Source organism: Rouxiella silvae, from assembly GCF_002093625.1.
Taxonomy (GTDB): Bacteria; Pseudomonadota; Gammaproteobacteria; order Enterobacterales; family Enterobacteriaceae; genus Rouxiella; species Rouxiella silvae.
Genome location: NZ_MRWD01000028.1, coordinates 1 through 57671 on the forward strand (window position 1 = coordinate 1; position 57671 = coordinate 57671).

Annotated in this window: 51 protein-coding genes (1 of these 51 running past the window's edge); 25 read left to right on the plus strand and 26 right to left on the minus strand. The window is 51.9% G+C overall.

Features of this window, described 5'->3' with window-relative positions:
* Positions 1–465: 465 nt before the first annotated feature.
* Positions 466–1569, plus strand: a complete 1104-nt coding sequence (locus BS639_RS12720) for a porin (protein ID WP_084983239.1) — start codon at positions 466–468, stop codon at positions 1567–1569.
* A gap of 128 nt (positions 1570–1697) precedes the next feature.
* On the opposite strand, the gene BS639_RS12725 is transcribed toward BS639_RS12720, so the two are convergent.
* On the minus strand, positions 1698–2582 hold the full coding sequence (locus BS639_RS12725; protein ID WP_139804095.1) for a hypothetical protein: 885 nt from the start codon (positions 2580–2582) through the stop codon (positions 1698–1700).
* A gap of 124 nt (positions 2583–2706) precedes the next feature.
* Entirely contained in the window at positions 2707–3618 is a 912-nt protein-coding gene (locus tag BS639_RS12730; RefSeq protein ID WP_084983241.1) for a hypothetical protein, read from the minus strand.
* 256 nt (positions 3619–3874) lie between these two features.
* On the opposite strand from BS639_RS12730, the gene dgcN reads away from it, so the two are divergent.
* From dgcN to BS639_RS12775, 9 genes are all read left to right on the plus strand, one after another.
* Positions 3875–4888 carry an N-acetyltransferase DgcN gene (gene dgcN, locus BS639_RS12735; RefSeq protein WP_084983242.1) on the plus strand — a complete coding sequence of 338 codons (1014 nt, stop codon included), beginning with the start codon at positions 3875–3877 and terminating at the stop codon, positions 4886–4888.
* A complete protein-coding gene (gene dgcA, locus BS639_RS12740) occupies positions 4885–5850 on the plus strand; it encodes an N-acetyl-D-Glu racemase DgcA (RefSeq protein WP_055770744.1) in 966 nt (321 codons plus the stop codon). Before dgcN ends, dgcA begins: the two co-directional genes overlap by 4 nt.
* A gap of 30 nt (positions 5851–5880) precedes the next feature.
* Positions 5881–7785: an ABC transporter ATP-binding protein gene (locus BS639_RS12745; RefSeq protein WP_228779625.1), complete on the plus strand. Its 1905-nt coding sequence runs from the start codon at positions 5881–5883 to the stop codon at positions 7783–7785.
* Positions 7786–7813: 28 nt separating this feature from the next.
* Positions 7814–9358 carry a glutathione ABC transporter substrate-binding protein gene (locus BS639_RS12750; RefSeq protein WP_055770750.1) on the plus strand — a complete coding sequence of 515 codons (1545 nt, stop codon included), beginning with the start codon at positions 7814–7816 and terminating at the stop codon, positions 9356–9358.
* 139 nt (positions 9359–9497) lie between these two features.
* Positions 9498–10418: an ABC transporter permease gene (locus tag BS639_RS12755; protein ID WP_055770753.1), complete on the plus strand. Its 921-nt coding sequence runs from the start codon at positions 9498–9500 to the stop codon at positions 10416–10418.
* A gap of 8 nt (positions 10419–10426) precedes the next feature.
* Positions 10427–11341, plus strand: coding sequence for an ABC transporter permease subunit (locus BS639_RS12760; RefSeq protein ID WP_084983243.1), 915 nt, complete (start codon positions 10427–10429; stop codon positions 11339–11341).
* A gap of 135 nt (positions 11342–11476) precedes the next feature.
* On the plus strand, positions 11477–12538 hold the full coding sequence (locus tag BS639_RS12765; RefSeq protein WP_084983244.1) for a DmpA family aminopeptidase: 1062 nt from the start codon (positions 11477–11479) through the stop codon (positions 12536–12538).
* A 64-nt stretch (positions 12539–12602) separates the two neighbouring features.
* A complete protein-coding gene (locus BS639_RS12770; protein WP_055770764.1) occupies positions 12603–13424 on the plus strand; it encodes a M55 family metallopeptidase in 822 nt (273 codons plus the stop codon).
* Between the two features lie 221 nt (positions 13425–13645).
* On the plus strand, positions 13646–14539 hold the full coding sequence (locus BS639_RS12775) for a LysR family transcriptional regulator (RefSeq protein ID WP_084983245.1): 894 nt from the start codon (positions 13646–13648) through the stop codon (positions 14537–14539).
* 56 nt (positions 14540–14595) lie between these two features.
* Here BS639_RS12775 and BS639_RS12780 read toward each other — a convergent pair whose 3' ends face one another.
* Genes BS639_RS12780 through BS639_RS12790 form a run of 3 tightly spaced genes read right to left on the minus strand, consistent with a single transcriptional unit; the run spans position 14596 to position 18388 of the window.
* On the minus strand, positions 14596–15831 hold the full coding sequence (locus BS639_RS12780) for a c-type cytochrome (RefSeq protein WP_084983246.1): 1236 nt from the start codon (positions 15829–15831) through the stop codon (positions 14596–14598).
* Positions 15828–17591: a GMC family oxidoreductase gene (locus BS639_RS12785; protein WP_055770773.1), complete on the minus strand. Its 1764-nt coding sequence runs from the start codon at positions 17589–17591 to the stop codon at positions 15828–15830. Before BS639_RS12785 ends, BS639_RS12780 begins: the two co-directional genes overlap by 4 nt.
* A gap of 26 nt (positions 17592–17617) precedes the next feature.
* Positions 17618–18388 (minus strand): gluconate 2-dehydrogenase subunit 3 family protein, encoded by a 771-nt coding sequence (locus BS639_RS12790; RefSeq protein WP_055770774.1) that lies wholly within the window; start codon positions 18386–18388, stop codon positions 17618–17620.
* Positions 18389–18899: 511 nt separating this feature from the next.
* Here BS639_RS12790 and BS639_RS12795 point away from each other — a divergent pair.
* Positions 18900–20441 (plus strand): YchO/YchP family invasin, encoded by a 1542-nt coding sequence (locus BS639_RS12795; protein ID WP_082457317.1) that lies wholly within the window; start codon positions 18900–18902, stop codon positions 20439–20441.
* An 18-nt stretch (positions 20442–20459) separates the two neighbouring features.
* Here BS639_RS12795 and narL read toward each other — a convergent pair whose 3' ends face one another.
* On the minus strand, positions 20460–21110 hold the full coding sequence (gene narL / locus BS639_RS12800; RefSeq protein ID WP_055770777.1) for a two-component system response regulator NarL: 651 nt from the start codon (positions 21108–21110) through the stop codon (positions 20460–20462).
* Positions 21107–22939: a nitrate/nitrite two-component system sensor histidine kinase NarX gene (gene narX / locus BS639_RS12805; RefSeq protein ID WP_084983247.1), complete on the minus strand. Its 1833-nt coding sequence runs from the start codon at positions 22937–22939 to the stop codon at positions 21107–21109. The genes narL and narX overlap by 4 nt, the downstream gene beginning before the upstream one ends.
* A gap of 147 nt (positions 22940–23086) precedes the next feature.
* Between narX and BS639_RS12810 the strand changes: the two genes are divergently transcribed.
* The 3 genes from BS639_RS12810 (at position 23087) to BS639_RS12820 (ending at position 26255) form a co-directional block, all read left to right on the plus strand.
* Complete coding sequence (locus BS639_RS12810; RefSeq protein ID WP_084983248.1) at positions 23087–24502, plus strand: NarK family nitrate/nitrite MFS transporter; 1416 nt, start codon at positions 23087–23089, stop codon at positions 24500–24502.
* 72 nt (positions 24503–24574) lie between these two features.
* On the plus strand, positions 24575–25663 hold the full coding sequence (locus tag BS639_RS12815; protein ID WP_084983249.1) for an iron-containing alcohol dehydrogenase family protein: 1089 nt from the start codon (positions 24575–24577) through the stop codon (positions 25661–25663).
* A 49-nt stretch (positions 25664–25712) separates the two neighbouring features.
* Complete coding sequence (locus tag BS639_RS12820; RefSeq protein WP_139804096.1) at positions 25713–26255, plus strand: hypothetical protein; 543 nt, start codon at positions 25713–25715, stop codon at positions 26253–26255.
* A 121-nt stretch (positions 26256–26376) separates the two neighbouring features.
* Here the strand turns inward: BS639_RS12820 and BS639_RS12825 are convergent, their stop codons facing one another.
* The 5 genes from BS639_RS12825 to BS639_RS25235 form a co-directional block, all read right to left on the minus strand.
* Complete coding sequence (locus BS639_RS12825) at positions 26377–26751, minus strand: hypothetical protein (RefSeq protein ID WP_084983251.1); 375 nt, start codon at positions 26749–26751, stop codon at positions 26377–26379.
* A 137-nt stretch (positions 26752–26888) separates the two neighbouring features.
* Positions 26889–27644, minus strand: a complete 756-nt coding sequence (gene fhuF, locus BS639_RS12830) for a siderophore-iron reductase FhuF (protein WP_084983252.1) — start codon at positions 27642–27644, stop codon at positions 26889–26891.
* 139 nt (positions 27645–27783) lie between these two features.
* A complete protein-coding gene (locus BS639_RS12835; protein ID WP_084983253.1) occupies positions 27784–28689 on the minus strand; it encodes a dihydrodipicolinate synthase family protein in 906 nt (301 codons plus the stop codon).
* Between the two features lie 131 nt (positions 28690–28820).
* A complete protein-coding gene (locus BS639_RS12840) occupies positions 28821–30422 on the minus strand; it encodes a gamma-glutamyltransferase family protein (RefSeq protein ID WP_084983254.1) in 1602 nt (533 codons plus the stop codon).
* Between the two features lie 39 nt (positions 30423–30461).
* A complete protein-coding gene (locus tag BS639_RS25235; RefSeq protein ID WP_324187990.1) occupies positions 30462–30563 on the minus strand; it encodes a hypothetical protein in 102 nt (33 codons plus the stop codon).
* 204 nt (positions 30564–30767) lie between these two features.
* Here BS639_RS25235 and BS639_RS12845 point away from each other — a divergent pair, with 204 nt between their 5' ends.
* A complete protein-coding gene (locus tag BS639_RS12845) occupies positions 30768–31754 on the plus strand; it encodes an aldo/keto reductase (RefSeq protein ID WP_084983255.1) in 987 nt (328 codons plus the stop codon).
* A 1-nt stretch (position 31755) separates the two neighbouring features.
* Here the strand turns inward: BS639_RS12845 and BS639_RS12850 are convergent, their stop codons facing one another.
* The 4 genes from BS639_RS12850 to BS639_RS12865 form a co-directional block, all read right to left on the minus strand.
* Complete coding sequence (locus tag BS639_RS12850; RefSeq protein WP_084983256.1) at positions 31756–33261, minus strand: FGGY-family carbohydrate kinase; 1506 nt, start codon at positions 33259–33261, stop codon at positions 31756–31758.
* A gap of 36 nt (positions 33262–33297) precedes the next feature.
* Positions 33298–34137, minus strand: coding sequence for a class I fructose-bisphosphate aldolase (locus tag BS639_RS12855; RefSeq protein WP_055770809.1), 840 nt, complete (start codon positions 34135–34137; stop codon positions 33298–33300).
* The gene (locus BS639_RS12860) at positions 34121–35890 is read right to left on the minus strand and encodes a glycerol-3-phosphate dehydrogenase/oxidase (protein WP_084983257.1); all 1770 of its coding nucleotides are present in this window, start codon (positions 35888–35890) and stop codon (positions 34121–34123) included. The genes BS639_RS12855 and BS639_RS12860 overlap by 17 nt, the downstream gene beginning before the upstream one ends.
* 255 nt (positions 35891–36145) lie before the next feature.
* Positions 36146–36748: a TetR/AcrR family transcriptional regulator gene (locus BS639_RS12865; RefSeq protein WP_055772412.1), complete on the minus strand. Its 603-nt coding sequence runs from the start codon at positions 36746–36748 to the stop codon at positions 36146–36148.
* Positions 36749–37013: 265 nt separating this feature from the next.
* Between BS639_RS12865 and BS639_RS12870 the strand changes: the two genes are divergently transcribed.
* The gene (locus BS639_RS12870; protein ID WP_055770815.1) at positions 37014–37694 is read left to right on the plus strand and encodes a type 1 glutamine amidotransferase domain-containing protein; all 681 of its coding nucleotides are present in this window, start codon (positions 37014–37016) and stop codon (positions 37692–37694) included.
* A gap of 100 nt (positions 37695–37794) precedes the next feature.
* Here BS639_RS12870 and BS639_RS12875 read toward each other — a convergent pair whose 3' ends face one another.
* Complete coding sequence (locus BS639_RS12875; protein ID WP_055770818.1) at positions 37795–39231, minus strand: MFS transporter; 1437 nt, start codon at positions 39229–39231, stop codon at positions 37795–37797.
* A gap of 143 nt (positions 39232–39374) precedes the next feature.
* Between BS639_RS12875 and BS639_RS12880 the strand changes: the two genes are divergently transcribed.
* Together BS639_RS12880 and BS639_RS12885 are read left to right on the plus strand one after the other, a co-directional pair.
* Complete coding sequence (locus tag BS639_RS12880; RefSeq protein ID WP_084983258.1) at positions 39375–40295, plus strand: LysR family transcriptional regulator; 921 nt, start codon at positions 39375–39377, stop codon at positions 40293–40295.
* A gap of 191 nt (positions 40296–40486) precedes the next feature.
* A complete protein-coding gene (locus BS639_RS12885; protein ID WP_055770824.1) occupies positions 40487–41689 on the plus strand; it encodes a pyridoxal phosphate-dependent aminotransferase in 1203 nt (400 codons plus the stop codon).
* A 52-nt stretch (positions 41690–41741) separates the two neighbouring features.
* Here the strand turns inward: BS639_RS12885 and BS639_RS12890 are convergent, their stop codons facing one another.
* Together BS639_RS12890 and pxpB are read right to left on the minus strand one after the other, a co-directional pair.
* Entirely contained in the window at positions 41742–42719 is a 978-nt protein-coding gene (locus BS639_RS12890; RefSeq protein WP_055770827.1) for a 5-oxoprolinase subunit C family protein, read from the minus strand.
* Positions 42716–43393: a 5-oxoprolinase subunit PxpB gene (gene pxpB / locus BS639_RS12895; protein WP_228779627.1), complete on the minus strand. Its 678-nt coding sequence runs from the start codon at positions 43391–43393 to the stop codon at positions 42716–42718. The genes BS639_RS12890 and pxpB overlap by 4 nt, the downstream gene beginning before the upstream one ends.
* Positions 43394–44433: 1040 nt before the next feature.
* Here pxpB and mgtA point away from each other — a divergent pair.
* The 5 genes from mgtA (at position 44434) to BS639_RS12925 (ending at position 50121) form a co-directional block, all read left to right on the plus strand.
* Entirely contained in the window at positions 44434–47148 is a 2715-nt protein-coding gene (mgtA, locus tag BS639_RS12905) for a magnesium-translocating P-type ATPase (protein ID WP_084983261.1), read from the plus strand.
* 980 nt (positions 47149–48128) lie between these two features.
* Positions 48129–48773, plus strand: a complete 645-nt coding sequence (locus tag BS639_RS12910) for an HAD-IA family hydrolase (RefSeq protein ID WP_084983262.1) — start codon at positions 48129–48131, stop codon at positions 48771–48773.
* A 153-nt stretch (positions 48774–48926) separates the two neighbouring features.
* Positions 48927–49274, plus strand: coding sequence for a DUF2493 domain-containing protein (locus tag BS639_RS12915; protein WP_055770842.1), 348 nt, complete (start codon positions 48927–48929; stop codon positions 49272–49274).
* 108 nt (positions 49275–49382) lie between these two features.
* Positions 49383–49772 carry a VOC family protein gene (locus tag BS639_RS12920; protein ID WP_055770846.1) on the plus strand — a complete coding sequence of 130 codons (390 nt, stop codon included), beginning with the start codon at positions 49383–49385 and terminating at the stop codon, positions 49770–49772.
* A 103-nt stretch (positions 49773–49875) separates the two neighbouring features.
* A complete protein-coding gene (locus BS639_RS12925; RefSeq protein WP_084983263.1) occupies positions 49876–50121 on the plus strand; it encodes a hypothetical protein in 246 nt (81 codons plus the stop codon).
* Between the two features lie 40 nt (positions 50122–50161).
* Here the strand turns inward: BS639_RS12925 and BS639_RS12930 are convergent, their stop codons facing one another.
* Positions 50162–51073 carry an AraC family transcriptional regulator gene (locus tag BS639_RS12930; protein ID WP_084983276.1) on the minus strand — a complete coding sequence of 304 codons (912 nt, stop codon included), beginning with the start codon at positions 51071–51073 and terminating at the stop codon, positions 50162–50164.
* Positions 51074–51233: 160 nt separating this feature from the next.
* On the opposite strand from BS639_RS12930, the gene BS639_RS12935 reads away from it, so the two are divergent.
* Positions 51234–52067, plus strand: a complete 834-nt coding sequence (locus tag BS639_RS12935; protein ID WP_084983264.1) for an oxidoreductase — start codon at positions 51234–51236, stop codon at positions 52065–52067.
* Here the strand turns inward: BS639_RS12935 and BS639_RS12940 are convergent.
* The 4 genes from BS639_RS12940 to BS639_RS12955 all read right to left on the minus strand — a co-directional run bounded on the left by BS639_RS12940 (position 52064) and on the right by BS639_RS12955 (position 55079).
* Complete coding sequence (locus BS639_RS12940) at positions 52064–52696, minus strand: HAD hydrolase-like protein (protein ID WP_084983265.1); 633 nt, start codon at positions 52694–52696, stop codon at positions 52064–52066. The two genes, BS639_RS12935 and BS639_RS12940, sit on opposite strands and share 4 nt — an antisense overlap.
* 32 nt (positions 52697–52728) lie before the next feature.
* A complete protein-coding gene (gene yddG, locus BS639_RS12945) occupies positions 52729–53646 on the minus strand; it encodes an aromatic amino acid DMT transporter YddG (RefSeq protein WP_084983266.1) in 918 nt (305 codons plus the stop codon).
* A 97-nt stretch (positions 53647–53743) separates the two neighbouring features.
* Positions 53744–54463 (minus strand): GNAT family N-acetyltransferase, encoded by a 720-nt coding sequence (locus tag BS639_RS12950; RefSeq protein WP_084983267.1) that lies wholly within the window; start codon positions 54461–54463, stop codon positions 53744–53746.
* Positions 54464–54590: 127 nt separating this feature from the next.
* On the minus strand, positions 54591–55079 hold the full coding sequence (locus tag BS639_RS12955; protein ID WP_055770863.1) for an Lrp/AsnC family transcriptional regulator: 489 nt from the start codon (positions 55077–55079) through the stop codon (positions 54591–54593).
* A 132-nt stretch (positions 55080–55211) separates the two neighbouring features.
* Between BS639_RS12955 and BS639_RS12960 the strand changes: the two genes are divergently transcribed.
* A complete protein-coding gene (locus BS639_RS12960) occupies positions 55212–56144 on the plus strand; it encodes a DMT family transporter (RefSeq protein WP_084983268.1) in 933 nt (310 codons plus the stop codon).
* 66 nt (positions 56145–56210) lie between these two features.
* Here the strand turns inward: BS639_RS12960 and BS639_RS12965 are convergent, their stop codons facing one another.
* Both BS639_RS12965 and BS639_RS12970 read right to left on the minus strand, forming a co-directional pair.
* On the minus strand, positions 56211–56660 hold the full coding sequence (locus BS639_RS12965; RefSeq protein WP_084983269.1) for a DUF4385 domain-containing protein: 450 nt from the start codon (positions 56658–56660) through the stop codon (positions 56211–56213).
* A gap of 121 nt (positions 56661–56781) precedes the next feature.
* On the minus strand, positions 56782–57671 hold the 3' portion of the coding sequence (locus BS639_RS12970) for a nitrilase family protein (RefSeq protein WP_084983270.1). The gene runs 103 nt beyond the window's last position; the window shows 890 of its 993 coding nt (coding positions 104–993); the start codon falls outside the window, past its right edge; it ends in the stop codon at positions 56782–56784.

Sequence of the window (57671 nt, forward strand, 5' to 3'; positions counted from 1 at the left end):
AATCGCGTCTTAACTTGCGTGGATTTTGCATATAAACCGAAAACCTTAAAAACACTTACTCTGCTATGCACTTTTTAAAGGCAAGTGATCTATTTCTCATTTAATTATTTTAATGATTGTTAACAGAAAAAAATGCTTTGAAAAACGTGGCCTACAGCACATTAAAAATACGTTTCTTTAAGTATTTTGCACCCGAAAAGCACTTCGCACCATTTTGGTGCAATACGTTATGCAAAAAATGCATTAAATCAGTAAGTTACAAACCGACGATGGAAATATTTAGTTACATATCTTTTCGATAACTTAACTAATCGAGGCGAACTTTTTCATTTTAACTTTTCGTGCTTAGTGCTAAGGTTCGATTCGATTTACAGATAGCAGCAATTATAAATATTAAGAAACTCGCAGCCTGATATTAAAATTTGGCACGGGAAACCTATATAAAAAATTCTAGGAACTTAAATAATGATGAAGCGCAGTGTTTTGGCCGTAGCGGTCTCTTTAATTGTTGTAACCACTGGTGCAAGTGCCGCAGAGATTTATAACAAAGATGGCAACCAGCTGGATCTGTATGGCCGCGTTAACGGCAAACACTATTTCAGTAACGGCACCAGCAATAACGGTGACGGTTCTTATATGCGTTTAGGCTTTAAGGGCCAGACCAAAATTAATGATATGCTGACCGGTTATGGCCAGTGGGAATATCAAAATAGCCTGAGCAATTCAGAAGGTGCAGACGCGCTGAGCGGCAACAAAACCCGTCTTGGTTTCGCCGGTCTGAAATTCGCGCAATACGGTTCATTCGACTACGGCCGTAACTACGGCGTAGTGTACGACGCTATCGGCTACACCGACATGCTGCCAGAATACGGCGGTGACTCAGGTTACACCGACAACTTCATGGTGGGTCGTTCAAGCGGTCTGGCAACTTACCGTAACAAAGGCTTCTTCGGCCTGGTTGACGGTCTTAACTTCGCATTGCAGTACCAGGGCAAAAACGAAGCGACTAGCGTAACGACTTCTTCACGCCCAACCAGCCGTGCAAACGGTGACGGTTATGGCGCGTCTCTGAGCTACGAAGACATCGGCGGCACCGGCATCGGCGCGGTTATCGCAGGTTCACGCTCTGACCGTACCAATGCACAGTCAGCGGCAGCGATCGGCGGCGGTGACGAAGCCTCTGCATGGTCTGCAGCGCTGAAATACGATGCTAACCAGTTCTATCTGGCTACTATGGTTGAACAAACCCGTAAGCAGACCAGCATCACTGCAAACGGCATTTCTGGTTTTGCTAACAAAACTCAGATCTTTGAAGCTGTTGCACAGTACCAGTTCCTGAATGGCTTCCGTCCATCAGTGGGCTATGTGACTAACAAAGCGAAAGACGTTGAAGGCGTAGGCGATGCTTACCTCTACAAATATGTCTCTGTGGGTGCGTACTACTACTTCAACAAAAACATGTACACCTACGTTGACTACAAAATCAACACTCTGAGTGACAGCGATGCAAGCAAACTGGGCGGCAACAAGAAAGACGTCACTACCGTCAGCTTGACCTACCGTTTCTAAGTCTTAAAGACGTCAGAGTCATCGTATTACCCTTATCTGTGTCTGAAAAAGGTAATCTCAAAGGCAGGGCCAATTGGCTCTGCCTTTTTTTGATCATCTGTTGGCGGCGCAGATAACGGGTACGTAATTCAAGCTGATGGATTGCTCTCACTTGATTTTGGATGATATTCTTCCCACAGCGTTGAGTTTTGCTCCCAGGGAGGGGCAACTTGGCGCCCTTTGTTGTAGAAAAATATTTTGCCGGTGAGTGCTGTTCTATTTCTAAAGGCAAATCTCAATTCAGAGCTGGTATAGCTCTCTAAATACTTATAAACAACCCAAGTGTCACTGATATCATCAAGTAAGAAGTGTATTTTTATTTTGTCATCCATCATGGCCATTTGCAGTCCACTCTTACATTTAGTTTTAAGGTACTCTGTAATGAAATTATCATTCAGTGGTGAGTCACAATCTGTATAGTAAATACTTTTGGCTAATATATTACCCGTATTAAACTTGGTGTTTCTTTCTAGTGATAGAAAAGTTTTCCAATGATGATAGGGATTGATTTTATATTGCTGCGCAACGGTTTTATCAAATGAGACGAGAGAGTTATATTTTCTGCTTAATGATTGTCTTATTACGTCAATTTTTTCTTCCGTTGCATTGCGTTCAAGTCGCTTAAATGTTTTTATGTATTTATGATCTCGCAAGGGTTTACATATTTGATTTTCCATGGCCGCTATATATGCGTCAATAGTATAAGCAGAGTTTTTTAACATTCCACATGGGCGCAAGATGCTAGTACAGTGAGTTCTTGGCCCCATTAAACCATATATTAAATCCCCTTTATGATAATTTTCTTCAAAATCTTGCCACGCTATGGGCATTGATGGTTTATTAGTCCTGACATTATTAACATTGTTTGAGTAATTTGTTATGAAATTTTGCATCTTACCAGAAGGAAATAGGGTGTTACCTTCGCTGATGCATTTCACGCTTGTGGACGGTTGGGTATTATTAACTGGATTCATGGTACATGTTCTCAAATAACTGTGCGTTATACAGTCGATGTTTTAATGGCAGGCTTGTTTAGTATTAATTATATTCACGTCCAAGCAAAATTGGAAATGCCCGTTTTAAGAGTCTTCATTATTGTTATGGCTTCACACTCGCCGGCCTGTAGCTCGCCCACAGCATCGGGTCTTGCTCCCAGGGAGGGGCAACAACTTTCCCTTTTTCATAAAAATAGACCTTTCCTGCCAGCTTGTCTTTATTTCGAAATGCATAACGTAATTCGGAAGCCGTAATCGCAGGTTTACTTTTATTGACGACTAAACTGAAGTCTATGTCATCCAGTAAAAAATGCACTTTTAATGAATCATCTACAATCGCCATTTCAATGCCGCCTTTACTCATGCTTTTAGCGACTTGCATGATGAAATTACGTCTATTGTCATGGTGTTTTATTTTTATGTCAGTGAAACTTTTTGCGAAAATAGTGCCTACATTGAACCTCTCAATCTTATTAAGGGATAAGAATTTCTCCCAATGCGGGAAAGGAAACTCTTTTATTATTTTATCTTTAATTTCATTGGGCGAAACAAATGAATTAAACATCTCGACGAGATTATTTTTAAAATCTTCGCTGCAAACCCTGTGCTCTTTTAATCGATACACAGTGCATTCAGCTAAAAAACCTTGGTCTTCAAAAGGCGCGGTAACATAGCTATTATTGCGAATTAAATAAGCATCTATTTCATAAGGTGTTTTAATAAGCTTAAGCATTAAAAGTGGATCACGCGCGTACTCATCTCTGTTTGATGTGAATCCGTAAAGTAAGTCTCCATTGTTAAAAATACTTGTTAAAGATTTACCTTTTGACGGTGTGCTGTTTTTCTTTTTTACGATTTTTGAAAAAGTCTGTATTTCGTTACTCATCATTATCTGATGACTGTTAATGGTTGCCTTGAAACATTCCGTGAATAATGTAGAAGACGCTGCCTGCTCATCAGGGGTTGCAATAGCCTTAACAGGCAAAGACAAGGAGGGCTTTAAGACAGAAAACATAATAAAAACCTTTGGTAAATAAATGAGCCGTTATTTTCACAGGTTTGTGTTTATCCGAAGAATACAATTCGCTGAATTATAAATTGAAAAATATCCATGCGGGTCAAGCGCATTAAACCTGCTATTACAGCACCCATAACCTAGGGTTATACCCTGTGACCAAACAAGTATTCGCGGGGGGGGGCAAGTCGTGGAATAGTCAGGGTGTCAGGCAACGCAGGTTGCTACCCCCTACAACTATTGACGAGAGAAACTCATGCAACAAATCCCAATGCCCTACCTGTTATTTTTAGGTGACGTCATGGATCCACTGGCGGCGAAAACGGCGCGCGGCATCCACGTCTTTCGTCCAGAGTCCTGCGTCGGCCAAATTCGTCTGGCTACCGATTCGGTTTCTCTGGGGCTGAAAGAGATGGATATCGCCACGGCGAAGGCCTGTGGTGCAAAAACGATGGTATTGGGAACTGCGAATGCCGGTGGCAAGCTGCCCGCTCACTGGATTGAATCAATTAAAACCGCTATTCGCGCCGGTTTGAACGTGGCTAACGGATTGCATCAGGGCTTGAACGATATTCCTGAGTTGGTCGAGCTAGCCGCCGAGCACAGCGTACAGCTGTTCGACGTACGGCACATGCGTCCAGAGCTTGACGTGGGCAGCGGCAAAAAGCGCAGCGGAAAAAGAATTCTAACCGTCGGCACAGACTGCTCTGTCGGCAAAATGTATACCTCGCTGGCGTTAGAATCAGCAATGCGCGATATCGGCATGAAGGCTGATTTTCGTGCTACCGGACAAACCGGCGTGCTGGTTGCCGGTGCCGGTATTGCCATTGATGCTGTCATTGCCGACTTTATTTCCGGTGCGGTGGAATCGCTTTCCCCTGCCAATGAAGAAGACCATTGGGACATCATTGAAGGTCAAGGCTCACTTTATCATCCGTCATTTGCCGGCGTGAGCATGGGTTTGATCCACGGCGCACAGGCACACCTGTTGGTGATGTGCCATGAGCTGGGTCGTCAACACATGCGCCACCTGCCGCACCAGTTTATGCCGACCCTGAAACAGTGTGTAGACACCAATCTGGCCGCCGCCAGCCTAACCAATCCCGGCGTACAGCTTGCCGGTTTCTCTCTGAATACTTCCGGCGTTGATGAAGCTGAGGCTAAGGCGGCACTGGCTGAAATCAGCCGTGAGTTTGGCGTTCCTGCTACCGACCCGGTGCGTTTTGGCATTCGCGAACTGGCACAGGCCATCAAGGATCGTGGTTTATGATCAAATTTGATTTTCAGGCCGTTGAGCTGCCGCTAGCCCGTCCTTTTGCCATCTCGCGCGGCGTGAGAACGGCCGTAACGGTGGTGCGAGTCACACTGACCGACGGCGAGATTATCGCCATGGGCGAGTGTACCCCAACGGCACATTATCAGGAGTCGGCGGAAAGCGTTTGCGAACAGCTGGAAAGCATTCGTGCACAGGTTGAATCTGGTTTAACCCGCGAGGCACTGCAGCAGGCGTTGCCAATGGGTTCGGCGCGAAATGCGCTCGATTGTGCAATGTGGCGTCTGGATGCTGCAAAACAGGGCAAATCGGTTTGGCAACTGCTTGATATGCAAGCCCCTGAAAGCGTGATCACCGCCGAAACGCTGAGTCTTGATACGCTGGAGAATATGGCAAATGCAGCGGCAGATGCCGTTTCTCGTGGTGCAAAACTGCTCAAAATCAAGCTTAACCGCGAGCAGATCATTGAGAAAGTGGCGGCCATACGTCATGCCGCACCACAGGTTACTCTGGTGATTGACGCCAACGAAGCCTGGTTGGGGCTGGATCTCGACAGCCTATTCCAGGCGCTGCATGAATTCAACATTGCGATGATTGAACAACCCTTACCTGCGGGTAACGATAAAGACTTGGTGCGTTGTTTGCATCCTATTCCTGTCTGCGCCGATGAAAGCTGCCATCAGCGCGCCGATATTGCCGGACTGCGCGACCGCTACGAGATGATCAACATCAAACTCGATAAATGCGGTGGGCTGACTGAAGCGCTGGCCATGGCGACTGAGGCCAAAGCATTAGGACTGCGTTTGATGGTCGGCTGCATGCTCGGCTCTTCGCTGGCCATGGAAGCGGCGCTGCCAGTGGCGGTTCAGGCGGAACGTGTGGATCTCGACGGGCCGATTTGGCTTGCCGAGGACTATCAACCCGCGCTGCGTTACCAGCAAGGTGAAGTTTGGCTTTAAACCTCATGATAATAAAGGAGTACGCTTTTGATGACTGAAATGCCCGTTAGTGAGGCGCCCTCAACCGAGTCTGTAGACCCGTCGCTGTCGGAAAGCCGCAACAGGCCCATTCTTCAGGTAAAGGATTTGTCGGTGAGTTTTAACGGCCGACGTGGCAAGACTCAGGCACTCAAAGGCGTCTCTTTTTCTATTAATAAAGGGGAAGTGGTGGCCGTCGTCGGCGAAAGCGGTTCGGGTAAATCCGTCACGTCATTAAGCATTATGGGACTGCTGGCCGATTCGGCGAAAATCGACGGTGGCAGCATTGATTTCACCACTCGCAGCGGAGTGAAACACTCTCTGGTGAAGATAGGCCCTGAGGCGCGTCGTAAAATGCGCGGTCAGGAAATGTCGATGATTTTTCAGGAGCCAATGACCTCGCTCAATCCGGTATTGCGGGTGGGCGACCAGTTAACGGAAGGCCTGATTGACCATGGCATCTGTAACAAAGCAGAAGCCATGGTCAAGGCGCATGAGCTTTTAAAGCAGGTGCGCATTCCTGACATTGAACGAATTTTAAAGTGTTATCCGCATGAACTCTCCGGCGGTATGCGCCAGCGCGTAATGATTGCTCAGGCGCTGGCCTGTTCTCCCGCGCTGTTGATTGCCGACGAGCCGACCACCGCGCTGGACGTCACCGTTCAGGCGCGGATTTTACAGATCCTGCGTGACCTTCAGCGCGGCTCTGATATGGCGGTGCTGTTTATCACTCACGATATGGGGGTTGTGGCAGAAATTGCCGACCGCGTGGTGGTGATGTACCACGGTGAAGTGGTCGAAGAGGGCAGTGTGGAGCAAATTTTTGCCCATGCGCAGCATCCTTATACGCGCGCCCTGTTAGCCGCCGTACCCAAGTTGGGCGACATGAGCGGTCTGCCTTGGCCGCGCCGTTTCCCACTGATCCATAAAGAAGGCGAGCCTCTTCCCGACGTTCAGCTGCCTCTGTCCGCTGGTGACCAAACCACCGCCGACTACAGCGTGGCGCCGCTGCTTGACGTGCGCGGGCTGCGGGTGTGTTATCCGATTCGCTCAGGAATTTTGTCGCGTATTTCTCAGGAAGTGCACGCAGTTGAACAGGTTGACTTCTCCATCTGGCCGGGTGAAACGCTGGCGCTGGTGGGAGAAAGCGGCTGCGGAAAATCCACCACCGGTCGCGCCATTCTGCGACTGGTCGGCAGTGAATCAGAAAGTATTCATCTTGAAGGCAAAGAAATTACCCTGCTACGCGACAAACCTTTTCAGGCAGTGCGGCGGCAGATTCAAATGGTATTTCAAGACCCCTATGCCTCACTCAATCCGCGTCTTACGGTCGGTTTTTCTATTGCTGAACCGCTGTTGCTGCACGGCCTTGCCCGTTCGCTGGCAGATGCTACGCCAACCGTAAATAACCTGCTTAAAAGCGTTGGGCTGGAACCTTCAGTCGCCCGCCGTTATCCCCACGAATTTTCGGGCGGACAGCGGCAGCGAATTGCCATTGCCCGCGCGATGGCGCTTAAACCGCAGGTCATTATTGCTGATGAAGCCGTTTCAGCGCTGGATGTTTCCATTCAGGCGCAGGTGGTTAATTTGATGATGGACCTGCAACGCGATACCGGCGTTGCCTGGTTGTTTATCTCTCACGATATGGCCGTGGTTGAACGCATTGCCAACCGTGTGGCAGTGATGTACCTCGGACAAATTGTCGAAATCGGCCCGCGCGACGCCATTTTTAGCAATCCGCAGCATCCCTATACCCAACGTTTACTCAATTCTGTGCCGATTGCCGACCCTACCAAAAGGGCCGCGCGCAGTTTTGATGACACTGAAGTGAAGTCGCCGGTCCATCCGGCAGGGTTACAAGTAGAAAAAGTGAAATACCGTCAGGTAGATAATCACCATTGGGTCGCTGTTTTTTAAATTTTCGGGACACTCACAGGAGAAGTACATGCATTCGATGTTAAATCGCAAAACTTTGCTGGCCGCCAGCCTGGCGCTTTGCTTCAGCAGCTCGGCGTTTGCCAAAGATCTCAGTATTTCGATGTACGCGGATGTCACGGGCTTTGACCCGCATGACACCACGGACACCCTGAGTTATTCGGTCCAGACCGGTATTTTCCAGCGCCTGTTTGAATTTGATAACAAAATGAAAGTGATCCCGGTGCTGGCGACTGACTATACCAGCAACGATTCTGCCACTGAATTCACCATAAACCTGCGTCAGGGCGTGACCTTCCAAGACGGAACGCCGTTTAATGCCGAAGCGGTAAAAGTTAACCTCGACAGACTGGCTAATCCAGCCAATCATCTGAAGCGTAACGGCCTGTTCAGCATGATCCAAACTGTGGAAGTGACCTCGCCTTATCAGGTGAAAATCACTCTCAACAAGCCGTTTGGCGCGATGATTAACACCTTGGCACACCCGTCTGCGGTGATGCACAGCCCGGCTTCTTTGAAAGCTTATCCAAACGAAGCTGATCTGAGTGTGCATCCTGTCGGCACCGGGCCATTCAAATTTGTTGAATGGCAGCAGGGTAAAGACGTCAAGCTGGTGAAATATGACAACTACTGGCAAAAGGGTTGGCCAAAAGTTGACTCGGTGACTTTCTATCCCACGCCAGAAGACTCCACTCAGGTGGCGAAGCTGAAGTCTGGTGCGGTGCAGGCGGTGTATCCGCTGCCTTCGGACTTGGTTGATACGGTGAAAAGTGATCCCAAACTCGATATCCAAAGCGACGCGGGTATCTATCTTTATTACATCGCTTTCAACACTCAAATGAAAGAGTTTAAAGATGTGCGCGTGCGTCAGGCGATTAACTACGCCATCGACCGCAATTTGTGGTTGAAGGTCGGGTTCGCCGGACTGGGCGAGCCTTCAACTTCGCCATTGCCGAAAAACGTTCAGTTCTATCAGAAACAAACCTCACCTGACTACAGCTACAACATTGCCAAAGCGAAAGCGTTGCTGAAAGAGGCGGGCTATCCCAACGGCTTCGACGTTGAAATGTGGAGCTCAAACAAGACTGACCGCATTCGTACCGGCCAGTTTATCAAACAGCAGTTGGGGCTGATTGGTGTGCGCGTTAAGCAGGTGCCAATGGACGCGGGAAGCATCACGCAAAAACTGTGGAGCACGCCGAATCCGGCCGATGCCAAGGTGCAGATGTACTACGGCGCATGGTCAACGTCGACCGGCGATGCGGACTGGGCGCTGCGTCCGCTGTTTGCCACCGAGTCCTTTATTCCGAAAGGCTACAACGTTTCTTACTACAGCAACAAAGCCGTAGATGCTGACATTGCTGCCGGGCTGCAAACGGCGGATATGAGCAAACGCAAAGCCGCCTATGATGACGCACAAAAGCTGCTGTGGGCCGATGCACCGGTGGCCTATCTCGGTTCTCCTGACAATCTGGTGGGGAAAACTAAGGATTTGTCCGGCGTATTTATGCTGGCAGACGGCACGCTGTTGTTTAATCAGGCGCAGTTTAAGTAACACTATCGCGGCCCCAACGGCGGGCCAATGCTAAAAAAAGCGCGGTTTGTTCGAGAAAAATACGGGCAGGATTTTCTGCCCGTGACCCTGCATTGTGAATGCTTTTGGGTATCGTTTATTGAGCGGGGAATGAGACTTTATGCTGACGTATTTTATTCGCCGGATACTGGAAATGATCCCGGTTTTACTGGTGGTGTCATTACTTATATTTGGTTTTATCAAGCTGCTGCCGGGTGACCCTGCGCGCATTTATGCCGGTCAGGACGCCTCACTTGAGCAGGTAGAGTCAGCGCGGCAACTGCTTGGTTTAAACGCACCGCTACCCGCGCAGTATTGGCGCTGGATAAGCGGGGTATTTCACGGCGATTTGGGCACCACTTACCGCACACGCCAGCCGGTGATGAGCGTGATAGAAGCGGGTTTTATGCCCACCTTGTATCTCGCGATGGCCGGTTTTGCCTGGTCGGTGGTCTTGGGGTTGGTTATTGGCGTTTGGGCGGCGCTTAAGCGCGGAAAATGGCAGGACTGGACGCTGATGACCTTCGCCATCGGGGGGATTTCAATGCCGCCGTTTTGGCTTGGGTTGCTGTTAATACAGTTTGTGGCCATGCCGTTCGGGATTTTTTCAGTTAGCGGCTTTACAAAACCAACCGACATTATTTTGCCCGCTATTACGCTGGGGTCCTCGGTGGCCGCCGTGATGGCACGTTTTACTCGGTCGGCATTTCTCGACGTGGCGCAGGAGGACTATGTGCGCACCGCCAATGCCAAAGGGCTGCGTTCGCGGTTAGTGACCTGGAAACATGTGATGCGCAATGCGCTGATCCCGGTTATTACCATGCTTGGACTGCAGTTTGGATTCCTGCTTGGCGGTTCGATTATCGTTGAGGCCGTGTTCAGCTGGCCCGGTCTGGGATGGCTACTTATTCAGTCGATTCAAACGCAGGACCAACCGGTAATTCAAGCACTGGTGATGCTGTTTGTATTTGAATTTATTGTCATTAATACGCTGGTCGACCTGCTTTATGCAGTGGTTAACCCGTCCATCAGACTGAGTTAGGAGCGAAAATGGTTCAGCCCGCTAATACCCTGCCGCCGTTGGACCCTGCCAATGTCGCCAGCCGTTCGGACGATGATATTCAGGCTCCATGGGTGGATTTTCTCCAGTCTTTTGTTCGCCATCCGATGGCGATTATCTCCTCTATTTTTATTTTTTTTCTGCTGCTGGTGGCAATATTTGCACCGTGGATTGCGCCTTACGATCCGCAGGTACCTGACTGGATGGCCTTGGGTGCCGGCCCCTCTGCCGCACACTGGTTTGGCACCGATGACCTCGGACGTGACGTGCTTAGCCGCATTATTTATGGTGCACGCATTTCCCTGTACGTCGGATTGCTGTCAGTTACTTTGGGCATGGTGCTAGGCGTTTTCCTCGGGCTACTGGCCGGTTACTACGGAAAATGGCTCGATATGCTGATTATGCGCGGGTCTGACGTGCTGTTCGCGTTTCCCGGCGTGATGCTGGCCATTGCCGTGGTCGCCATTCTTGGCCCAGGTTTGAATAACGTGATTATTGCGGTGGCGGTATTTAGCGTGCCGGTATTTGCCCGCATTGTGCGTGCCTCGACGCTGTCGATTAAGCAAAGTGCTTATGTCGAGGCAGTGCGCTGCGTCGGTGCGCCAGATCGCGTCGTGCTGCTGCGCCACATTCTTCCCGGCACCTTGTCGAACGTGATTGTCTATTTCACCATGCGCATCGGTACCAGTATTCTGACCGCCGCCAGTCTCAGTTTCATCGGTTTAGGGCCTGAGCCGGACGTGCCGGAGTGGGGCAATATTCTGGCGATGAGCCGCAATATGATGATGGCTGGTAAATGGAACGTCAGCGTATTTCCGGGGCTGGCGATATTTTTGACCGTGCTGGCGTTTAACCTGCTGGGTGATGCATTACGCGATACGCTCGACCCTAAACTGAAAAAATAGATCACTGTCGTCATTAACACGGCACCGGCGTTGGCTGCGCTCGCTTACCTCGATCCCTGACTTGAGTCAGCTCCTGGGTACGCACTCGCTAGCCGCAGCGTCAATGCCTTAGGTGATTGCATAAAGGGATGTGAAATGTTTTCAGATGATTTTAACCGGCGAGGCGTGGATGCCTTGTTGAACCGCTGGCGTGAAAAGCGGCTGATATTTACCCCACGTTTTGCGACAGGTGCTACCAACAGTATCAGCGACGTGGCGGGGGTGATTGTGGGGCATAGCACGCTGCGCGACGGCGATATTCAGACTGGGGTCACGGCCATTGTGCCTCCTGGCGATAATCTTTATACCCACCCTTTACCCTGTGGTGCGGCGGTATTGAACGGTTTTGCCAAGCCGATGGGGCTGACGCAAATAATGGAACTTGGCGAGTTGCAAACGCCGATTTTACTGAGCAACACCTTTGCCGTCGGTACGTTGTTTAACGCGATGGTGAGAAAGAGCTGCACCGATTTCCCACAGATTGGCAGAGGCAGCGCCACGGTAAATCCACTGGTGCTGGAGTGTAATGATGCATTCCTAAACGACATTCAAGCGATGGCCGTCGGTGAGCAAAATGTGCTGGATGCCTTGCTATCGGCCACTGAACACTTTGCGCGCGGAAGCGTGGGGGCGGGACGTGGCATGAGCTGCTTTGGCCTTAAAGGCGGCATCGGCACGGCGTCGCGTCGTGATGAAAAACAGGGTACTCAACTTGGGGTGCTGGTTTTAGCCAACTTTGGCGTGTTGTCGGAACTGACTCTCGATGGCGTGCGCATCGGCGCTGATATTGAACGCCTACTGCCCGAACTGGCGCCGCAGGTTGATGCCGGTTCAATCATTATCATCATGGCCTGCGATCGCTATCTCGACAGTCGCCAACTGACCCGGATTGCCCGTCGTGCGGGTGCGGGGCTTGGCCGACTGGGCAGCTATTGGGGCCACGGATCGGGTGATATAGCCGTGGCATTTTCTACCTGCCGCGAGGGCGAACTGTTGCCTGATGAGCAGCTTGAGCCGCTGCTGGCGATGGCGGCCGACGCAACGGAACAGGCCGTTCTGGATGCCATGCTGGCTGCCGAAACGGTGGTGGGTTATCAGCAGCACAGTCGTTTAGGTCTGAGCGTAGTTCTGGATAGCCTGGCCGCCCCCGGTTTGTAGAGTCGACAGTTTGAATCGATAAAGTCATCCGACAATCTACAGTGACAATCAAAAGAGAGCACCGATGAAAGTATTTATTTCGGCCGATATAGAGGGTATTGCAGGGGTCATGCGGCCTGAACAATGCAGTCCCGGCAATGTTGAGTATGAAACCGCCCGTGGACTGATGGAGCAAGAGGTCAATGCGGCCATCGGCGGTGCGTTTGACGCAGGTGCAACCGACGTGGTGGTCGCCGACAGCCACGCGATGATGCAGAACCTGCGCGCCGCTAATATCGACCCACGAGCACGACTGGTGCAGGGTAAACCGCGCGGTTTATCGATGCTCGAAGGACTGCAACAGGGCGGTTACGACGGCATGATGTTTGTAGGTTTCCACAGTGCCGCCGGAGAGAAGGGAGTGCTGGCGCACACTATTAATGGCCGTGCTTTTTACCGCATCAAACTCAATGGCAGCCTAATGGGTGAAACGGATCTCTATGCCGCACTCGGTGCCGAACTGAACGTTCCGCTGTGGTTGGTGACCGGTGACGACCAGTTGGAGCAGTGGGTAGGGCGGCACTATCCTGACGTCAATTATGTGTGTGTAAAACGCGCGATTTCTGCCAATGCCGCCGAGTCACTCAGTCCTGAGGTGGCACGCGAAAAAATTCGGCGACAGGCGGAAAAAATGCTGAAAAAAGCACATAAAAACGTTGAACGTCGCTTTGGTTCTCCGTTCAGGCTGGAGTTGATGGTGGCTAAACCCGTGTTGGCCGATCTGTTTTGCATGATACCCGGCGTTGAGCGTATTGATGGCATTACCGTCGGTTACAGCAGCCCGAACGTAGCGGCAATCATTAGCCTGCTCGGCGCGTTCTCCTATCTGGCGTCCACGCAGAAGTGAGAATCGGGCGTTTTCATTTTTATTTTTACAGCCATGAGCCTAATCAACCCGCTTATATTCATGTTGATAAGGGCAGTGCAACGGCTAAAATGGGGTGACATAGTTTGAGCGTTGCAAGTCGTGTGGGGCCCCTTCACTTCACACCAACTCCGTGCGCTACCTTTTTCTTCTGCCCGCACTGATAGTGCAGGAGATATCCGTCACCCACAGGGAAGGGCAGCATGCGTTTGCGTCATATTGAAGTGTTTCAGGCTGTATTGCAGGCCGGCAGCGTGAGTGGCGCGGCGCGCTTGCTCAATGTGTCGCAGCCCAACGTCAGTCGGGTGCTAAGTCATGCTGAGCAGCAACTGGGATTTACCCTGTTTGACCGTACCCCGCAGGGGCTGATAGTCACGCCGGAAGGCCGCCGACTGATGCCGGAGGTCGAGGCACTTTTTAGCCATATTCAGGCGATTGGATTTCTAGCCGACCAGCTGCGCCAGGGAGAAGGTCAACATGTGAGAATTGGCTCTGCTCATGCCTTGGGCCACAGCGTGATGGCACCGGTGCTGGTGGATTTTCACCGAAAAATGCCCGCGGGTACGGTCGAACTGGTGACCGGACATTTCAATACCCTCAGTCAGGACCTCATCCAGTACAAAATGGATTTTGCCTTGGCGTTTGGCGAGCAGGTTTCTGCCGAACTGGTTTCTGAAACCCTTTACTCTGCCAACATGGTCGCCCTGCTGCCGCTTGATTGCCCTATTGAAGGGCCGGTGACACTAAAGTGGCTGAGTGAAAATAATTTACTGATGCTCCAACAGCAGGACCCGCTCGGGCAGGTGCTCAATCGGGTATTGCGCGAACAGGGCCTCACCCCGCGAGCTTCCGTGCACATTAAAACCTATTCGGTTATTGCCGATATGGTCTTGGCCGGTGGCGGGGTTGGCGTGGTCGACACCTTTACCGCACAGCGCTACATTCATCAGCTCAACATTGTCCCTGTGGTTGAAACGCTGCCTTTTGAGGTGATTTTACTCAGCCGCCGCGACCAGCCTCAGTCACAGGTTGGTTTGGCGCTGCAGCAGCTTATTCGTCATAAGTTGTGGGAGTTGAGTGAGCACATTGCGGGATAGTGGCAGATAAAAAATAAGGGCGCATTACCGCGCCCTTAGGGTGTTTTCCGGTCATATTACTCGCGCAGGTTTTTCCGCATGTTCTTCACGTCACTGCTGCTGACCGCCGCTGCCGAGTTGCCCCAGCTATTGCGAATGTAAGTCAACACGTTTGCCACGTCGGCGTCGCTCATACTGCCAGCAAACGACGGCATGCCAGGCGCAGTGGGTGCAGCCTGGGTATCCACAGGACGACTGCCGGCCAGCACCACGTGGATAAGCGAGGTCGCATTATCACTGACAATGAGCGGCGAGTTCGCCAGCCGTGGGAATAACCCTTCCTGACCCGCGCCGTTAGGCGTATGACACGCAGAACAGCGGTCAGCATAAATTGCTTTCCCGGCGATCATGCTGCTGTCATTGGTTTTTATCGGTTCAGGGGCCTTTGCCCCACTGTCGTGGCCGCTGTCCTTAAGATAAACCGCCACCGCCTTCAAGTCTGCATCGGTCCACAGGTTCGACGAATTTTTAACCTCCTCGGCCATCGGGCCCGACGCCATATCGAAGCGGTTTGAGCCAGTTTTGAGGTAGGCGGTAATATCTTCAATCGTCCATTTCCCCAGACCTGTATGGTTATTGACGGTGATGTCCGGAGCCATCCAGCCTTCAACCACGGCACCTCGCAGAAACTCGCTATTTTTGTCCCCGCCGAGCAGATTTTTCGGCGTGTGACAGGTGCCGCAGTGTCCCAGCCCCTCAACGATATACGCGCCGCGGTTCCAATCAGCGGACTTCTTCAAATCGGGAATGAACGCGCCTTGATCAAAGTTAATCCAGTTCCAGGCGATAAGGCTGGTACGAAGGTTGAACGGGAAGGGGAGTTGATTGGTTTGCACCGCGTTATGCACCGGCTGTAGGGTTTGCAGGTATTCCCAAATCGCCCGGTTGTCTGCTTTCGTCACCTTGGTATAGGCGGTAAAAGGCATCGCACCATACAGTCTGATCCCATCATGGCCTACGCCTTCTGACATGGCGCGTTGAAAATCATCAAAGGTCCATTTGCCAATTCCGGTATCTGGATCGGGGGTAATATTGGCGCCCATTAGCACGCCAAACGGTGTTTGTAGCGCTACGCCACCGGCAAAAGGTTTGCTGCCTTCCACGCTGGAAGTATGACAGGCTGCACAGTCGCCCAGCACCGCCAGATAACGTCCGCGCTCAACCTGTGAATAGTCCCCATTGCCACCGGCTTGAGCCAACGTGCTAACGCCCAGCGCCAGCAGTGCCAGAGAGAATGACCTCAGTTTTTTCATGCAATCATCTCCCCAGGATTTTTAAGATAGCGCTCACGAATGGCTTCGGCCGCTTTGAACGCCAGTGCACCGACGGTGCCGGTTGGGTTATAGCCTGGGTTTTGCGGGAAGGCAGAAGCGCCAACCACAAACAGGTTAGGCACGTCCCACACTTGCAGATATTTATTTACCGAACTGGTCGAGGGGTCAGCCCCCATAACAAAACCGCCGCAAACGTGTGAAGACTGGTAAGGCGTCCCGTTCCAGTGCCCCTTAGTGGGGCTTTCAACGTACTGACGCGGATTCATTGCTTTGGCGATCTCACCCACCTTATCGGTGCAGTATTGCGCCATTTTCAAGTCGTTCTGCGGAAAGTCGAAGGTCACGCGCAGCAGCGGGCGTCCCAGCGGATCTTTATAGGTCGGATCGAGCGAAAGATAGTTGGTGCGTATAGTGTAACTGCTGGCCTCGCAGCCTATCGACATACTGCTCAAATAGTTTTTGACTGTCGCCTGCTTCCACTCTTTGCCCCATTTTGGTGTACCCGGCGGCACCGGTCGGTAGCCAATAGGGGCCGCGCCAATCGGCGTGACGCGAATACTGCCGCCGCCGAAGAAGCCAAGCCCGCTGTGGTCAAAGTTATCGTTGTTATATTCGTCAATCCCCATTCCGACGGCACCAGCGCCAATAAACGGGTTAAAGTTTTTGTCGTCAAAGAACAGCTGCACGCCGTTGGCAGTTTGGTAGGCATAGTTGCGGCCGGTGGTGCCGGTATTGCTCACCGGATCATAAGGCTTACCGACGCCAGACAGCAGCATCAGGCGCACGTTTTCAAAGGTATAGGCGCTAACCACCACCAGTTCCGCGGGCTGTTCCCACTCATCGCCGGAGGAGTCGATATAGATAACGCCGGTGGCCTTTTTACCGCTTGAGTCCATCACCACTTTCATCACTTCACAGCTGGTGCGCGCTTCAAAATTGTTCTTACGGATCAAGGCAGGCAGAACCGTAGTGATGGCACTGGCTTTCGAATAGTTTGCGCAGCCGTAGTTGGTGCAAAAACCGCAGAAGGTACAAGGGCCCATTTTCACGCCGAGTGGGTTAGTGTAAGGCTCGGAAATAAGCGAAGAAGGCACTGGGAAGGCTTTATAGCCCATATTGCGGGCTGCTTCAGCAAACAGCGTGGGGCCGTAGGGTTGGTCCATTGGGCGAGTAGGGTACTCAATGGAGCGCATCCCTTCGAAAGGATTGCCGCCTTCATGATGCTCTCCATTAACGTTGGCCGCCTTGCCCGAAACGCCGGCTAGGCGTTCAAACGAGGCGTAGTGCGGCTCCATTTCGCTCCAGTCCGTGCCCCAGTCTTGCAGAACCAGCTCGGAAGGCATTTCTTTGGCGCCGTATTTTTCCAGCAGATAGCTGCGTAACCTAAATTCGTTTGGCTGGAAGCGGAAGGTAATTCCCGCCCAGTGGTTGCCCGCTCCGCCGGTGCCGTTGCCTGGGTGGAACGAACCCCATTCGCGCATGGGTAGCGCAGTTTGCGAGGGATTATTACGAATAGTAATGGTGTTTTGACGGTTGCGCAGCATCAACTCCTCACGGGTGTTGTAGCGCAGCTCGTCAGCAACGGTTGCGATATTAAAATCACGCGCGGTATCGCGCCACGGGCCGCGCTCAATCGCCACCACGTCGAGGCCTGCTTCAGTCAGCTCGTGCGCAATAATCGATCCGGCCCAGCCGAGACCAATGACGACCACGTCGGTCTTGGGGAGTTTCTTCGCCATAATATGATGTCCTTAAGCCGTGGCCCTTAGCTTTTTGATACCTTCCACGCATCGCCGCCGGAGATGCTGAGAGGTTCGAGATCCAGTTTTTGGTTATGCTTGCCGATGTATTCGCGGTAGTCGTAGCGCGCGCCCGGAAATCCGAGCATCTTCCACGAGACCATGTTGCGATTACCGCCGTAAATAGGATCAGCAAAGAAACCCTCCATGGTGTTTTTCAGCACAATGGCGAAAAACAGTGTAGAGTCGATCGGGTTCTTAAAACTGGATGCATTAAGGTCAATTTTTCCACTTTCCAGACCGGAGAGCACCTCGTCTTGCTGGTCACCGCTCAAGTCCTTAAAGGATTTTTTAAAATTTTTCTGGGTGTACTCTTCAAGGGCAGCAAGTCCGATGCGATAGCGCTGCTGCGGTACTAAGGGTGACTGGTCGCCCTGTTCCGGCGTGCCTGGCTGGAAAGGGCCCTGCATGTAAAGACGCTCATAGGTGCCATAGAACCCGACCATCTGGCGGTCAATAAAGACCGCACAGCCCGCTTCTTTACCGCCGATGCTGAGATTGTCGGCTGGAATGAGTCGGTCAACAATGGCTTCGAGGGCCGCCGCTTCAGCATCGTTAAAGAATACCCAGCCATCGGTTTCAATTTGCGGAGGAGGACTGCTGTCAAAAGGACTCCAGGTAGGCGTACCTTTAAGGCTGACGGCGTTGGCCGCCTTTGCCGCGCCGAGAACGGCGGATGCGGCTGAAAACGTTAGAATTTGCCGACGAGTGATGCCCGGCAAGGTTTTTTTGCTCATCTTGTTCCCCTGTTTATTTATAAACGCAGCAGATGCAGCGTTTTCAACACATTGATATAAGTAGGGAAGTGCGTTTATTTCATAAAAGAAAAAAGGGATGGCTTTCTGAGCGGTAAAAAACTCAGTCGGGTGGCGTAATCCCTCACTGTTACTAAGGAAGAATAGGATATTTAGCATTGTAAATGAAATGTATATTTATGTTATTTCTATGTAATTCATGTGTGTAATTAGTGTTTTTTGGTGTTTTTAATACCATGACTGGGGGGTGTAAAATCAAGATAAGCAGGAAGGAAAAGTATTTAAATTGATAGGGTTACTGTTGATTTGAAAACGGGTTACCAATCCGCGTTGAAACATAATGCAAGCGGTAATTTGCACCTCTAAAAAATCACACGAATTGCAACACTCCTCACACCTTTTTTCAGAAATTATAGTTAATGAATCTGCCCTGATACTTGAATTTCTGGCCTCGTCCGGTAAGATCAACGCTTAATAGATAAATGTGTGGACTATGACCGACGTCACAAAAAAAAATATAAATTCTGGTAGGCACACCTTTTGCCCCTTGGCGCTGTCTTTGAACAGCGCAATAATCGGCATAGCGCTAAACTGTGTCTTTTATCCCCTGAGCGCTCAAGCGTTTATTAGCGACTCGGCCCTCACCCTCAATCCCGGTATTGACTACTCTGCGCCAGCGTCTGCAGCCAATTCTCCTTTTAACAGTGCTGCGGGAGAGGTAAGCCCTAACGCCTTGCCTGATCTCGGGAGCAATGTGAATAATGGGCTTGCCGCGCAAAGTATGGCTTTCGAGACGAGGGTGGCAACAACGCTAAAACAGTTTGGTGAAGACAGTACGGCGAGCGGCAGCGACGATCCATTACGCGAGCAGGCTGAAACGCTGGCCATGCAGCAGGCTGCGCGATTGGTGAAGCAGGAAACCTCCAGTCTGCTTTCCCCACTGGGCACTACCACGATTAATTTTGACGTGACCGGAGGCAATCTGAGCGGCAGTTCAGCCTCGCTGCTCAGCCCGCTATACCTGAGTAAAACCCTGTTAACCTATAGTCAAATTGGTATTCAACACCTTAGTAATGCCGACGTGGGTAACTTTGGCCTCGGGCAGCGCTGGTCGCATGGCGCATGGATGCTGGGTTATAACGCCTTTCTCGATGATGATTTTGTGAGTGAATTAAAACGCGGCAGCGTAGGCGCTGAAGCCTGGACCGATTATCTGCATTTTTCCGCCAACTACTACCAACCCATTTCCGGTTATCGCCCTGAGTCTCAAGGCTCGGCAACGCTGCGACGCATGGCGGCAGGATATGATATTCGTACCCGCGCCTATCTGCCTTTTTATCGCCAAATTGGTGCCACCCTTAGCTATGAGCAATACCGCGGCGATCGGGTGGATTTGTTCGGCGATGGCAATTATCAAAGCAATCCTTCCGCGCTGTCGCTGGGGGTGAATTACACGCCGGTGCCATTGTTAACGGTTAGCGCCGAGCGGCAACAGGGGCAAAGCGGTGATAATCAGGATCTGCTTCAACTGTCGTTGACCTATAAAATTGGCGTGCCGCTAAGTCAGCAGCTTTCATCGGACTACGTGGCAGACAGCCATTCACTGCGCGGAAGCCGTTTTGATGTAGTAGACAGAAATAATATTCCAGTGCTGGAATTCCGTCAGCGCAAAACGCTGTCGGTATATTTGGCCACGCCGCCTTGGACTCTACAGCCGGGCGAGAGCCTGCCGCTAAAACTGGACATTCGGGCGGTTAATAAAATTCAGGCACTGAGCTGGCAGGGTGACACGCAGGCGCTGAGTCTGACCTCGGCGAAGACCAACAGTAATCCCGACGGTTGGACGGTGATTGTGCCCAAATGGGACGACAGCCCAGGAGCAAACAACAGTTATCGTCTGTCGGTGACGGCGGTTGACAGCAAGCAGCAGAACGTCACTTCAAACTGGATAACGCTTACCGTTCCGCCACCGCTCAGCGCCAGTTCTCCCCAGTACAACCTGAGTTTCGACCATGATGACAACGCTGATAACTGATTTTTTTGTGATATTGCCTTAAATGTGACTGCTTTGCAGAACCCACACCGCGGCTTCGACGCGAGATTTAAGCTTCATTTTTTTCAGCAGATGCTTAACGTGAACCTTGACCGTGCTTTCAGTAATGTTAAGCCGACGGGCGATCATTTTGTTTGGTAAGCCCTCGGCGATAAGCTTTATGATGTCGCGCTCGCGCGGCGTCAGACACTGGATATCGCGGTTGGTGCTTGGGCGGCTTTCGCGCAGGCTGGCGGCCAACACTGGGGTCAGTGTTTCACTCAAGACCATCTTGCCCGAAGCCGCATGACGCAGCGCAATCAGTAAATCCTCAGGCTCCATGTCTTTAAGCAAATAGCCGTCGGCCCCGCGTTTAAGCGCCGTGACGACGTCATCTTCATTATTGGAAACACTGAACACCACAATCCGCCCGGATAAGTCAATTTCACGCATTTTATCCAGCGTATCGAGGCCGTTCATGCCCGGCATATTCAAATCCAGTAAAATCAGGTCCGGATCGAGCCGTTTTGCCAATTCTACGCCCTGTTCGCCACCGCTGGCTTCGCCAATAACCTGTAGCATCGAGTCCAGCGCGATAAGCTGTTTGACGCCGTTTCGCAACATGGGATGGTCATCAATCAACAGGATGGTGGAAGGGTTGAGGTCACTCATAGGTGCTCCTTGTGGGTAAAGGGAGAGGAGTCAGGGCAAAATTTTACTCTAACCAAGGTGCCGCCGCCGTCGCGCGAAGTGACTTGGCACTCGCCTTGTAAACTACTGGCTCTGTCCCGCATTATCATTAATCCATAGTGATTTTGACGCAGCGCTTCAGCGGGAAGTCCGCTGCCGTTATCGGCAATTTGCATCGTAACTTGACCGTTTTCATGGTTCAGACTGAGTGAAACTTGGGTCGCCGCGGCGTGCTTATAGATATTATTCAGCGCTTCCCGCGCAATGTGCAGCAAGTGCACGCCCTGATTAGCGGGGATCAGACGCGGCGGTAACTGATAGTCAAATGTGACCTGCAGCCCCAGACGTGTTGTAAACTCATCCACCGTATGCTGCAACGCCGAGCGCAGCCCGGGCGCGGTGAGCTTGAGCCGGAAGGTGGTCAATAGCTCACGCAGCTGACTGTAGGCGGTGTTTAATTCTTCGCGCATTTGCTTGATTAAAAGAGTATTTTCTTCATTCGGTGACGGGCTTTTCATTTGCAAACAGGCAACCTGAATTTTCAGGCATGAGAGAGACTGCGCCAATGAGTCATGCAGTTCGCGGGCGATGGTCGACCGTTCTTCCATCAGCATCAACTGCTGATGATTGTCAGTTTGCCGGTCCAGCGTCAATGCGCTAGCCAACTGCTCCAGCAGGGTGCCGATCAGCTGCTGCTGGTCGTGCGTTAGCACCTGTCCGTGCGGTAATGTTGCTAACAGCAGCCCATAATTTTCATCGCCGTCACGCAACCGCCAGTTCAGCGAGGCGGACTCTTCAAGCTCGGGAAATGCCTCGGCCTCTCCCCAAGCCAGCCGCGGTGATGGTGATTTCTGACTGTCAATTTCGTGAAAAAATTCTGCGCTGTTGTTGTCATAAAGGCGCAGTTGAATAGCCCGCAGCGGGGTCAAATTTTGCAGCTCTTGCAACACCTGCGGCAGCTTTTTCTCAAGCGATTGGCTGGTGTGCAACTGTCGACTGACGCGATAAAGGAAATCCAGTATCTGATTTTTTTGCAGCAGGCTGCGGGTTTTCTCTTCGACCCGCTGCGCCAGACTGTCGACCATTTCTGCCAGCGCCGCCGACATGCTGTCGAGCGCCTCGCCCAGTAAGTCCATTTCATTTTTTGCCGTATTGGTATGCACTTCGCCGTGAAGATAGCGTTGGGTAAAGTCACCCTGGGTGACCGCATTGGCCTGAGTCAGCAGTTGCTGCCAAGGTTTCTGCAAACGAAGTCGTAGAAAATAGAGAGTGAGTAGCAAAAAAATAAGTGTGAGTGCAATACCTGCCGCCTGAACCAGCGTTATCAGCATCAGATGATGTTCAGTTTTTTGGTCAAGCGCCGCAACCAGCGTGTCGAGCTGGCTAACAAACTCGGCGACTTCGGGCTTAGCCTGCTGTGGCCTGCTGGACTTCTCCAGCTCGGGTTTTAACGACCGCTGCCAGTAATCAAGTATCGCCGCATACTGCGTTTTCAATCCTTCGCGGGTTACCGCGTTAGACAACTCGATGCTGTTCTGGTCGGCTTCAATCTGGCGTAAATAGGCATCGTCCTTTGAGGTTAACGGCAGCGTCGCCAGCAGTCGGTAGCTCTGCATGCGCAGCGACCCAGCCTTGTTAATGGCGTGGGCATTCCCCTGAATGCTTTGTGCCATCCATGAAGCGACGCTCATGCCTGTGACGCCCAGCAGCCCTAAAAGCAGCATCAGCAGGATAATTTGTTTAACCAGTGAAAGTCGGGCCAGTGCAGATTTAATCGTACTCTCCTCCCCGGGAAGTCGGGCTGGGCGCATTTTTCACCATCTTACGGCGGAACCCTATACCCATAAAGTATTACTCAGGCCGTTAGTCGCGCCGAGGTTGACGCATATCAACACTCAGGCCGTGCCCACTGCCTAAGGTGCACCTCAATTAGACTGAATTAACCTGGTGAGGTAGGTATGACTGACGGTACATCATTGCGCAATGAAAAAACGCCCCGCGTGTTAAAAGACTGGCGTCCAGAAGACCGTGACTTTTGGAATGCCAAAGGGCATCGCATCGCCCGCCGTAATTTATGGATCTCGGTTCCCTGTCTATTGCTGGGATTTTGCGTGTGGATGCTGTTCAGCGCCGTGGCGGTTAATCTGAATAAAGTCGGCTTTGCGTTCACCACGGAACAACTGTTTATGCTGACGGCTATTCCTTCAGTTTCAGGTGCAATACTGCGTGTCCCTTATTCCTTTATGACGCCACTGTTTGGCGGACGCCGCTGGACCGCTATCAGTACACTATTTTTGCTGCTGCCGTGCCTTTGGCTAGGCTTCGCGGTTCAGAACACCTCGACCGCCTATTCCACCTTCCTTATTATTGCCTTGCTCTGCGGTTTTGGCGGTGCCAACTTTGCATCGAGCATGTCGAACATCAGCTTTTTCTACCCAAAATCGCATCAGGGTGCGGCACTTGGCATTAACGGTGGCCTGGGGAATCTTGGCGTAAGCGTGATGCAGCTGGTGGCGCCGTTAGCGGTTTCGGTGGCAATTTTTGGCTTCTTTGGCACACAGGGCAAAGAGCTGGCCAACGGCAGTATACTGTGGCTACAAAATGCCGCGTGGATCTGGGTGCCATTTTTGATGCTGGCAACGCTGGCCGCCTGGTTTGGCATGAATGATATCGCCTCATCCAAGGCGTCAATCCGCCAACAGCTGCCGGTGTTGAAACGGGGTCATCTGTGGGTGATGAGCATGCTGTATTTGGCGGCCTTTGGCTCGTTCATTGGCTTCTCTGCCGGTTTTGCCGTCCTGACCAAGACTCAGTTCCCCGACGTAGAAATCATGCACTACGCGTTCTTTGGCCCGTTCTTTGGCGCGCTGGCCCGCTCGTTCGGCGGCATGCTGTCTGACAAACTGGGTGGCGTAAAAGTGACGCTGGTTAATTACTTGATGATGGCCCTTTTTGCAGCGCTGCTATTCCTTACGCTGCCGGTTAACGGGCAGGGCGGCAATTTTATCGCTTTCTTTGCCCTGTTTATGGCACTGTTCCTGACGGCGGGGTTGGGCAGTGGATCCACCTACCAGATGATCGCGATAATATTCCGTAAAACTACCGCCGATCGTGCAATTGCGCAGGGTAAAAGCCCTGAACAGGCACAGCAGGCAGCCGTTACTGACACCGCCGCCGCGTTGGGCTTTATTTCATCCATCGGCGCGATCGGCGGATTTTTCATTCCGCAGGCATTTGGTATGTCACTGGCGATGACGGGGTCGCCGGCTGGGGCAATGAAAGTATTTTTGCTGTTTTATCTGGTCTGCGCGGCGGTGACGTTCTGCGTCTATGGACGTAAAAGTGCGAAATTAGGGGCTGAGAAGCGTAAATAACCCGCCATTGGCGGCAAATTTAGTATTCATCCTCCATACTGTTTTAATGGTTATTTCTCCTTTCGGAGCAGTATGTTTACTCATCGACTCGTATTTCCTGCCAGCGTGCTGCGCGGCCGCGGTGCTATCAACCATCTTGGTGCCGTGTGTGGCCGCCTCGGACAGCGTGCGCTGTTGGTAGGCGGCGCACGCGGTATTGCCAGCGTCGAGGAGAAAGTGGCCGATCAGCTAGACCAGCAAATGGTCAGTTATCTAGGCCACGACACGCTTGGCGGCACCTGCTGTGAAGAGGAAATTAAACAGCTAGCCGACAGGCTTAAACGTCAGGGCGTCGAAGTCGTGATTGCCACCGGCGGCGGCAGGGCGCTTGATACGGCAAAAGCCGCTGGCGTGTTGTGCAATATTCCGGTTGTCACCTTACCCAGCATTGCCGGAACCTGTTCTGCGATCACTCCCTTGGCTTTTCGCTATCATCAAAACGGCCAGTTTCGCGATATGTTCCCTTTGGCCTACGGGCCTGCCGCCGTGGTGATTGACGCCGATTTGCTGGCGACTTCGCCGCTGCATTGGTTGTCCGCAGGACTCGGCGATACCCTCGCCAAGTGGTATGAGTATCGAGCCATTAGTGATATGAATACGCTATCGGGACTTTCAGGCGTTGCGCGCATCAACAGCGAACTCTGTTTCACGCTGATAAAACACTATGCCGCCGATGCCTGTCAGGCTATCCGTCAGGGGCAAGCCAACCTTGCTCTGGAGCAGGTGCTCGATGCTATTTTTCTTTACGCCGGTCTCACGTCAATAATGAGCAACGGCGCGCACACTGGGGCGGCTCACGCGCTGTACGACGGATTTACCGCCTGTGATAAAACGCGCCACGTCGCCCACGGTCTGCTGGTGGGATTCGGTAATCTCTGTTTATTGGCGCTTGAAAACCGCAGTGATGAAGAACTGCTGGCAGCACTGTCTCTCGCACGCGCCAGCGCTATTCCGGTACATCTAAACGAAATTAATTCAGATCTTAACCATGCGGATATTAATCTCATCATCGAAAGAAGTTTACGTGCGCCCGATATGGCGAATATGCCGACAGAAATCACCCAGCAACAGATGCAGGAAGCGATTCAGCGTGTTCAACGACTCAGTTATATAAAAACATAATCCCCGGTCTTTTCTTACCTTCAGAATGCTCGTTTTGTGATATTTATTAATGATCAATATCAATGTTGAACCTATTGGTACGGCGTACTCTTTTTTCATTTTTATGGAGAAATTTATGCCGAATATCATGGACGTAACACTGGGAGTGCCTAGCTGTTTTTACAGCAAAGCAGCATTAAACAACACGACTGCAATTTCAGTGGCGTCAGAGGCAATCGTAGATATTAACAACAATAATTTAGAGATGAAGACATTTAGCTTTCCGCCTCCCGCTTCTGAAAACATCACCTCGACAATGGGTGAAATTCGCGCCAGCAACCAACAGCAGGGGATAAAGGATGCGGTCCTTACGATAGAAGATGAATCAAAGATAGAGCAGGTACCCCAGGCTCAATCAAGAGTCGCATTGTCTAAAGTGCTGCTCGTCGGCACTATTGGCGCACTGGCGCTGACCGGTGGCGTCGCGGGCTGGTTTAGACTTGACTTGGGGCTTGGCCGAGGTTATTCGGGGAGTCGTGAAGCGCACATGAGACATGCGTTAGAAATAGCCAGAAATCCTAATAATATGAATATGTTTCATAATGATCACTAACGGATAAAAACTTTGCCCGTAATATTCCAATTAGTAAACAGTTTTTTAAGCAGGTTGATAACCGACATGCCTGAAAAGATTTTGCCGCCAATCCCTGGCGCGCAAGGCGTTGTGGTTAACGCTACAGCGTATGGATATCAATGCCGTCGCCAATGCTGCTATTTTGGTAGTAAGCGCGCGGAACTTCGACCTGATACTGCTGGTCACCATAGGCCACTTCCAAAATGTATTTTTCGTTTTCATAAGACTCGATCGGAATAAACCCGAAAAAGCCCTCTGCAACGCTGATGGTGCGCGAAGAGGGCACCGCATAGCGATGAACAATTTTGGCTCTGAGTGGCTCTTGCTTGCCGGTGATGTGGTTCCATACCAGATTGACAGGTTGCGACAGAGTGCTGAGCACGCCTGAGGCCAGCGAGTTCAGATCGCTTAAATTGGTCTTCAACGCGGAGGTTGAGTACCAGGCAGAGCGATCGTCAGGCTTACGTGTTGTCATAATTGTTACCTCGTGACAGTCTCGTTGGTCTATATATAACCTAATTACTATATTTTTCTGTCGCTAAGATCCAATCATTTTTTCAACTAAGTTAAGCCAAACAGAAGGTATCGGGCGATAAATTGCCTGCTAATCGCTTATGCAGTGGGGATTCGGCGGCGTTTTTCGGCTAGCAGCAGCGGGCAGGACGGGCACATGGCAATGTCCGGTAATTCGTGGCGCAGACAGCACTGGCGGCGAAAAAGCGGACTTTCAGGGTCGTGCGGATTTTCAGGGCGCAGTGGCTGAAACAGCGGATTTTTTCTTCCTGCCGAAAGTTCTCTTGCATCCAGTAACGCTTTGCCTTCGCTAACATCGGCCTTAACCAACTCAGCCTGCTGTATTCCCCAGCCCACGCGAACCGCCGCATTACCCCAGTAAATGCTGGGCTTTAGCCCCGAGAGGTCAGCCATCGCCTGACAAACGGGACGCAGGTGTTGTTCAATCATCTCTTCGAAACGCAGCAGTGGCGCCTCAACGCTCGGGGTAAACGCTGTTCCTTCACCCCGCAGATAAATCTGCGAGGGCAGGCCTTCCTGCTGCAGACTTAAAAACAGCCGCTCGGGACGGATAGGCAGTTGCCAGTTGTGGGTTAGCGACACGATCACCCAAGTGGGCAGCAGGTAGGCAAAGTACCACTGCGACCACATCGAAATACGCGCACGGCGTTTGTCCGTGTGAGCGGCATCTTCGGCGTGAAATGATAAATAGCGCTCAAGCAAACTGGCACAGCCCTGCTCGGTCGTCAGCAGGCTTAAAGGAAATGCATCCGTTACGTCGGGAGACATAAACTTCAACTGATCCGCAACCCAAGGCAGCGGGCCGCCACGAAAGCTATCGAAAAGTGTCTGCATAGTCAGGTTTAATAGAATCAGCCAATACGTTAGAGATAAATCATAGATACAGAAGAGTATCTAAATCCCAACAGAAATAATAATGATTTCTATTTGTATTGGCATTAATGGCTATTTTACGCTTAATAATTGTGCAGGGCTAAAGCAGCTTTGCCTGCTGCAAGATGTGTCTTATCTGCGCCTTTTTGTCATCACTTAACGGCTGGGCGGGGCGCAAAGCGTTCACCTGCACCTCAACGCCAACCAGACTGATGGCATATTTTATGACGTTATAAAACGGGGTATCTACTGCGTACAGTGGCGGCAACCATGAAAGGCGTTGTTGGAGTTCAACCGCCTTGCTGAAATCCTTGTCACGCCATGCCTGGTATATTCCGCAGGTAATTTGTGGTGCAAAATTGGCGCTGGCAGGAATAGCACCCGCACCGCCCAGAATCAGCGTACCAAAGAGGTATTCGTCATAGCCGGCGAATACTGCAAAATCCGCTCTCACCGGTAACACTGCCTGAATCGTCTCGCGGAGGTGATTAAGGCTGTCGACAGTGTCTTTGAGTCCTACGATGTTGTGATATTTTTGTGCCAGTTTTTTGATAACCGCCACCGGGATAGACTGCCCTGTGAGCGCGGGGAAGTTATAAATCACTATCGGCAGGTCGAGGTTTTCGGCCAAATAGCTGTAGTGCAGATAAATGTTTTCATCCGACAGCGGGTTGTAATAGGGATTGACCACCACCACGCCGTCGGCACCGGCATTCTTGGCATGCTGGGCAAAGGCAAGCGTTGCCTCGGTGCCCGGATGCGCTGCGCCTATCAATACCGGCACGCGTTTGTTGACGTACGCGGTGCAAAACGTGGCAACTTCATGGCGTAGTGCCTCGGACATATGCGCAAATTCACCGGCGCTGCCCAGAAAAAATAGCCCATTGACGCCGCCAGCGATTGTGAAATCAATCAGGCGTTTCATCGCTTCTTTGTCGAGCCGTTCTTTGTTATCAAAGAGGGTAGGAACGGGTGGGATCACGCCGTGAAACAGGGGAGTTGTCATTATTTTCTCCATGCCTATCAATTAAAAGAAACATCATTCATTTATAGAACGATGTTTCATTTTTATATATAGCCTGGGGGAAATTACCGCGCCTTAAGCGAGAAAATTGAATCACAGTCACATATTGAAGGTTACATCACCAGTGCTTGCCCATCTTTACGTGACTCAGTGGCGGCCAGATAATGGCCCTCGGGATGACGAACGATAACCTGCGCGCCGCCAAAGCTGTGGCCCTGAAGTGGATCCTCAACCAGCAGTTCATGGCCCATAGCCCGCAGCGCCGCCAACGTGTTGATATCCAGAGTCGATTCAATGGCGACCTTACGGCCCTCAATCACCCGCCAGCGCGGAGCATCGATAGCCGCCTGCGGATTTTGCCCATAAAGCATAATGCGGATAGCCAACTGCAAATGCCCCTGAGCCTGCATTGGGCCGCCCATCAGGCCAAATGACATCAGCGGCTTGCCGTCACCGTCGGTGGAAAAGGCTGGAATAATAGTGGTAAACGGGCGCTTGTTCGGGGCAACGCAGTTGGCGTGCGTAGGATCTAGCACAAAGCCGCAGCCGCGATTCTGCATACTGATACCGGTCCCTGGCACCACAATGCCGGAGCCAAAGCCCATATAATTCGACTGAATAAACGACACCATCATGCCGCTGGCGTCGGCGGTGGTGAGATACACTGTGCCGCCGGGCTTCGGTGAACCGTACGTGACGTCGCTGGCACGCAGGGGATCAATCAGGCTGGCCCGCTGTTGCAAATATTCGTCACTGAGCAGCTGTTCGGGGCTGAAATGCATGTGGTCAACGTCGGCAATGTGCTGGTCGAGGTCGGCCAATGCCAGTTTCATCGCCTCAATCGACAAGTGCAGTGTCTGCACCGAGTCTACGGGCTGCGTGCCAAAATCCAATTTCTCTAAGATACCCAGCGCAATTAGCGTGGCGATGCCCTGCCCGTTGGGCGGCAGTTCGTGCACGGTGCCCCCGGCGAAGGATTGGGTCATGGTCTCCACCCAGTCAACTTTATGATTTGCCAGGTCGTCAAGGGTCATGACACCGCCAAATTCGCGGCAATGATCAATCATTTTTTCTGCCAGCTCGCCGCGATAAAAAGCCTCACCTTCGGTTTTGGCAATCAGCTCCAGCGTGTCGGCCAGCGCCGGATTACGAAATATTTCGCCAATTTCGGGCGCAGCGCCATTGGGGATAAAACATTCGCTAAAGCCGGGTTGGTCGGCAAGCTTTTTGGCCGCTATTTTCCACAGGCGGGCGATCAGCGGTGATACCGGAAAACCGTGACGCGCGTAGTCTATAGCCGGTTGAGCCAGCGTAGTCAGCGGCAGCGTGCCGAATTTTTTCGCCAGCTCGACCCAGGCCGACACAGCGCCGGGGACGCTAACCGAATTCCAACCGTATGTCGGCACGGCGTCTTGGTCGGCGAAATATTCGGCAGTCCAGGCAGCGGGTGAGCGGCCAGAGGCATTCAGGGCGTGCATCTCCTTGCCGTCCCAAACGATAGCAAACGCATCACTGCCCACGCCGCAGCCGCTCGGTTCAACCACGGTCAGCGCCATCGCAGTGGCCACGGCGGCATCCACGGCGTTTCCGCCGAGCATCAGCATACGCATTCCTGCCTGAGCGGCCAGAGGCTGCGAGGCAGACACAGCATTGGCACCCATCATGCTTGGGCGCAGCGTAGGGTAAGCGACATTAAAATCGTAAGACTGAGACATCATGACTCCTGCAATAGAGAACCTGTTTTAGGGTGATATTCACGGCAAGGCGACGCAGCACGGCATCCACGGAGCAAGAATTGCTAGCAGATCAAACGCTATCACAATCTGTACAGCTATCACCGCGCTTTTGTTCGACAAAAATTTGCTAAGGGTCTAATCCAAGAGCAGCTACAGATTCAATAATGAACCTATGATGACGGAGATAAATGTCGAAACGTACCTGGCTACTCGCCAGAACATGCACCTTGCCGGTACGTCTTGTGATCGATGGCCGTGTTGTATAAATTAAATTTAAGAATCGGCACGTTGCCCTATAATGACTCATAAAAGAATGAGATGCAGATGAGAACGTTGAAGTTAGGTCATTCAGGTTTAGAGGTGTCAGCCGTCTGTTTGGGATGCTTGACCTACGCGCCTAAAGAGGCCAGTGGATATACGTGGTCGCTTGATGAGGCAGAGAGTCGCCCGTTTATTCGCAAAGCGCTGGAGCTAGGAATTAACTTCTTTGATACCGCCAACTCCTATTCCAATGGGGCCAGCGAGGAGATCCTCGGGCGTGCACTGAAAGACTATGCCAATCGCGACAACGTGGTTATCGCCACTAAGCTGTATAACCCTATTCGCAGCGGTCCTAATAGTAAAGGCTTGTCGCGCAAGGCAATTATGACCGAATGCGATGCAAGCTTGCGTCGTTTGGGAACGGATTATATCGATCTCTATCAGATCCACCGCTGGGACTACGACACGCCGTTGGAAGAGACGTTGGAGGCACTGCATGATTTGGTAAAAGCAGGGAAAGTGCGTTATCTCGGCGCTTCATCCATGTTTGCCTGGCAATTTTCGAAGGCACTGCAGGTGGCAAAATACAATCGCTGGACGCGCTTCATCTCTATGCAAAACCATCTTAACTTGCTGTATCGCGAGGAAGAACGGGAAATGTTGGGGTTGTGCGAAAGTGAAGGGATTGGCGTGACGCCTTGGAGCCCCCTGGCACGTGGTCTGCTTGCACGTCCTTGGCAACAGCCTACCAACAGCCCACGCGCAGGGCACGATAAGTTTGCCAGCAAACTTTATGCAGCGACTGCTGAAGCCGACAGACGGGTCATTGATGCGGTATCGTATGTTGCTGCTGAGCGCGGCGTACCCCAGGCACAGATAGCCTTGGCCTGGTTGTATCACCACAAATCAGTGATAGCACCGGTCATTGGCGCTACCCGCTTCACACATCTGGATGATGCCGCCGCCGCGAGTAATTTGGTTCTAACAGTTGAAGAAATACACACCCTTGAAGCGCCCTATATTCCGCACAATGTTGCTGAGCACGATTAGCTTAGGTTCGGTCAGCGTTTTCTTCTGCCTGCCAAATGTCGCTCATTACCGTCTCGAGTTTTTTAAATAGCCGATAGCGCGGTTCGTGAAACGCCAACAGTTCGGCTCTGGGCAGAAGCGGCTGCGGGCTGACGGTGACGACCTGTGCCACGCCTGTCGACAAATTCGACCAAATCCCCACGCCCACCCCAGCACAAATTGCGGCGCCTAGGGCACCGGTCTCTTTGCAGCGGGTTACGCGTATTGGAATGCCCAGTACGTCGGCAAACATCTGCGGCCAGATGCTGCTGCGCGCTGCGCCGCCGGAGAGTGTCGCCTGTTCAAACGCTATGCCCGCCGCGCGCAGCCTGTCGATGTGCGCGCGATGGGCAAAGATGACCCCTTCAAACAACGCATAGAGCATATCAGCGCGGGTGTGCCATCCGCCGAGACCATAGAAACCGGCCTTGGCAGGCCCTGCTTTGCGACTCGAGTAAAGATAAGGGTGATAGATAGGTAACTGATTATTGGGTGTTACGCTGGCGACAATGTCACTGCTGCGCGTGGCACCCTGTCCCGCGCGACCGTCGTCAAACTCGCGCAGGAACCAGTCAAGATTGGCCGCCGAGGTGGCGCTGGCTTCAATTGCCATATAGCGGTCGCATTCAATGACCGAATTCATAAAGACTGGCCGTAAATAGTCCGGTTTATCAACCACCACCTGATTAATGCTCCAGGTTCCCGCCACAATGGAGGCCTCGCCAGTATTGACTACGCCGGAACCGACGGCGCTGGCAACAACGTCGAAAATCCCGGCCACTATTGGCGTTCCCGCGAGCAGTCCGGTTAGCGCGGCGGCTTTTTGGGTCACGGTACCGACCACCTCACAGGATTCATGCAGCGGCGGCAGTAAAGGCAGGGCATCGGCGATGTCATACAGCGCCATCAGCTCGGAGTCATAATTTCTATTGGCGTAATAAAGCAGGCCAGCTCCGGCGGCGTCCGAATAGTCGCCAGAGATTTCACCGCTGAGAAAATGGACGATAACGTCCTTGGCAAACAGCACGTGTCCCAATTGGCGATATACGTCGAGCTGATGGCGTTTGAGCCAGCTTAGGAGGATTGGCGTGGCGGCAGGCCAAGGTTTTTGCAAAGAGCGCTGATAGATAGCGCGGTCGCCGCCGTCAATTTCCAGCTCGTGTACGCGGGTAGCGGCGCGATGGTCGATAGACTGGATCCCCAGCAGCGGCCTACGCTGTTTGTCGAGCGCATAAAGTCCGTTTCCGTGACCGGCAGCACCGACGGCAATCACCTGCAAATTAAGCTGCGCTGCCTGAGCCAGGCAGTCGCGAATAGCACGCGTTACGCCGTGATAAATGTCCTCGAGGGGGCGCTCGGCGAAACCCGGCTGCGGCTGGTGGGTTTCGCCTGCACATTCAGCGACAGAAAGCACCTTGCCTTGCAGGTCAAACAGCACTGCTTTTATCATGGTATTTCCGGCGTCGATCCCTAACAGACACTGACTCATAGCGTAACTCCACGACAATAACGAGGGGCAATCTTTTCAGTAGCGCTGATAAATTTCCAGCGCGTCGGCCCCGCTTGCACCCTGATGAATGATTGCCATCAGCGCCTTGACCACCTGAGAAGGATTGCTGTGCTGATACACGTTGCGACCATAGACCATGCCCGACGCACCCTGCGCCATGAGCGCGGCAGTCTTGTCCAGCACGGCAGAAAGCTCGCCTTTACCACCGCCGCGTACCAGCGTCGGGCAGCGTGCCGCCTCGACCACGAGATGAAAATCTTCAACGTTTTCGGTCGGGTCGGCCTTGATAATGTCGGCCCCTAATTCGCGCGCCAGTCTCACCAATGGCACAATTCTGCTGACGTCGCCGAGCGATCCATAGGCGGCACCCTGGCCGGCGGGGGCCATGACCAAGGGTTCAACCATCAGCGGCATGGCGTATTTTTCACAGGCGTGGCGCAGGCGACCAATGTTTTCGACACACTGGCGGAAAATGCCGGGTTCGTCGGGGATCATGTACAGGTTCACGACCACGGCGGCGGCATCCATTTGTAGGGCGGCGAGAATAGGCGCATCGGGATTGTGCAATACTGCCCACATTTCGCGGTGGCGGGCGGCGTTATAGGCATTGCCTACGTCTGTGCGCATGACCAGTGCCGGTTTTTTCTGTGCCGCATACTGCAATAAATCTGCTTGCCCGTAGTTGACCTGAATGGCATCCGGCTGTGCGGCAATCAGGCTGGTCATCACGCTGCTGATGTCCTCCAACCCAATCAGAAAGTCTGGCTCGTTGGCAATGCCGTGGTCGATAGCGACATCCAGACACTTTCCGTTAGTAAATAAACGGTTAAGTCTGACCTTATTCGTTGCTGACATGAAGAGGGCCCTCATTGAGATGCGTAGGGTAAAGCCCGGTCAGCCCGTGAAGGCTGGCAAGGCGTGAAAGCGTTGTTTGCAGATGTTGGGCGCTGCTCGCCGAGTCCCAGCCAAGTTCGGCAGCCAATAATTTACCCACTTCCGACACGCGCGCTTGGGTAAGTTGTCCGCCAATCGCCATCGGCGTTCGGCGCACCAGCAGGTCTTCGAGCGTTTGTACCTGCTCATGCTGAATGAGATAACGCAGCTCGTTGCGGCTGTACTCAGGGAAGTGTTCGAGTGGACTGTCAGCGTCAAGCGTCATAAACGCGGCAATGTCGGCGGCGGCTGTACCGTAACGGGTAAGTAGTTGACTGATGCGCGCATTCCCCAGGCCGGTCTGCTGGCTAATACGCTGTACCCAATCAGCCATTTTTTCATCGGCGGGGTAATTTTTTCCGCCGCCGATAGCCAGATCTTCAGTGTTCACTCGGCGTTTTTCGCCAAGCAGGTTTAACACTTTATCTGCCGCCTGCTCGCCAAATCGGCGAAACGTGGTCCACTTTCCGCCCACCAGACACAGGGTAGAATAGTCGCGACCGGCTTCTGGCGGCAGTAGAATCAGAGAGTGATTGCGCGAGATACGGCCATTTAGCGTGCTGTCGCTGGCGGGCAGGGGACGCACGCCGCTGAAGGTATACAGTACGTCGCTGTCGTTAATCGAAAACTGCGGAAAGATAAACTTCAGTGATTCGAGGATGTAGCGCTGCTCGTCGGCCTCGCAAATGACGTCGTCAGGATTATCAATGCGGATATCGGTCGAGCCAACTAGCACGTTGCCAAACCACGGAAACATGATGCAAACCCGTCCTTCCTGATTTTCGTAGTAAACCATTTCACCGTTGAGGGCCGCCAGCAGCCGGGGATGCCGGACTATTAAGTGCGACCCTTTAGTACCGCCAATCAGTTTTTTGGCCGACCTGCCCGGTATCAGCGTGCTATTCAGTCTGTCTATCCAAGCACCTGTCGCATTGACCACCACGTGAGGGTGTAGCGTAAACGGCTGCCCGCTGAGGGTGTCTTGCAGGGTTATGGTTTCGCCATCGCTGGCGATAAGTTTCACATAATTTAAAGCCAGAGCCTGCGGATTAGCCTGCTCAGCGTCGTTAACCAGCTCAATTCCCAATCTCTCGGGCTGACTTATCCAAGCGTCATAATACGTAGCACTGCATTTTACCCAACCGGCAAAGTCTGGCCAGCGCTGCTTGGTAGCGCGTTGGCTATTGAGTTGGTGGCGGGGCATTGAGCCGTGTTGACGGGTGTAGAGGTCATACATCGACAGGCCGGTCTTAATGATTAATGCGCCGCGGCGTGCGGGGCGTTCGCTAAGACGTAAAAAGCGTTTTCCCGCATTAATTAGCCCGCCGCTCCAGCTGTCGATTGGCACCGTTGTGCGCAGGGGATGAACGTAGTGTGGTGCATTTTTCAGTAGTCTATCGCGCTCTTGAACCGACTCTTTGACCAGCGAAAATTCACCGGTTTCGAGATAGCGTAGCCCGCCGTGAATCATCCGTGAAAGCGCGCCGCTGGCGGCCTGACACCAGTCTCCTTGTTCTACCATAACCACAGGAATGCCCTGCAGAGCCAGCTCGCGGAAGGTGCTGATGCCGTTGATACCCCCGCCGACAATAACCACAGGCGTAGCGGTCATTTGCTGTATTTTAATGATTTTCGCCGCGCGAATTTCGCCGCAGTTCTCTACCTGACTGAACATGTTGACCTCCTTTTACTGCCGTTTTCGGCAACGTCAGACTCAGCGCGCTAATCCTTAACGAGGTAAAAATAAATAATAAATTCAGGAATAGAGTTCATTAAGAGGTATAGGAGAGGTGGACGCTGAGGGGCAACAAAACTTTTGTAATACTTTCTGGAGTGTGATCCAGGTCAGGGGGGAACGGAGGGTCTTTTAAACATCACGCTGCGCGAAGGAGCCGCGTGATGTTTTACGGGGTCGGACCTTATGACTGAATCAATCGATGCTGAGGATTGCGCGCGTGGCAATCATTGACTGAGCGAGTGCGGTGCCGTCGCGATGCAGTTTGTTGAGCAGACTGCCTCCCAGCCAAAGTTGGTAGAGCGCCGCGGCGGTTTGTTGCGCATCAGCCACCGTCAGTGAGTTGTCCTTCTTCCCCTGCTCAATGCAGCGCGTCAGACGCTCAATAATTTGCGAGGTGCCGTCGCGCAGGGTGAGGCGCATTCCTTCAGAGAGATCGGCCACTTCGGCGCTAAGCTTCACCACCAGGCACTCCAGCGCTTCACACTGGTTTGAGGTAATGTCATAAGAGTAGCGGTCGTGCCAGTTTTGCCAGTAGCGCATGAGCCGTTCGCGCCCGCTGATGGCTGGGTTGGAAAATATCTGTTCGAGTTCAGAAACATAGTTGCGGAAGTAGTCCTCAAGCAGTGCCTGACCGTATTGTTCTTTTGACTTGAAATAGTGATAGAACGACCCTTTGGGCACACCGGCAGTTTGCAGAAGCTCGTTGAGCCCTACGCTGGTGAAGCCCTTGGCCGCCATCATCCGATAGCCGGTATCAAGTATGTGTTGTCGAGTATCATCATAAGCTTGTTTCATACGGCTGATAATATCACTCACTAGACCAGTCGTCTAGATTTCATCCAGTAAAATACTTCACCGCCATTATCGACAATTAAGCTCGACAAAATCATTCTCAGAAAAAAGTATTGACATCGAAAAGCAGGAGGTAGAGTATGCCCAAAGTTTATAGACGACTGGTCTGTTATTTATTTGAATCTTGCTGATGCAGCTTAAAGCAGGGCTCAAAATCCATAACCGGCCATGCGTTAGACTTTCTAAAATATAATGATGAGGTTTCAACATGAAAATTCTGATGGTACTGACTTCGCACGACACGCTGGGCAACACGGGCAAGAAGACCGGTTTTTGGCTTGAGGAATTTGCTGCGCCTTACTACGTATTTAAGGATGCCGGCGCCGAGGTAACACTGGTTTCGCCTGCGGGTGGGCAACCGCCGCTAGACCCAAAAAGTGATACGCCGGAAGCACAAACCGCAGAAACTGACCGATTCCGTCAAGACCCGGCAACCCAGCAACTGCTGGCAAACACGGGGCGCCTTGCCGACGTTAATGCCGCTGACTTTGATGCGGTGTTTTATCCTGGTGGTCATGGGCCGCTGTGGGATTTAGCAGAGAGTGCAGACTCCATCGCCCTGATTGAAGCCTTTGCTGCTCAGAAAAAGCCGCATGCTTTTGTCTGTCATGCGCCTGGCGTTTTGCGCCATGTAAAAAATGCAGATGGCAGTGCGCTGGTAAAAGCGCGCAACGTTACCGGATTTACTAATTCAGAAGAGGAAGCGGTGGGCCTGACCCAGGTGGTGCCTTTCCTGGTTGAAGACGAATTTATCCGTCTGGGCGGTCAATATTCAAAGTTGGGCGATTGGCAGGTTTATGTCGTGGTTGACGGTCTACTGGTTACCGGGCAAAACCCTGCGAGTTCTGCCGCGGCGGCTCAGGCATTAATCAAGCTGTTGGCCGAGTAATATCAAGCGGTTGGTAAAATAATACCAAGAATGATTCACCCGACGTGGCGGGTGAATCATAAGAGTTGGTAACGCCAGAGGCGTTAACTTGCAGACTGCGCTAGATTTTTTCGACGATCTTAGCCTTGCGCAGGCGATTTATGCTGATAATGAGGGCGAAAATTGTTGCCACCACGGCGACCCACAGGCTCATTGTTACGCCCTGTACCTCCGTCAGCGTAGTTGAATGCAGCACGTCGCCTGAATGCGCATAAATTGAAAGAATAACACCGACCAACGCCGCGCCAAGACATTGGCCAAGCGTGCGCATTATCGCCAGAACGCCCGACGCATAGCCGCTGTTTTCCCGAGAGGCGTTGGACAACATTTCGCGGTTGTTGGGGCTTTGGAAACAGCCAAACCCTATCCCGCACAGCAAACTGCGCAAACCAATATCCCAGTAGGCCGGATTACCTGGCAGCAGCGCCAGCAGCACCAGTCCGAGCGTAAAGAGACCCAGTCCCACGGTTGAAATTAATGCCGGTGAATAGCGGTCTGAAAGCCTTCCTGCATAAGGCGCGGCGAGAATAATGCCTATTGGCCAAGGGGTAAAAAGCAGCGCTGAACCAAACGCACTGTAGCCATAAACGCTTTGGAACAGAAACGGCAGTGCCACGAAAGTGATCCCCTGACCGACAAACGAAGACAAAGAGGTTAACGCCGCGAGCGAAAACCTCGCCGACGCAAACATACCCAGCGGCAGCAAAGGCTTTATCGCTCGACGCTGTCGCCAGACAAACGCCCAACCGGCAACGACGGCGGTCGCGCCGTAAGCGGCTGCGGCCATCATTGCATCCTCGCCATGAGTCTGTGAAAAACTGCTGGCGGCCATCACCAGCGCGCCCAGCGCCGTGGCGGACAACAGCGCGCCGGCAATATCAAAAGGCTCTTTAGTCTGTGGACGATTTGCTGGAATGGCGCGCAGTGCCAGTAATATAGCCATCGCCCCCAGCGGAATATTAATGGCAAACAGCCATTGCCATCCCAGTACCGATAATAGCGTGCCGCCAAAAATAGGCGCGACAGCGGTACAGGTGGCAATCAATAACGCATTGATCCCCAATATTCGCCCCAACAAACGGTTAGGAAAAGACTGACGAAGGACAGCCGGCGCAATGCTCAGCGTCGCCGCGCCGCCAATGCCTTGCAGCAGTCGCATTCCGATCAACATATCAAGCGAAGAGGAAAGGGCACAGCCAAGAGACGCCAGCGTGAACACGAATAGACCCAAAATAAACAGGGTACGAAAGCCAAATCGACTGGCCAGCGCGGCAAAAATTGCCAATGTCATGGCAGCAGAGAGCAGGTAACCATTCGCCACCCACACTGCGTCAGCCGCCGGAACGCTTAACGATTGTGCTATTCTCGGCAGAGCAATGTTGACGATCGAGCCATCAAATACCGCCATGGTTGTGGTGGTCATTACGGCCGCCATCGCTAAAAGCCGCTGTTGGCCGGGCAGTCCTTCATCCCCAGGTTGGTCAGAAAATAAAACCATCGTAAAAACCTCAGTTAATGATTAGCCGTTTGGCAATGCAATGACTATAGTCACCCTTTACAGCAGGCGGAAGACGCAACGGTTGCATTTATAACCTGCACCAAACGCCTTTCATGACGATGTGCCAAGGAATACGATGAGTGATGACTGAACCCGACCTTAACTTGCTCATTGCGCTCGACGCGCTACTGGCAGAAGGAAGCGTAGCCGCGGCAGCGCGTCGTTTACACCTTAGCGCTTCGGCGATGAGCCGCACGCTGGGCCGTCTGCGCAGCGTGACGGGCGATCCGCTGCTGGTGCGTGCAGGCCGGAATATGGTGATGACGCCCTACGCCGAAGCGATTCGCGAGCGCACCCAGCGCGCCGTTTCAGAGGCGCGGGCCGTGCTTCAGCCTCGTTTAGTTGAGCTTGATTTATCGACGCTGCGTCAAACCTTTACCCTACGTGCCAACGATGGTTTTGTTCAGGCATTTGGCGCGGCGCTGATTGCCGCGGCGGCAGAAGAGGCTCCGGGAGTTTGTTTATGTTTTATACCTAAGCCGGAGAAGAGTGCAAAATATCTGCGTGAAGGGTTGGTGAGTCTTGAAATAGGCGTGCTGGGCGAGATGGGGCCAGAAATACGGTTACAGGCGCTATTTCGAGACCGATTTGTTGGTGTGGTCAGAAAGGGGCATCCATTTGAAAATTACCCTACCGTGACCGCCGAACGCTATGTGGACTTTGCACACGTCGTAGCTTCACGGCGGGGAGAAATGATCGGTCCGGTAGATCAAGGGCTGGCCGAACGGGGTCTGCAACGCAAGATTGCCGCGGTAGTGCCTAACTTCTCCGCCGCGCTAGCGGTTGCCCAGGCGTCCGATCTGGTGGCGTTGGTGCCTGCCTCTTTTATCAATATTCAACCGAAAGGCGAGATCCCCGCGTTCTATCTTTTTGAACTGCCGGTAAAAACCCACGTCATTACCATTTCTCAAATGTGGCATCCGCGCTCGGAGGTTGACCCGGCCCACCGCTGGCTGCGGCAATTGGTGCTGCGCGTGTGTCGTCAACGGGTGCCCAACGGCTGACTAAACGCCGCATCTATCGGTTTGTGTTATACCATCAAAACAAAGCGCTATTGGCTACTGCGCCCCGCTGTCATTACTCTAGGCAGGACACGTGATATTCCCTCAACCCTCACTGACTTTCGCCGCCGCCAGACTGGATGGCACGCCTCCATCGCGGCAGTCGGATGCTATGACTTTGGAATCCCAGCACCATGCCTGATATCGCCGATCGCTTAAAGAATGTTACTGTTTCTGCCTCCGTTGCCATGACACAAAAGGCGCGCGACCTTGCTGCGCAGGGAGTGAGCGTGGTTACGCTCTCAACCGGTGAGCCAGATTTCCCTACGCCGCCGCACGCGATTGAGGCTGCCTATGCCGCCGCGCTCGGCGGTGACACGCGTTATCCGCCGACTGACGGTACCCCCACTCTGCGCGCGGCGATTGCGCGTAAATTCAAGCGTGACAACAATCTTGATTATGACGTGTCGCAAATTATTACCGCCGGCGGTGCCAAGCAGATTATCTTTAATGCCATGATGGCGACCATTAATGCTGGGGATGAAGTGATAATCCCGACGCCTTCATGGATAAGCTATGCCGATATCGTTAAGTTTGCCGGGGGGACGCCTGTTCCTGTCGCCTGCCCACAGGAGAACGGTTTCAAGCCTTACCCTGCGGATTTAGACGCGGCAATAACGCCTAAAACTAAATGGTTGTTATTGAATTATCCCAGTAATCCAACCGGTTCTGTGGCCACCCGCGCCGAGATTCAGGCCATCGCCGACGTCATGCTGCGCCATCCTAACGTGTGGATAATGACCGATGATATCTATGAGCATCTCATTTATGACGAGGTGACGTTTTACACGCTGGCAGAGGTGGAGCCGCGCCTGTTTGACCGCGTATTGACCGTTAACGGCGTGTCCAAGGCTTATTCCATGACCGGCTGGCGTCTTGGCTTTTGTGGCGGCCCCAAAGAATTGATTAAAGCCATGAGTAACGTGAATTCGCAAAACAGCGGCGGGGTGACGACCTTGACTCAGGCTGCCGCCGTGGCGGTGCTGGACGGTCCGCAAAGCCTGCTGAAAGAGCGCGCCGAGATTTATCGCCAGCGCCGTGATTTTGTGCTTGAACGTCTATCGACCATTGAAGGCCTGAGTTGCCATAGACCGCAGGGGGCATTTTATCTGTTCGCCAATATTGCCGCCTTTATCGGCAAGACGTCTGCTGGCGGCCGCAAGATTAACAACGATGCTGATTTCGTGATGGCGTTGATTGAAGAAAAGCACGTCGTGACTGTGCAGGGTGCGGCCTACGGCATGAGCCCTTATTTCCGCCTTTCCTATGCGACCAGCATGGAGATGCTCAAAGAGGGGTGCGACCGCATCGCCGCTTTTTGCGAAGGCATGGCGTAAGTCTTACAGAACAGAGAATGAAAAACGGGACCCCTGATAGGTCCCGTTTTTTTTAGCCAGCATTCAGTCTGGCAGACTGCACAGATAGGCGACTCAGCCAGCGCCTGACTTCCTCACCTACGCGAATGGCTTCGCGAGCATCACACTGAATCAGTTGAATCGATTCTCCGGCCTGAACCTGTCCCAGTCGCCATAAATCCTCTTCAATAATGCCCGCTATTTTCGGGTAGCCACCTGCGGTATTGGCATCACTCAGCTGCACGATCGGTTCTCCCGCTGGGGGCACTTGTACCACGCCGGGCACCAAACCATAGGAGCGCATCTCGAGAGTCTGCGAAGCGATTATCGGCTCACCGGACAGGCGATAGCCGGTGCGATTACTGTGCACTGAGACCTTCCAACTCTGCGACCAGAAGCGCGCGTGGTCGGACGAAAAAAGCGGGTATTCTCCGGCAGGAATAGCGCGAAGTTGAACCACGCCGTCGGCACGGCTGGAAAACAGGTCCGGCATGGCAACCTGCGGCGGCACAATACCCACGCCCTCGGTGGGAAGCGACGGTGCCCGAGTTTTCCCCAATGGAAGGACATCGCCCGATTGCAGCGGTCTTCCGCAGTGTCCGCCAAAGCTGCCGCGCAGGGCGGTGCTGCGTGAGCCAAGTACCAGTGGCACATCTATTCCTCCGGCGACGCACAGATAGCAGCGTGCTCCCTGACGAGGGAAAGACAGCTCCAGCTCTTGTCCTTTTTTTACCGAACATCCCCACCACGGCGGAAGTTCTGCGCCATCAAGCCGCGCACGCCCGTCTGCTCCGGTGATGACAATGCTGGTATCACATAAAAAACGCACCCGAAAGGGGAAGAGTTGAACTTCAATTGCGGCCGCGTTTTCCTCGTTGCCCAATAAAATATTTCCGGCACGCAGCGCCAGCGGGTCCATCACGCCAGCAATCGACACGCCTAGATGGCGAAATTCTTTGCGGCCTAAATCCTGTACGGTGTTCAGCGCACCGGTCTTAGTTATTTCAATCACAGCTCAATCCTTGCGGGTACAAAACGAACCGTATCACCTGGCGTCATTAATGCCGGGGATTCTGCCGTCGGGTCAAAAACGTCGATCTCGGCGAAGCCGATGGCGTTCCAACCGTTAGGACCGGTCAGCGCCGAAACGCCGGCCTGTTCGCCGCCGATGGTCACGGTGCCTTTAAGCATATTTAGTGAGGGGATTTTTTTCCTTGGCGTGGCGAGGGCGGGGTCAAGGCCGTGCAGATAGGCAAAACCTGGGGCGCTGCCGAGGGCAAAAACGGTGTAGGTTGTCTGATGGTGACGCCGTACGACCTCGGCGGCCGACAGCCCGCAGTGTTGGCAAACAGCGTCAAGGTCGGTGGCGTGTTTACCGCCGTAAATTACTGAAATTTCAATCATTTTCCCGTCAGGCATCACGTCCTGCGCCTGCTGCCATTGGTTTTCCAACATCAGCAAGGTGTCGTCATAGTCAATCGGCGTTTGGCGAAATACCACCAGCAAGTTGGTGACGCCGGGGATCAGCGATTCAACGTCTACCCGCTGTCGGAGTGCCGCCGCGAGGGACCATACTCGTCGTTGCGAAGGCAGGTCGAATGCTCCCGGCGCCTCAACCAGCCACGCCCGGCTGCCAATGGTTGACACTTTTATCGCGCCCCGTGGACTTCTTTTCCCAGCAAGCATTTTTAATCCTATGTTTAGCCAGCTCAGCATAGCGCGAGTATATAAGTACGATTTTGCACTGCATAAGAGGGAAACACTGTATGGGGATATGCGTTTTGTATGACCTTGAAGGCGTGTTGTTGCAGGATTGTCTTCAATACATCACCGCAGGAATATTAAGAACATATTACGCTGCTGAATTTTTATCTTGAATGCTATCTGAAATATAAACCAGAACATTTAAACTCACTTTACTTATTGACAATGTTATATGTCGTGGGTAAATTGCACGGGCCGGAAGTTGCGGCCTTTCTTAACTCAACATAAGAGCCTAATGGACACTGTATCGAGTAGCTTCCCGAATATCGTTTCTAAAGCGATTCGGAATATTAAACATGAAATTGACTGTGATCGTTTCATCGTTTTGGTGTGCTTCGCCGGAGCCTAACGCTCTTGTGTTAACTCACCTCAACCTGAATTATTACGGTCCAGAGGTGTGTTATGAACTTCAAATCTACTCTTTTCCCAACCGTCAAGGTGTCAACGTTAACGTTACGCGTTCGGCCGTCCCGAGACAGGGCGCAGGCTGAGCATAAAAAGCGTGATGATCTGACATTTTTGCGTAAAATCAGCCAATTAAATCATCGTGTAATCAACTGGCGCGTGAGTCCTGTCAGCGGCCAGCTTGAACAACGTTGCTCCTTTTCCGACAGCGAAGACCCACAAAGTCGATGCTTCTCTGCCTGATTCAGCACGTGGTTTGATATAAAGCCTGAATTCCACTTATAGGGATTAATTCAGCTTTAATGAGCCACGCTGAGTTTGCCATTATTTATGTCACGAGAATATTCCGTGTTTTTTTAAACGCCGTTTTCGCCTGCACGTAAATAAAATAAATTAATTATCTCCCAGTCTGTTTATTTATTAATAAATGGGCGGAGGTTTTGCGCCGAATATATTACAACACCGATTGCCTGAGTGATGAGGAATAGTTACGGCTGCCTAAAATTTGGCATCTGCCGTTAACTTCATCTTCACTGCGTGGCGACAGGAGTACTACCATGACCGTACAAAACAATAATGTTAAACAACGCGATAACAAAAATCGCAAGTCTAACGGCCTCTCCATGCGTGCCGTCCAAGAGGCCAAGAACGGCGTTGCGGTAACGCTGCTCAACCTTAATGCCACCAAAGAAGGACTGCTGAACGCCAGCGCGGCCGACCGTCTGGAAAAGCATGGCTACAACGAAGTCGTACACGACCGGCCACCTCATGCACTTATCCAGTTAATCAAGGCTTTCAACAACCCGTTTATTTACATTTTGGGCATGCTGGCCTGCATCAGTTTTTTCACCGACTACTGGCTGCCCATCCACCACGGCGATGACGGAGATCTGACCACTGTTATCATCATCGGCACCATGGTTAGCCTCAGTGGACTGGTTCGTTTTTGGCAGGAGCACCGCTCGGCGAAGTCGGCGGAAGCGCTGAAAGCCATGGTACGCACTACCGCGACGGTACTGCGTCGCAAGCACCTTGGTGAGGTGGGCAAGCTGCGTGAAATACCGATGCGTGAACTGGTGGTGGGCGATATCGTTCAGTTGTATGCCGGCGATATGATCCCCGCCGACGTGCGGTTGATTGAATCTCGAGACTTGTTTATCAGCCAGGCGGTATTAACAGGCGAAGCACTGCCAGTCGAGAAATATGACACGCTGGGTGATGTGGCACAGAAGTCCGCCAGCGATGAGTCTGGCGAAAACGATAATCTGCTGGATATTCCCAATATCTGCTTTATGGGCACCAACGTGGTCAGCGGCACAGCATTAGCCGTGGTCGTCGCGACCGGCCCGCGCACCTATTTTGGCTCGCTGGCGAAAGCCATTGTCGGTACGCGGGTCCAAACGGCCTTCGACCGCGGCGTCAACAGTGTCAGTTGGTTGCTCATTCGCTTCATGCTGGTGATGGTGCCGGTGGTGTTCTTGATTAACGGTGTGATGAAAGGCGAATGGTGGGATGCATTACTGTTTGCTCTGGCGGTTGCGGTAGGGTTGACCCCGGAAATGCTGCCGATGATTGTCAGCGCTAACCTGGCAAAAGGCGCGGTGGCGATGGCCAAGCGCAAGGTGGTGGTTAAACGTCTTAACGCGATTCAAAACCTGGGCGCGATGGACGTGCTGTGTACCGATAAAACCGGCACGCTGACGCAGGATAAAATTATCCTCGAGCACCATATTGATACGTTGGGACAGAAGAATGAGGCGGTGTTATCGCTGGCGTGGCTCAACAGTTATCACCAGAGCGGCATCAAAAACCTGATGGATCAGGCGGTTATTTATTTTTCCGAAAATGAACCACAGTTTGTTAAACCACAGGGTTTCAGCAAAGTTGACGAAATGCCTTTCGATTTTATCCGCCGTCGCTTGTCGATTGTGGTTAAGGATACGCGCGGCAATCACCTGTTGGTCTGTAAAGGTGCCGTGGAGGAGATGCTGAGCATTTCGACTCGGCTGGTAGAAAACGATCAGTGGGTTGAGCTGACCGATGCACATCGCGAGGCGTTGCTGGAAAGGGCCAATGACTACAACAAGCAAGGGTTCCGCGTGCTGGTGGTGGCGACCCGTGAAATCCACAAAAGTGAGGCTAAAAAACAATACTCCACCGGCGATGAGTCAGCGCTGATTATTCGCGGATTCCTGACCTTCTTGGATCCGCCGAAAGAAACGGCAGGTCCAGCCATTGCGGCCCTGCGCAGCATCGGCGTTGCCGTGAAAGTTCTCACAGGGGATAACGCCGTCGTTACCACCCGTATTTGCCGTCAGGTTGGACTCGAACCGGGTGAGCCGCTGCTGGGGCCTCAGCTGGAACGTATCGATGACGCGGCGCTCAAGGTGTTGGTGGAAGAGCGCACGGTGTTTGCAAAATTGACGCCGCTGCAAAAATCCAGAGTGCTGAAGGCCCTGCAATCCAACGGCCACACCGTCGGATTTTTGGGCGACGGCATTAATGATGCACCGGCACTGCGCGACGCCGACGTCGGGATTTCAGTAGACAGCGGCACTGATATTGCCAAAGAGTCGGCAGATATTATTCTGCTTGAAAAGAGCCTGATGGTGCTGGAAGAGGGCGTGCTGAAAGGGCGCGAGACCTTCGGCAATATCATGAAGTACCTGAATATGACTGCCAGCTCCAACTTTGGCAACGTGTTCTCGGTCTTGGTCGCCAGTGCGTTCATTCCGTTCTTGCCGATGATGGCAATTCAGCTGCTGCTGCAAAATCTGATGTATGACATTTCACAGCTGGCGCTGCCTTGGGACACCATCGACAAGGAGTTTTTGGAAAAACCACGCAAGTGGGATGCCAGAAATATTGGACGCTTTATGGTGTGGATTGGGCCCACGTCGTCAATTTTTGATATGACCACTTTTGCCCTGATGTGGTACGTGTTCGGCGCAAATAGCGAACATATGCAGACGCTGTTCCAGTCTGGTTGGTTTATTGAAGGCTTGCTGTCGCAGACGCTGGTGGTGCACATGCTGCGCACACAAAAAATACCGTTCATTCAAAGTACCGCTTCATTGCCGGTAATGCTGATGACCGGGCTGATTATGGCTGTCGGGATTTATGTGCCGTTCTCGCCTCTCGGACCGCTGGTCGGGCTTCAAGCGCTGCCTTGGGAGTATTTCCCGTGGTTAGCAGGCACATTATTTGCCTACTGCTGTGTCGCGCAGGGAATGAAAACGTTCTATATGCGTCGCTTCAAGCAGTGGCACTAAGGGGAATCACTCACCGTAGGGAAATCACCGTTTTTAACTAAACCATCAGGTGCCTAACTGTGCTTAATACCGCTTCACTTTCATTCACCTAGGTTTGTTGTCTGAGAAAGAGGAAGCGGCTTGCCTAAATCGTCTGACATTCTAGCGACATGTTATAGGCAAGGGGGCGGAATAACGTGGTTCTGTTTCAAACTCTAGGTGGAGTATAATTTATCTATAGCGGTTAATGCTTGCGGTAGAAATATAAAAACGCCGCTTTGTTAAATTTTATTACCCTGTGTTTTTAAATAAATTAACTTCAGCGAGTGGCGCACCAAGTGCACTCTATTTGTAAGTGAATCATGATCACAAAATTCACTTGCTCTTGTTGGTTGCCCTATAAAACCCGATTAAATAAATTGGTATGATTTTATTTTAGGCGTAATATTAAGCGCATGTAGCAGGAAATGAAGATTTAAAAGCGTTGTAAACGGTGTGAACTTCGGAGGATATATGAAAGTAGCTACAGTGATTGCCTCTAACGGTTTAATTGCTAAGGAGTTATTATACGTTGCAAATAATAAAGTCGGTCATACAAGTAATGTATCAGCGATAGACTTCGACTAGGGTGAAACTCTGGAAGAACTTGTTGCTCGTTACAGAGCTGCACTTCATAACCTTAATGTTCAGAATGGTGTTTTTCTTAATTTCCAGAGAATACAGTTGTCATTTTTATGTTGCCGGTCAGTTTGTCATTGAGAATAAAAATAGTGCGATTGTTACCGGCGTTAATCTGCCGATGTTAGTTTAATTATTACTTACAGATGAACAGGAAATAGATCCCCACATATTGGCAAAAAAAGCGCAATAATATGGAAAGGCTGGGATTAACTCCGTTGATAAAAATAATCTAGGAGGTGTTTAATCAGTGGGGGGGTATTTTTTTAAGAGGGTAAGTTACTTCGTGAAACAATTAAACAATTTTTTATTTTGAGGTAATTATGCCTGAAGTTAAATGTAAAGCAGTACTTTTTGATCTTGATGGCACGTTAGTTGATTCATGTTCATCTATAGAAAATTTCTGGTCTAGATGGGCGATAAAAAACCATATAGATGTTAATTATGTTCTTTCGGTAATACACGGTAGAAATATTGAGGAAGCCCTGAAACTGATTTCCCCCTATTTTCATAATGAAGACTGTATTGAGGAAATTAAAGTCCTTGCCATAGAAGAGTTAAGTCATGTCAGTCCCGTTGCTGGCGCAGTGGATTTTATGAAGAAAATACCAGTAAAACGTATCGCTATCGTGACTTCGGGTGCCTGGAAAGTGGCCATTGCCAGTATCCGCGGTGCCGGTCTGTCTGTACCCGACTTGGTTATCACCTCTGAAGATGTTTGGAATGATAAACCCGACCCAGAACCCTATCTGAAAGCCACGCAACTATTAGATGTGCAACCTGATGACTGCCTGGTTTTTGAGGATGCAGATTGCGGAATACAATCTGCCATTGCTGCTGGAATGCGAGTTATTGCTGTCGGGTCATTCAGCCATCGTCTGAAAAATCGTCAAGATGGCATGCAGCTTGATAATTACAAAAATATTCTGGTTGATATCGAGGGTGATTTAATGACTTTGAGCTGGTGATGTCTCATATAAACAAATAAATACTGAATTTTGCAAGGCTCCGGTATTTATTTGCTCAGCTTATGATGTTTGGCGATTGATTAGAAAAATCAAAACGGATTAAAAGCAGCAGGATAGACAACAGGCTAAGGCGAAGTATTAAGGTGAACGACGATGAGAGTATTAATTTGTGCGGGTCGGTTTTATGCTGACACCAATACGCTGACGCGGGTCTTGGATTTATATCACCAGTCCCATCCAATAAAGGTGCTAATTCACGGCGGGCATCAACTATTAGGGGCCAGCATTGAAGGCTGGGCACGCGACGCCGACGTTCACGTCGTGCGATATCCTGCTAACTGGGCAATGCACGGACGACACGCCGAAATCCGCCGCAATCTCTTTATGCTTGACGACTGTAGGCCCGATATCATTTTGGCGCTTACCGGCGGAGATGACACGGCAGAGTGCATCAAACGGGCTACGCGCGTGGGGATAAAAGTCATTGAGGTTGATTTCTAAAAACAGCTCAGCAAGTCGGAATTTATCGCGAAATTGATGGCTGGATGGGATTAATGCGCTAGATTTAAAATCACATTAATTCCCACCTCGCAACGACAAAGGACTGTTATGACCCCTTTTCATTTACGTATCGCTAGGCCTGTTACTGATTTGCAACGAAGTTATGAAATGTATCATCGTGGACTCGGCCTGGAGAAAATTGGGGAATTCAAAGACCATCAATCATTTAGCGGGATCATGATGGGGCATTCGAATTTCGCGTGGCACCTGGAATTCACCGTTTGCCACTCGCACCCAGTAAAACCGCAGCCGTCTGCCGAAGATTTGTTAGTGCTGTATTTGCCAGACGGCGAGGAGTGGCAAAGGATTTGCGATAACGCGGCGGCGGCCGGATTCACCTGTGTGGCTTCTTTTAATCCCTACTGGGATGTGTCCGGCAAGACCTTCAGTGATCGTGATGGCTACCGCGTGGTTTTACAAAATAGGGCCTGGGTGTGAGACATTTTGTGATATATACGACGGTTATTTTTGCCGTGAGACGCTAGTTTGATTCTCACGGCCGAGGAGGAACAAGGGATAAACACGCTATTAAGGAGCCCTTATGAGTAAACAGCAAAACCGCGAAGAAATAGTCAAATGGCTTCGCAATATGGATAGCTTAAAACGCTGGTTTTGTATCATCGGCGTTGTGCTCGCGCTCTGCGCTTTGGTGAACTATTTTCATGCTGAATCTGGCTCTTCTGGACTCATATTACAGCTGCTTCTGGCCGCTGGCTGTATGGGATATTGCCTGTTTCTGTCGCATAAAATCACCCAAATAGAGTCTGACCTGCATCAACATCAATAGCTGGATGCCCCACGTCGCATCACTGTCTCATTCTCTTTACCTAATGCGAAGAGACAAACTCAGAGCCAGCATGAAGCGGCGGCACGGCGAAATTCTCTCGCATGCGGCGGGTTTCTTCAGCCGGCGGCAGTCCAAATAGGCGCTTAAATTCGCGGTTAAACTGCGAGGCGCTTTCATAGCCAACGGTCTGACTGGCAACTGCTGCTGTTATTCCCTCTCTCACCATCAGCAACCGCGCCTGATGCAGCCGCGTCGACTTCACGTACTGCATGGGCGATGTCTGCGTTATCGCCTTGAAATGGCTGTGAAAAGTCGGCACACTCATCCCCGCTTCGCCCGCCAGTTGGTTGAGATTCAGCGCATCCGCATAGGTAGCGTGGATGCGGCGCAGCGCCTTACCAATTTTACCGAACTGACCGTGCATCATTAGTGCCGATCGCATAGCGTGACCCTGAGCACCGGTTAAAACACGAAAGTACAGCTCACGCAGCAACGCTGGCCCGAGTATCGCAGCATCAAGCGGCTTGTTCATGGCTTCTAAAAAGTGAAGTACCGAGGCTTTAATCTCGGCGTCCATCGGGCTGGAAATCATGCTTTCGGGCGGCGAGACGCTGGCAGATTCGCCCATTCGGTCTATTTGAATCAATAATTCGGCCGCCAGTTGAAAATCCAGGTGCAAATAGATGGCCAGTAAAGGCTGATCCGGCGAAGCATCGGTTTCCATGACAAAGGGAACCGGTACCGACACGGCTAAATAGTGCTGCTGGTCATAGACATAAGTCCGGTTACCAAAATACCCCCGCTTACGTCCCTGACAAACAATGATAATGCCCGGGTCATAGAGCACCGGCGTGCGGGCAAGAGGGCGGTCTGCGCGTAAAAAACGCACGCTCGGCAAAGACGTCAGGTTGTATCCCTCCTTTGGCGCGAGGGTGCTCAGCAGTGAAACCATGCGCCGTTGGTCTGAGTCCAAATCATTGGCAGACGTTACAGGATTGTTCATTTGAATGCCACCTCATAGGAATAGGCAATAAAAAGAGAGTTATCGGCCTAAAAACTCACCGATTTAGAGAATAGTATGCCTATGTCTCTTAACAAGCAGGAGTTTTTTTATGTCCACATCAAAAATTATTTTCATCACCGGCGTCAGCAGCGGATTTGGTCGCGCCTTGGCTCAGGAAGCGTTGAACGACGGGCATCGCGTGGTGGGCACTGTGCGTAGCGAATCGGCCAGAAAGGAATTTGAAGCACTCGACCCCGCGCGCGCCTTTGCCCGCATTCTCGATGTGACCGACTTTGCCGCCATCGACAATATTGTCGCCGAGGTTGAGGCCAGCGTCGGCCCCGTTGACGTGCTGGTTAATAACGCCGGGTATGGCCATGAAGGCGTGATGGAGGAGTCTGCGCTGGAAGAAATGAAGCGCCAGTTCGACGTCAACGTGTTTGGCGCGGTGGCGATGATTAAGGCGCTGCTGCCGTTTATGCGCCAACGTCGTCGCGGACATATTCTCAATATCACCTCGATGGGCGGCTTTATTACCATGCCGGGAATTGCCTATTACTGCGGCAGTAAGTTCGCGCTGGAAGGCATCTCCGAGGTTCTGGTTAAAGAACTTAAGCCGTTTAATATTGCTGTCACCGCAGTGGCTCCGGGATCGTTTCGTACCGATTGGGCAGGTCGTTCTATGGTGCGTACGCCAAGAACATTGGCCGATTATGACCCTTTGTTTGACCCTATCCGTCAGGCTCGTGAAGAAAAAAACGGCAAGCAGCTTGGGGACCCTGCAAAAGCGGCACGGGCAATGCTGGCCGTGATTGCTAGCGATACGCCTCCCGCTCATTTACTGTTGGGAAGCGATGCGCTAGGTTTGGTACGCGGAAAGTTACAGGCCTATGCGGCTGAAATTGACGCATGGGAGCACCTGACGCGTTCAACAGACGGTTAGGAAGTCTGTCTCAGCTTCTGCAGGTCGCGAGGATGACTGAAACAGACCTGCGGGTGCGTGGTCTGTAACGTTTCGATGCGCGTATAGCCCCACGCGACGGCTCCAAAGGCAATATTGGCCTCTTCGGCGGCTTTGGCATCGCGCGTTTCATCACCAATATAAATAGCCTCACTTGAGGCTATATTAAGACTCTTGATGATTCTGCTGATTTTCTTCGCCTTGCCAAATATTGAGGCGCCGCAAACAATACGCTCAAAGTCGTTACAAACCTGCGCGCCGAGTACGGTGCGCACTACGGCCTCTGAGTTTGAGCTGGTCAATGCCAGTCGCAATCCATCTGCACGCAGGGCCGTCAGGCTCTCGATAATGCCGGCGAACGGTTGAATAGACGCGGCGTTATTGTTCATCGCATTCCTAAAGTCCAATGTCACCCGAGGCAGCTTCCACAGTGGCAAATTAATGCTGCGTAGGATTTGCTGGGTGCTCATACTCCTTAGAGCATTGACCTCATCGGCGGCGAATTGTTTTAAACCATTACGCTCCGCGATAGCGGGATAATTTTCTGCAAAAACCGGAAAAGTATCGGCGAGGGTTCCATCAAAGTCGAAAATGACCAGCCTATAGCTCATCGAATGCGCGCCTATTTTAGGGTTTTCATCGTTTACGCGTTGTCCACGTGGGTCTCCAACGGAGGGTGAGTTATGCTCCGCGTGGAGCGCCAACAGATGAGCGAGCCAATACTCACCATTGCCGCACCTTGCCAAAAAGACGTGGCTAACGGGGCATTGAGGATTGTCGCTGCCAGAGCGGATGAAAAAATGGGAATGAAGTAAGACGCTGTGGCAAGTATCGCGACGTTGCCGTGCAAAATTCCTATATTCCAGGCGGCATAACCACAGCCGAGCGCCCCTGCCGCCAGCGCCAGGCTGACCAGCGTGTGGGCGCTAAAATTCATCGGCGCCGAAGCCCCAAAGGCATACTTAAGCCACAAAGTGAGGGCGGTTAGAATAAAAAACAGCGTGATACCGTTTTTACCCTCGGCTTTTTTACTGGTCAAAATGCAGTAAAAAGACCAGATAAAGGCACCGGCGAACGCGAGACCGTAGCTAAGTGGATTGGTTTTTACATTTGCCCAGATTGACGTCACGGAAAGCCCGTTATCGCCACTCAGCACCCAACACAGGCCGATAAATGCGAGCAACATCCCCGGGATAATATACAGGCTAGCTTTTTGTTGCTTAAACAGCACAGACATTAAAATCGTCATACTTGGCCACAGATAGTTAACCATGCCGACTTCAATTGCCTGACTGCGGGTGAGGGCAAAGCCGAGTGAAAGCGCCAAGCAGATTTCATAGCTGACAAAAAGCAGGCTGCCGAGGTAAAGATAGGCGCGGGGAAATTTCCGAATATCGGGAAATCCCACCGTAAAGAGCAGCAGCACGGACGCCAGGCTATAAATCATCGCCGCGCCGCCCACCGGGCCTAATCCCTCAGTAACGCTGCGGATCAGGCCTGCAACGGCGCTAAAGAAGCCAATCGCCATCAAACCTACTAATGTTGCTTTCTTTCCTGACATTTTAAAAATCGCAGCCTCAGAGTAAGTGACCCCGTACCTTAGCATTAACCTGCACGCCGAGTGAAATCGCTGTCACTTCTCAACTGAAGGACTTTACTTACTGCTGCCCGCGTTCCTCGCGCAGTGCCGCCAAACTTTTTTGCTGAACACCTTGTTGAAGATTTTTCGGTGCTAGCCATGCCTCAAACGCGTCTTTCACCTGTGGCCATTCGCTGTCGATAATTGAAAACCATGCGGTATCGCGAGTTCTTCCCTTGTAAACGCCGGCCTGCCTAAACTGACCTTCAAAAGTGAAGCCTAAACGCTGTGCGGCGCGACGAGAAGGGGCGTTCAAACTGTCACATTTCCACTCATAGCGGCGATAACCTAAGGTTTCAAAGGCATATTTCATCAGCAAAAAGTGCGCTTCAGTCGCCTGCACGGTGCGCTGGAGAAGTGGAGAAAAAACGACAAATCCCACTTCGATGGCGCCGTTTGGCGCGTCGATACGCATCAGAGCAATCGTGCCCTCAGCCTGGTTGCTGTCGAGATTTATCACCGCGTAATGCATAGGGTCGGCACTTTGGGCCGCAGTTTTTAGATAAGCGCTGTAGTCAGCCTCGCTGTGGAAGGGACCGCAGCTTAGGTAGGTCCAGCCGCGTTGGTCTTCGGCTGTTTTCCAGGCTTGCCAAAGGTCGGCGGTGTGCTGGCTTTCGTTAAGTGGTTCCAGACGGCAGAATCTGCCCTCCATGATAAGGCGTTCAGGCAGCGGGCGTGGCTGCCAGTCGGCTATCGGTAAACCCACGGGTTGGTTAAAACAGTTTTGGATATTGGACATACTTACCTCTCGAGAGCGTTGAAATTGACAGAGACTGTATGACTCAAGTGGCATTATTCAAAGAGCCAGATTTATACAGTTTCAGTAGACCACTATCTCGGCAAGAGGCGTTTATCCCCCATACTGGCTACTCCCGCAGGTGTTGAGTTGGCAGGGCGGTGGTGTACTTCACTTGACTGAGTGCAAAGCTCGACCGAATGCTGGCCACCCCGTCAATTTGCGTCAGGCAGTCCATCATCAAAGCCTGATATTTTTGCAAGTTTTCAACCACGACCCGCAGCATGAAATCGGATTCCCCGGTCATTAAATAACACTCCATCACCTCAGGGCGCTCACTGACCGAATCGGTAAAGCGTTTCAGCGAATCTTTGTCCTGCTGCTTGAGCGAAACATGCACAAAAACGTTGACCGCCAACCCCAAAGCCAAGGGGTCAACCAACATGGCCGATCCGCGAATAATGCCTTTTTCGCGCATGTCAGCCACCCGTCGCCAGCACGGTGAAACCGAAAGCCCGACAATTTCTGCCAGCTCAGCATTGCTGATGTCGGCGTTTTGCTGCAATACGTCAAGAATACGCAGACTGGTTTCATCCAATATTATTTTATCTACAGACATAAATAATCTTAATTCGTCAATTTTTAGGAAAATTTATCCTTAAAATAACACTGGAGGGAAAAATGAGAACAGTTTTTTTTCACGCCGTTCAATAAAATAATTCATCGACTACTTTTATCCCGAGAGCGCGCCATGAGTACGTTAAACAACGAACCTGTTAACAATGCGGTGGGTCACCCCACGCGGCCTGCAACCCTGGTCTGGCTGTTAGTGATGGTAGTGCTTTGGGGGCTGAGCTGGCCTGCGACTAAGCTGGCGCTAAACGTTGTGCCACCGCTCTGGTTGGCGGCGATACGTTTTGGCTCTGCCGGGCTGTGCCTGTTTCTGTTTGTCGCCGCTCGCGGAAAACTGCGCTTTCCTTCGCGCGCCGACTGGCCGGTAGTTGCCAGCGTGGGCGTGTTGCAGATGATGGTTTTTACCGGTTTGGGCATGATTGCGATGCAGCACACGGATACCAGTCATGCGGTGCTGCTGGCATACACGACACCGCTGTGGGGGATCCTGACCTCATGGCTGTTGATGCGTAACGCCCCGTCGAAATTACAGATTATTGCCTTGATTACCGGGCTGATAGGTATCGCGATGATTTGTTCCCCTGCCGAGATGGACTGGAGCAAACCGGGCGTAATGATAGGCTGTAGTTTATTGATTATTGGCGCAATTTCGTGGTCGCTGGTTATCGTTCATGTGCGCCATCATCAGTGGACAGATACGCCACTGTCGCTGGCACCGTGGCAGATGCTGATCGCGACCGTTCCGCTCACGCTGTTTGCGGCAGTGATTGACGGCTCTCCCTCCGCCATTGTGCTCACACCACATCTGCTTTGGCTGCTGTTTTTTATTGGCCCGGTGGCGACCTCTGTGTGCTTTGTGATATCAACCGAACACGGCAGGCGGATTAGCGTGTTTGCTATGTCAAACTTCACGCTCGGCGTGCCACTAATCGGGGCCGCTGCCTCAGTGGCTATTCTCGGCAGTCATCTCTCTTCACTGTTTATTGGCGGGCTGGTGCTGGTATTTTTAGGCGTCTCAATGACTGCACTTTCCGGCAAGAAGAAAACCTGAGGTGTGCGGGGGGGCGTTAACGATTTTAGGTTTACTGAGCGGTGTAGGGGGAGACTTGCTCCATTTTCAACCATACTGCTGCTGGTGGGCTTTCTTGCGTTTAAGGTAGTCGGCGTCTGCGCGCAGCTGGTCCCAGTAGCCTTTGAATATTGCCGCCGAGGCGGCTTTTTCATCATCAATATTGCGCGGATTGACGGTTTTGTCCTCGGCATATTTGCGACCACCGGGATAATTTGCATAGCGGCGAGCGCGGGTGTAGCCCATTTGAATGAATTTTCGCGCCATATCCATTCCAACAAAATCATCATTCTGCCGATAGTTTTCAAACAGCGCCATAATGGCCAGCGCAGAGGTTTTTGCAATTTTGGGCGTTTTAAATCGCCAATGCGGCAAAATTTCTGACTTATAGGGTTCAACCATCAATACTCCCTGTTCGCCGCGACCCACTTGATAAAGCTCAGGATGCTGTCGAAAATTGATATGTGTAAAATCTTGCTGATAGTTAAACGCTTTCATCATCACTCCCTTGATAAAGGTGCCGCTCTCTTGACGAAAAAAACCCGTCGGCGAACGGCTGATATCAGGTCAGTGTAGTCGAACGTGCCGTAAATTTTTTTCGCTCAGAAAAGATCACCCTTTATTTATCTTTACCGCGCTGTGGCACGTCGTCTGAAAATCGTGCGCTGATGGCATCGCGTTCATAACCCTGAGGTTCGGTCAGAATATGATACAACTCCGGGCGTCGGCCATGAGTCCAGCGGCGTCCAGTACTCATGGCGAGCAAGGAAAGGTCGAGTTCGGCGCTGACCATAGCATCTGCTGCGGCCCACGTTTCCTCAATAATACGTCCATAAGGGTCAAGGATCATCGCATTGCCGGTGCGCACTTCGTCGTCATCCGCACCGATGCCGTTGCTAAATAAAATAAACAGGCCGTTGTCATGGGCGCGAGCAGGCAGCCAGCGTAGCAGCCATTCACGACCGTTTATGCCCCTTATCGCCGCCGTCATTTCCTGCTTGCGGGTTGCCCGCTGTTCCCATAAGTCTAACGCTATCGGCTTCATGCCGAAGGGGCTGCGTGAGTTTGTACCGCCGGTCTGATGAGGGGCCAACAGAATATCGGCCCCAAGCAAGGCAGTGGCACGGACGTTTTCTACCAGATTATTATCCCAGCAGATGAGGATCCCCACTTTAACGCCCCAAGGTGTATCAAAAACGGTGAAATTATCGCCGCTGCTGATTGCCGTGTGCTCAAACGCGTGAAGTTTGCGGTGAATGTGCACGCTACCGTCCGGCATGCAGGCGGCGTAGGCGTTATAAAGACGGCCATCCTGCGCGCGTTCAATGAATCCAGCCCCAATCAGCATCTGATGTTTTTCTGCCAGAGAACGAATCAACGCCAGTGAAGGACTGGTGGCAACGGATTCAGCCAGCGCTTCAACCTGCGCCGAATTCAGTTTAGGGACGTGCCAATAGCCGGTAATACACATTTCGGGGAAGGCAAGTATTTGTACCTGCTGCACGCAAG

Bases quoted from the DNA above. Each gene is read 5' to 3' on its own strand.
- BS639_RS12720 (WP_084983239.1), top strand. From the start codon at position 466: ATGATGAAGCGCAGTGTTTTGGCCGTAGCGGTCTCTTTAATTGTTGTA.
- BS639_RS12725 (WP_139804095.1), bottom strand. From the start codon at position 2,582: ATGAATCCAGTTAATAATACCCAACCGTCCACAAGCGTGAAATGCATC.
- BS639_RS12730 (WP_084983241.1), bottom strand. From the start codon at position 3,618: ATGTTTTCTGTCTTAAAGCCCTCCTTGTCTTTGCCTGTTAAGGCTATT.
- dgcN (WP_084983242.1), top strand. From the start codon at position 3,875: ATGCAACAAATCCCAATGCCCTACCTGTTATTTTTAGGTGACGTCATG.
- dgcA (WP_055770744.1), top strand. From the start codon at position 4,885: ATGATCAAATTTGATTTTCAGGCCGTTGAGCTGCCGCTAGCCCGTCCT.
- BS639_RS12745 (WP_228779625.1), top strand. From the start codon at position 5,881: ATGACTGAAATGCCCGTTAGTGAGGCGCCCTCAACCGAGTCTGTAGAC.
- BS639_RS12750 (WP_055770750.1), top strand. From the start codon at position 7,814: ATGCATTCGATGTTAAATCGCAAAACTTTGCTGGCCGCCAGCCTGGCG.
- BS639_RS12755 (WP_055770753.1), top strand. From the start codon at position 9,498: ATGCTGACGTATTTTATTCGCCGGATACTGGAAATGATCCCGGTTTTA.
- BS639_RS12760 (WP_084983243.1), top strand. From the start codon at position 10,427: ATGGTTCAGCCCGCTAATACCCTGCCGCCGTTGGACCCTGCCAATGTC.
- BS639_RS12765 (WP_084983244.1), top strand. From the start codon at position 11,477: ATGTTTTCAGATGATTTTAACCGGCGAGGCGTGGATGCCTTGTTGAAC.
- BS639_RS12770 (WP_055770764.1), top strand. From the start codon at position 12,603: ATGAAAGTATTTATTTCGGCCGATATAGAGGGTATTGCAGGGGTCATG.
- BS639_RS12775 (WP_084983245.1), top strand. From the start codon at position 13,646: ATGCGTTTGCGTCATATTGAAGTGTTTCAGGCTGTATTGCAGGCCGGC.
- BS639_RS12780 (WP_084983246.1), bottom strand. From the start codon at position 15,831: ATGAAAAAACTGAGGTCATTCTCTCTGGCACTGCTGGCGCTGGGCGTT.
- BS639_RS12785 (WP_055770773.1), bottom strand. From the start codon at position 17,591: ATGGCGAAGAAACTCCCCAAGACCGACGTGGTCGTCATTGGTCTCGGC.
- BS639_RS12790 (WP_055770774.1), bottom strand. From the start codon at position 18,388: ATGAGCAAAAAAACCTTGCCGGGCATCACTCGTCGGCAAATTCTAACG.
- BS639_RS12795 (WP_082457317.1), top strand. From the start codon at position 18,900: ATGACCGACGTCACAAAAAAAAATATAAATTCTGGTAGGCACACCTTT.
- narL (WP_055770777.1), bottom strand. From the start codon at position 21,110: ATGAGTGACCTCAACCCTTCCACCATCCTGTTGATTGATGACCATCCC.
- narX (WP_084983247.1), bottom strand. From the start codon at position 22,939: ATGCGCCCAGCCCGACTTCCCGGGGAGGAGAGTACGATTAAATCTGCA.
- BS639_RS12810 (WP_084983248.1), top strand. From the start codon at position 23,087: ATGACTGACGGTACATCATTGCGCAATGAAAAAACGCCCCGCGTGTTA.
- BS639_RS12815 (WP_084983249.1), top strand. From the start codon at position 24,575: ATGTTTACTCATCGACTCGTATTTCCTGCCAGCGTGCTGCGCGGCCGC.
- BS639_RS12820 (WP_139804096.1), top strand. From the start codon at position 25,713: ATGATCAATATCAATGTTGAACCTATTGGTACGGCGTACTCTTTTTTC.
- BS639_RS12825 (WP_084983251.1), bottom strand. From the start codon at position 26,751: ATGACAACACGTAAGCCTGACGATCGCTCTGCCTGGTACTCAACCTCC.
- fhuF (WP_084983252.1), bottom strand. From the start codon at position 27,644: ATGCAGACACTTTTCGATAGCTTTCGTGGCGGCCCGCTGCCTTGGGTT.
- BS639_RS12835 (WP_084983253.1), bottom strand. From the start codon at position 28,689: ATGACAACTCCCCTGTTTCACGGCGTGATCCCACCCGTTCCTACCCTC.
- BS639_RS12840 (WP_084983254.1), bottom strand. From the start codon at position 30,422: ATGTCTCAGTCTTACGATTTTAATGTCGCTTACCCTACGCTGCGCCCA.
- BS639_RS12845 (WP_084983255.1), top strand. From the start codon at position 30,768: ATGAGAACGTTGAAGTTAGGTCATTCAGGTTTAGAGGTGTCAGCCGTC.
- BS639_RS12850 (WP_084983256.1), bottom strand. From the start codon at position 33,261: ATGAGTCAGTGTCTGTTAGGGATCGACGCCGGAAATACCATGATAAAA.
- BS639_RS12855 (WP_055770809.1), bottom strand. From the start codon at position 34,137: ATGTCAGCAACGAATAAGGTCAGACTTAACCGTTTATTTACTAACGGA.
- BS639_RS12860 (WP_084983257.1), bottom strand. From the start codon at position 35,890: ATGTTCAGTCAGGTAGAGAACTGCGGCGAAATTCGCGCGGCGAAAATC.
- BS639_RS12865 (WP_055772412.1), bottom strand. From the start codon at position 36,748: ATGAAACAAGCTTATGATGATACTCGACAACACATACTTGATACCGGC.
- BS639_RS12870 (WP_055770815.1), top strand. From the start codon at position 37,014: ATGAAAATTCTGATGGTACTGACTTCGCACGACACGCTGGGCAACACG.
- BS639_RS12875 (WP_055770818.1), bottom strand. From the start codon at position 39,231: ATGGTTTTATTTTCTGACCAACCTGGGGATGAAGGACTGCCCGGCCAA.
- BS639_RS12880 (WP_084983258.1), top strand. From the start codon at position 39,375: ATGACTGAACCCGACCTTAACTTGCTCATTGCGCTCGACGCGCTACTG.
- BS639_RS12885 (WP_055770824.1), top strand. From the start codon at position 40,487: ATGCCTGATATCGCCGATCGCTTAAAGAATGTTACTGTTTCTGCCTCC.
- pxpB (WP_228779627.1), bottom strand. From the start codon at position 43,393: ATGCTTGCTGGGAAAAGAAGTCCACGGGGCGCGATAAAAGTGTCAACC.
- mgtA (WP_084983261.1), top strand. From the start codon at position 44,434: ATGACCGTACAAAACAATAATGTTAAACAACGCGATAACAAAAATCGC.
- BS639_RS12910 (WP_084983262.1), top strand. From the start codon at position 48,129: ATGCCTGAAGTTAAATGTAAAGCAGTACTTTTTGATCTTGATGGCACG.
- BS639_RS12915 (WP_055770842.1), top strand. From the start codon at position 48,927: ATGAGAGTATTAATTTGTGCGGGTCGGTTTTATGCTGACACCAATACG.
- BS639_RS12920 (WP_055770846.1), top strand. From the start codon at position 49,383: ATGACCCCTTTTCATTTACGTATCGCTAGGCCTGTTACTGATTTGCAA.
- BS639_RS12925 (WP_084983263.1), top strand. From the start codon at position 49,876: ATGAGTAAACAGCAAAACCGCGAAGAAATAGTCAAATGGCTTCGCAAT.
- BS639_RS12930 (WP_084983276.1), bottom strand. From the start codon at position 51,073: ATGGTTTCACTGCTGAGCACCCTCGCGCCAAAGGAGGGATACAACCTG.
- BS639_RS12935 (WP_084983264.1), top strand. From the start codon at position 51,234: ATGTCCACATCAAAAATTATTTTCATCACCGGCGTCAGCAGCGGATTT.
- BS639_RS12940 (WP_084983265.1), bottom strand. From the start codon at position 52,696: ATGAGCTATAGGCTGGTCATTTTCGACTTTGATGGAACCCTCGCCGAT.
- yddG (WP_084983266.1), bottom strand. From the start codon at position 53,646: ATGTCAGGAAAGAAAGCAACATTAGTAGGTTTGATGGCGATTGGCTTC.
- BS639_RS12950 (WP_084983267.1), bottom strand. From the start codon at position 54,463: ATGTCCAATATCCAAAACTGTTTTAACCAACCCGTGGGTTTACCGATA.
- BS639_RS12955 (WP_055770863.1), bottom strand. From the start codon at position 55,079: ATGTCTGTAGATAAAATAATATTGGATGAAACCAGTCTGCGTATTCTT.
- BS639_RS12960 (WP_084983268.1), top strand. From the start codon at position 55,212: ATGAGTACGTTAAACAACGAACCTGTTAACAATGCGGTGGGTCACCCC.
- BS639_RS12965 (WP_084983269.1), bottom strand. From the start codon at position 56,660: ATGAAAGCGTTTAACTATCAGCAAGATTTTACACATATCAATTTTCGA.